52 protein-coding genes (1 of these 52 running past the window's edge) are annotated in these 57,671 nt (G+C 33.4%); 25 read left to right on the top strand and 27 right to left on the bottom strand.

Going from position 1 to position 57,671, the window contains the following annotated elements; genetic code table 11:
- The 9 genes from DM397_RS07840 to DM397_RS07800 all read left to right on the top strand — a co-directional run.
- Positions 1–622, top strand: partial view of a helix-turn-helix and ligand-binding sensor domain-containing protein gene (locus DM397_RS07840; protein WP_111377092.1) — the final stretch only. The gene continues 2,123 nt to the left of window position 1, outside the view; only the last 622 of its 2,745 coding nucleotides appear in the window; the start codon falls outside the window, past its left edge; its stop codon occupies positions 620–622.
- Positions 623–866: 244 nt separating this feature from the next.
- The gene (locus tag DM397_RS07835) at positions 867–3,875 is read left to right on the top strand and encodes a SusC/RagA family TonB-linked outer membrane protein (protein WP_111376998.1); all 3,009 of its coding nucleotides are present in this window, start codon (positions 867–869) and stop codon (positions 3,873–3,875) included.
- Between the two features lie 4 nt (positions 3,876–3,879).
- Positions 3,880–5,337 carry a RagB/SusD family nutrient uptake outer membrane protein gene (locus tag DM397_RS07830; protein WP_111376997.1) on the top strand — a complete coding sequence of 486 codons (1,458 nt, stop codon included), beginning with the start codon at positions 3,880–3,882 and terminating at the stop codon, positions 5,335–5,337.
- Between the two features lie 75 nt (positions 5,338–5,412).
- Positions 5,413–6,792 carry a glucoamylase family protein gene (locus tag DM397_RS07825; protein WP_111376996.1) on the top strand — a complete coding sequence of 460 codons (1,380 nt, stop codon included), beginning with the start codon at positions 5,413–5,415 and terminating at the stop codon, positions 6,790–6,792.
- Positions 6,793–6,797: 5 nt separating this feature from the next.
- Positions 6,798–7,511 carry a carboxylesterase family protein gene (locus tag DM397_RS07820; protein ID WP_111376995.1) on the top strand — a complete coding sequence of 238 codons (714 nt, stop codon included), beginning with the start codon at positions 6,798–6,800 and terminating at the stop codon, positions 7,509–7,511.
- A gap of 93 nt (positions 7,512–7,604) precedes the next feature.
- Positions 7,605–9,905, top strand: coding sequence for a beta-glucosidase BglX (gene bglX, locus DM397_RS07815; RefSeq protein WP_111376994.1), 2,301 nt, complete (start codon positions 7,605–7,607; stop codon positions 9,903–9,905).
- Between the two features lie 90 nt (positions 9,906–9,995).
- Entirely contained in the window at positions 9,996–10,769 is a 774-nt protein-coding gene (locus DM397_RS07810) for a glycerophosphodiester phosphodiesterase family protein (RefSeq protein ID WP_111376993.1), read from the top strand.
- Positions 10,770–10,800: 31 nt separating this feature from the next.
- Positions 10,801–12,720 carry a discoidin domain-containing protein gene (locus DM397_RS07805; protein ID WP_111376992.1) on the top strand — a complete coding sequence of 640 codons (1,920 nt, stop codon included), beginning with the start codon at positions 10,801–10,803 and terminating at the stop codon, positions 12,718–12,720.
- Positions 12,721–12,885: 165 nt separating this feature from the next.
- Positions 12,886–14,277, top strand: a complete 1,392-nt coding sequence (locus tag DM397_RS07800; RefSeq protein ID WP_111377091.1) for a M20/M25/M40 family metallo-hydrolase — start codon at positions 12,886–12,888, stop codon at positions 14,275–14,277.
- Between the two features lie 244 nt (positions 14,278–14,521).
- Here DM397_RS07800 and DM397_RS07795 read toward each other — a convergent pair whose 3' ends face one another.
- The 7 genes from DM397_RS07795 to DM397_RS07765 form a co-directional block, all read right to left on the bottom strand.
- Complete coding sequence (locus DM397_RS07795; RefSeq protein WP_111376991.1) at positions 14,522–14,827, bottom strand: hypothetical protein; 306 nt, start codon at positions 14,825–14,827, stop codon at positions 14,522–14,524.
- Between the two features lie 6 nt (positions 14,828–14,833).
- Positions 14,834–15,286 (bottom strand): hypothetical protein, encoded by a 453-nt coding sequence (locus DM397_RS07790; RefSeq protein ID WP_111376990.1) that lies wholly within the window; start codon positions 15,284–15,286, stop codon positions 14,834–14,836.
- An 87-nt stretch (positions 15,287–15,373) separates the two neighbouring features.
- Complete coding sequence (locus DM397_RS07785; protein ID WP_111376989.1) at positions 15,374–16,054, bottom strand: YiiX family permuted papain-like enzyme; 681 nt, start codon at positions 16,052–16,054, stop codon at positions 15,374–15,376.
- A 99-nt stretch (positions 16,055–16,153) separates the two neighbouring features.
- Positions 16,154–17,059, bottom strand: a complete 906-nt coding sequence (locus tag DM397_RS07780) for a hypothetical protein (RefSeq protein ID WP_111376988.1) — start codon at positions 17,057–17,059, stop codon at positions 16,154–16,156.
- A 23-nt stretch (positions 17,060–17,082) separates the two neighbouring features.
- Entirely contained in the window at positions 17,083–17,901 is an 819-nt protein-coding gene (gene kdsA / locus DM397_RS07775; RefSeq protein ID WP_111376987.1) for a 3-deoxy-8-phosphooctulonate synthase, read from the bottom strand.
- Between the two features lie 290 nt (positions 17,902–18,191).
- Complete coding sequence (locus DM397_RS07770; RefSeq protein ID WP_239457816.1) at positions 18,192–18,806, bottom strand: cysteine hydrolase; 615 nt, start codon at positions 18,804–18,806, stop codon at positions 18,192–18,194.
- A gap of 48 nt (positions 18,807–18,854) precedes the next feature.
- On the bottom strand, positions 18,855–19,922 hold the full coding sequence (locus DM397_RS07765; RefSeq protein WP_142479059.1) for a nuclear transport factor 2 family protein: 1,068 nt from the start codon (positions 19,920–19,922) through the stop codon (positions 18,855–18,857).
- Positions 19,923–20,024: 102 nt separating this feature from the next.
- Between DM397_RS07765 and DM397_RS07760 the strand changes: the two genes are divergently transcribed.
- The gene (locus DM397_RS07760; RefSeq protein ID WP_111376984.1) at positions 20,025–20,342 is read left to right on the top strand and encodes a MerR family transcriptional regulator; all 318 of its coding nucleotides are present in this window, start codon (positions 20,025–20,027) and stop codon (positions 20,340–20,342) included.
- Between the two features lie 15 nt (positions 20,343–20,357).
- Here the strand turns inward: DM397_RS07760 and DM397_RS07755 are convergent, their stop codons facing one another.
- From DM397_RS07755 to prmA, 6 genes are all read right to left on the bottom strand, one after another.
- On the bottom strand, positions 20,358–20,705 hold the full coding sequence (locus tag DM397_RS07755; RefSeq protein ID WP_111376983.1) for a hypothetical protein: 348 nt from the start codon (positions 20,703–20,705) through the stop codon (positions 20,358–20,360).
- A gap of 19 nt (positions 20,706–20,724) precedes the next feature.
- Positions 20,725–21,171: a 2-dehydro-3-deoxyphosphooctonate aldolase gene (locus DM397_RS07750; RefSeq protein WP_111376982.1), complete on the bottom strand. Its 447-nt coding sequence runs from the start codon at positions 21,169–21,171 to the stop codon at positions 20,725–20,727.
- A gap of 19 nt (positions 21,172–21,190) precedes the next feature.
- On the bottom strand, positions 21,191–21,877 hold the full coding sequence (locus DM397_RS07745; RefSeq protein ID WP_111376981.1) for a lysoplasmalogenase: 687 nt from the start codon (positions 21,875–21,877) through the stop codon (positions 21,191–21,193).
- Positions 21,878–21,885: 8 nt separating this feature from the next.
- Positions 21,886–23,157, bottom strand: coding sequence for a sterol desaturase family protein (locus tag DM397_RS07740; RefSeq protein WP_111376980.1), 1,272 nt, complete (start codon positions 23,155–23,157; stop codon positions 21,886–21,888).
- A 508-nt stretch (positions 23,158–23,665) separates the two neighbouring features.
- A complete protein-coding gene (locus DM397_RS07735) occupies positions 23,666–23,941 on the bottom strand; it encodes an ATP-dependent Clp protease adaptor ClpS (RefSeq protein ID WP_111376979.1) in 276 nt (91 codons plus the stop codon).
- 37 nt (positions 23,942–23,978) lie between these two features.
- Positions 23,979–24,812, bottom strand: a complete 834-nt coding sequence (gene prmA / locus DM397_RS07730; RefSeq protein ID WP_111376978.1) for a 50S ribosomal protein L11 methyltransferase — start codon at positions 24,810–24,812, stop codon at positions 23,979–23,981.
- A gap of 116 nt (positions 24,813–24,928) precedes the next feature.
- Here prmA and DM397_RS07725 point away from each other — a divergent pair, with 116 nt between their 5' ends.
- The gene (locus DM397_RS07725) at positions 24,929–26,065 is read left to right on the top strand and encodes a hypothetical protein (protein WP_111377090.1); all 1,137 of its coding nucleotides are present in this window, start codon (positions 24,929–24,931) and stop codon (positions 26,063–26,065) included.
- Complete coding sequence (locus DM397_RS07720; RefSeq protein WP_111376977.1) at positions 26,025–28,361, top strand: hypothetical protein; 2,337 nt, start codon at positions 26,025–26,027, stop codon at positions 28,359–28,361. Before DM397_RS07725 ends, DM397_RS07720 begins: the two co-directional genes overlap by 41 nt.
- A gap of 115 nt (positions 28,362–28,476) precedes the next feature.
- Here the strand turns inward: DM397_RS07720 and tpiA are convergent, their stop codons facing one another.
- From tpiA to DM397_RS07695, 5 genes are all read right to left on the bottom strand, one after another.
- Entirely contained in the window at positions 28,477–29,229 is a 753-nt protein-coding gene (gene tpiA, locus DM397_RS07715; RefSeq protein ID WP_012025485.1) for a triose-phosphate isomerase, read from the bottom strand.
- A gap of 91 nt (positions 29,230–29,320) precedes the next feature.
- The gene (locus tag DM397_RS07710) at positions 29,321–29,818 is read right to left on the bottom strand and encodes a TlpA family protein disulfide reductase (protein ID WP_111376976.1); all 498 of its coding nucleotides are present in this window, start codon (positions 29,816–29,818) and stop codon (positions 29,321–29,323) included.
- Between the two features lie 324 nt (positions 29,819–30,142).
- The gene (locus DM397_RS07705) at positions 30,143–30,808 is read right to left on the bottom strand and encodes a YqiA/YcfP family alpha/beta fold hydrolase (protein ID WP_111376975.1); all 666 of its coding nucleotides are present in this window, start codon (positions 30,806–30,808) and stop codon (positions 30,143–30,145) included.
- A gap of 155 nt (positions 30,809–30,963) precedes the next feature.
- On the bottom strand, positions 30,964–32,064 hold the full coding sequence (locus DM397_RS07700) for a BT_3928 family protein (RefSeq protein WP_111376974.1): 1,101 nt from the start codon (positions 32,062–32,064) through the stop codon (positions 30,964–30,966).
- A gap of 88 nt (positions 32,065–32,152) precedes the next feature.
- Complete coding sequence (locus tag DM397_RS07695) at positions 32,153–32,692, bottom strand: DUF1599 domain-containing protein (RefSeq protein WP_008462999.1); 540 nt, start codon at positions 32,690–32,692, stop codon at positions 32,153–32,155.
- 222 nt (positions 32,693–32,914) lie between these two features.
- Here DM397_RS07695 and folP point away from each other — a divergent pair, with 222 nt between their 5' ends.
- The gene (gene folP, locus DM397_RS07690) at positions 32,915–33,742 is read left to right on the top strand and encodes a dihydropteroate synthase (protein WP_111376973.1); all 828 of its coding nucleotides are present in this window, start codon (positions 32,915–32,917) and stop codon (positions 33,740–33,742) included.
- Positions 33,743–33,898: 156 nt separating this feature from the next.
- Entirely contained in the window at positions 33,899–34,531 is a 633-nt protein-coding gene (locus DM397_RS07685; protein WP_111376972.1) for a hypothetical protein, read from the top strand.
- Positions 34,532–34,590: 59 nt separating this feature from the next.
- On the opposite strand, the gene DM397_RS07680 is transcribed toward DM397_RS07685, so the two are convergent.
- From DM397_RS07680 to DM397_RS07650, 7 genes are all read right to left on the bottom strand, one after another.
- A complete protein-coding gene (locus tag DM397_RS07680) occupies positions 34,591–35,067 on the bottom strand; it encodes a CHRD domain-containing protein (protein WP_111376971.1) in 477 nt (158 codons plus the stop codon).
- A gap of 189 nt (positions 35,068–35,256) precedes the next feature.
- Entirely contained in the window at positions 35,257–35,730 is a 474-nt protein-coding gene (gene rlmH / locus DM397_RS07675; protein ID WP_111283719.1) for a 23S rRNA (pseudouridine(1915)-N(3))-methyltransferase RlmH, read from the bottom strand.
- A gap of 142 nt (positions 35,731–35,872) precedes the next feature.
- Positions 35,873–36,175 (bottom strand): antibiotic biosynthesis monooxygenase family protein, encoded by a 303-nt coding sequence (locus DM397_RS07670; RefSeq protein ID WP_111376970.1) that lies wholly within the window; start codon positions 36,173–36,175, stop codon positions 35,873–35,875.
- Positions 36,176–36,226: 51 nt separating this feature from the next.
- Positions 36,227–37,639, bottom strand: coding sequence for an amidohydrolase family protein (locus DM397_RS07665; protein ID WP_111376969.1), 1,413 nt, complete (start codon positions 37,637–37,639; stop codon positions 36,227–36,229).
- Positions 37,640–37,877: 238 nt separating this feature from the next.
- On the bottom strand, positions 37,878–38,162 hold the full coding sequence (locus DM397_RS07660) for a GNAT family N-acetyltransferase (protein ID WP_111376968.1): 285 nt from the start codon (positions 38,160–38,162) through the stop codon (positions 37,878–37,880).
- 5 nt (positions 38,163–38,167) lie between these two features.
- The gene (locus DM397_RS07655) at positions 38,168–38,563 is read right to left on the bottom strand and encodes an OsmC family protein (RefSeq protein WP_111376967.1); all 396 of its coding nucleotides are present in this window, start codon (positions 38,561–38,563) and stop codon (positions 38,168–38,170) included.
- A gap of 2 nt (positions 38,564–38,565) precedes the next feature.
- The gene (locus DM397_RS07650; RefSeq protein ID WP_111376966.1) at positions 38,566–39,447 is read right to left on the bottom strand and encodes a pirin family protein; all 882 of its coding nucleotides are present in this window, start codon (positions 39,445–39,447) and stop codon (positions 38,566–38,568) included.
- A gap of 242 nt (positions 39,448–39,689) precedes the next feature.
- Here DM397_RS07650 and DM397_RS07645 point away from each other — a divergent pair, with 242 nt between their 5' ends.
- A complete protein-coding gene (locus DM397_RS07645; protein ID WP_111376965.1) occupies positions 39,690–39,965 on the top strand; it encodes a hypothetical protein in 276 nt (91 codons plus the stop codon).
- A 21-nt stretch (positions 39,966–39,986) separates the two neighbouring features.
- Here the strand turns inward: DM397_RS07645 and DM397_RS07640 are convergent, their stop codons facing one another.
- Positions 39,987–41,087 carry a DNA alkylation repair protein gene (locus tag DM397_RS07640; RefSeq protein ID WP_111376964.1) on the bottom strand — a complete coding sequence of 367 codons (1,101 nt, stop codon included), beginning with the start codon at positions 41,085–41,087 and terminating at the stop codon, positions 39,987–39,989.
- A 205-nt stretch (positions 41,088–41,292) separates the two neighbouring features.
- Between DM397_RS07640 and nadC the strand changes: the two genes are divergently transcribed.
- The 5 genes from nadC (at position 41,293) to priA (ending at position 46,854) form a co-directional block, all read left to right on the top strand.
- Complete coding sequence (nadC, locus tag DM397_RS07635) at positions 41,293–42,150, top strand: carboxylating nicotinate-nucleotide diphosphorylase (protein ID WP_111376963.1); 858 nt, start codon at positions 41,293–41,295, stop codon at positions 42,148–42,150.
- Positions 42,151–42,255: 105 nt separating this feature from the next.
- Positions 42,256–43,179, top strand: coding sequence for a YihY/virulence factor BrkB family protein (locus DM397_RS07630; RefSeq protein ID WP_111376962.1), 924 nt, complete (start codon positions 42,256–42,258; stop codon positions 43,177–43,179).
- Between the two features lies 1 nt (position 43,180).
- Positions 43,181–43,609, top strand: coding sequence for a DUF2147 domain-containing protein (locus tag DM397_RS07625; protein WP_111376961.1), 429 nt, complete (start codon positions 43,181–43,183; stop codon positions 43,607–43,609).
- 10 nt (positions 43,610–43,619) lie between these two features.
- On the top strand, positions 43,620–44,378 hold the full coding sequence (gene bla-B1-FLAV, locus DM397_RS07620; RefSeq protein WP_111376960.1) for a subclass B1 metallo-beta-lactamase: 759 nt from the start codon (positions 43,620–43,622) through the stop codon (positions 44,376–44,378).
- Between the two features lie 25 nt (positions 44,379–44,403).
- Entirely contained in the window at positions 44,404–46,854 is a 2,451-nt protein-coding gene (priA, locus tag DM397_RS07615; RefSeq protein WP_111376959.1) for a replication restart helicase PriA, read from the top strand.
- 8 nt (positions 46,855–46,862) lie between these two features.
- Here the strand turns inward: priA and DM397_RS07610 are convergent, their stop codons facing one another.
- Complete coding sequence (locus tag DM397_RS07610; RefSeq protein ID WP_008463025.1) at positions 46,863–47,561, bottom strand: LytR/AlgR family response regulator transcription factor; 699 nt, start codon at positions 47,559–47,561, stop codon at positions 46,863–46,865.
- Between the two features lie 177 nt (positions 47,562–47,738).
- On the opposite strand from DM397_RS07610, the gene rpsF reads away from it, so the two are divergent.
- The 5 genes from rpsF to DM397_RS07585 all read left to right on the top strand — a co-directional run.
- A complete protein-coding gene (gene rpsF, locus DM397_RS07605) occupies positions 47,739–48,080 on the top strand; it encodes a 30S ribosomal protein S6 (RefSeq protein WP_068842999.1) in 342 nt (113 codons plus the stop codon).
- Between the two features lie 5 nt (positions 48,081–48,085).
- On the top strand, positions 48,086–48,382 hold the full coding sequence (rpsR, locus tag DM397_RS07600) for a 30S ribosomal protein S18 (RefSeq protein ID WP_002987043.1): 297 nt from the start codon (positions 48,086–48,088) through the stop codon (positions 48,380–48,382).
- A 66-nt stretch (positions 48,383–48,448) separates the two neighbouring features.
- A complete protein-coding gene (gene rplI, locus DM397_RS07595; RefSeq protein ID WP_111366389.1) occupies positions 48,449–48,889 on the top strand; it encodes a 50S ribosomal protein L9 in 441 nt (146 codons plus the stop codon).
- A 131-nt stretch (positions 48,890–49,020) separates the two neighbouring features.
- Entirely contained in the window at positions 49,021–49,494 is a 474-nt protein-coding gene (locus DM397_RS07590; RefSeq protein ID WP_111376958.1) for a DUF6495 family protein, read from the top strand.
- A 1,166-nt stretch (positions 49,495–50,660) separates the two neighbouring features.
- On the top strand, positions 50,661–57,671 hold a 7,011-nt coding region (locus DM397_RS07585), incomplete at its 3' end, for an immunoglobulin domain-containing protein (RefSeq protein WP_111377089.1).

Below are 57,671 nucleotides of genomic sequence, written 5' to 3'. Positions count from 1 at the left end.
TTCATTTTGGATGATTCTGCTGTATTTTCTAGTTATCGGAGCAGTTTTATTCTTCTATTATAAATGGAACAAACTTCGTTACATGCAGAAACTGAAACTTCAGGCTGAAGAATTAAAACATCAGAGAGAGATTCTTGAAATGGAATTGAAAAAAGAAAACGAACTCAATATTCAAGAATACGAAAAACATATTTTAGAATTAGAATTACAGGCTAAATCTTCTGAAGTTGCAGGCAAATCATTATCGATTGCCAAACAAACCGAAATGATTGATAAAATTCAAGGTATTTTGGAAAGTGAGAAAGACTTTAGTAAGCTTAAAAATGAAATTAGAAAAGCTATTAAGATTAATGAAGTAAATAAACACGAATGGGAAACATTTGAGACCAATTTGAATCAAATTCATAATGAGTTTATCATTAATCTGTCTAAAAAATATCCACAACTAACACCAAAGGATATAAAACTTTGTGTTTATCTTAAAATGAACCTTTCTTCTAAAGAAATTGCTCCTATGATGAATATCTCTTTTAGAGGTGTAGAATTGCACAGATATCGTCTAAGAAAGAAACTAAACCTCACACAAGACGAAAACCTATCTAAGTTTTTATTAACTCTGTAAGATTTGGTTTTATTTTTTATATAATTTATATTTTTCCATATCATTTTTTATATAATTACGATACATCATTACTACATCATAATGTTGTGTTAAAGGAATTTTGTTAACATTTATAGTGTTGATAATCATTATTATAAGATAAAATTTTAACACAATGATGTAGCTATGTTGTAGTGGTGTTTGATGTACTACAACGTTGTAATTGCTTAATTTGGCTCTACTAACTTAAACGATTACGTACTGTATGAAAAATTTTATTTTTAGCTTTTTAGCGCTCTTGCTGCTGCCTACATTTATGTTAGGACAGACACAAGCAATCAAAGGAAAAGTAGTAGACAGTAGTGGAATGGGAATTCCAGGAGCAATTATCGCTTCAGCTGATGCTAGAGCAACTGCAGATGCAGATTTCGACGGAAACTTTACAATTAATGCAAAACCTGGAGACATTTTAAAAATCTCTATGTTAGGCTTTGATTCGGTTTCTGTACCGGCTACAGCCGCACCAATGACAATTACCTTAAAAGAAGCAGGTGATACTGCTTTAAAAGAAGTAGTTGTAATTGGGTACGGTACAAGAAAGAAAATTGATAATACTTCGGCGGTTAGCTCAATTAAGTCCGAAGAGATTACCAAAATGAAAGTAATGAATGCCTCTCAGGCTATTCAAGGTAAAGCTGCAGGGGTTCAGGTATCTACTTCAGATGCGCCAGGAAGTACGCCTTCAGTTGTGATCAGAGGGGCTGGTACAGCATTAGGAGGAAGAAATCCTCTTTATGTTGTAGATGGTATGCCTACTGACAATATCAATAACATTAATACTAACGATATTACGTCTTATGAAGTATTAAAAGATGCTTCTTCGTTAGCTATTTATGGTACCAGAGGTGCAAATGGTGTAATTATGATTACAACTAAAGCAGGTAAAGGAAAAATTACTGTAGATGTAGAAAGTTTTGCAGGAGTTAGATCTCCATTAAAAACTGTAAAAATGGCAAACGCTGATGAGTATGTTCGTTACAGTAACGCCGCTTATAGCAACGTTTTTCCACAAGGAAGATTTTCTGCAAATCAGCCATATAATACTGATTGGCTTGATGCAATTACAAGAACTGGGTCTTATACTCAAAACAATATTGCAGTCTCAGGATCTTCAGAAAATGTAAAATACTTTTTCAGTCTTGGAAATTATGAAGAAAAAGGAATTTTAAACGGATCTGATTATGGACGTACTACTTTTAGAAATAATAATGAATTCAAGCTTTCAGAAAAAGTTAAATTGACTCAAAATTTTAGTGTAAGTACTATCAAAAATACACCAATGCCTTTAAGTGCATTTACTAATGCTTACAGACAATCTCCATTAGTTCCTGTACGTTATGCTGATGGAAAATATGGTGTGCCATTTGTTTTAAATGGAGTTGTAGGTGAAACAGGAGAGTCATTTAATAATGTTGGAAACCCAGTAGCTCAATTAGATTATACAAATGAGCAGCAAAAATCGGTTACTTTACAAGGAGGACTAAAATTAGATTGGGATATTATTAAATCTTTAAAATTCACATCACAATTTAATGGAGAGTATTATACTTACAAACAGTATAATTATGTTGATAATGTGGCTCTTTGGTTATCGGCAGATCCTACTCGTACAGTAGAAAAGTATCCTTTAGATTTAAATAAAAATACTTTGACCAGAAGCAGAGATGAGTATTTTAATTGGAATTTATCAAATTATTTAACTTATAATAAGGTTTTTGCAGAAATTCATGATGTTGAGGTTACTGCAGGTATAGAGGCGAATGTACAAGGTACGCGTGAGAAATTAACTATCGACAGAAAAAATGTAAATCCAAATTCTAATTATTGGTCTTTGAAAGATGTTAACAATGTTGCTAATGTAACAGGTTATAAGGATGAGGCACTTAATCAAAGAAGATTGGCATCTTATTTTGCTCGTTTTCAATATAAATTGATGGATAAATATTTGGTTACTGGTACAGTGAGACGTGACGGTTCATCGCAATTTAATGAAGACAATCGTTGGGGGACATTTCCTTCCGTTGGTTTAGGATGGATTATTTCAAAAGAAAGCTTCTTAAGTAATGTAGAGCCAATTAATTTATTAAAACTTAGAGGATCTTGGGGTAGATTAGGGAATCAAAATGTACCTCTTAATACTCAAGTATTCACTTCAGGGGTAGATTATCCGGATCTTGGCTCAGGTACGACAATTAATTCTCAGGTTGATCCTAATTTATCATGGGAGATTGTAGAAGAACTTTCAGGAGGTTTTGATTTTGAAATGTTTAATAGCAGATTAAAAGGATCTTTTGATTTGTATGACAAAAATACAACAAACACAATTCTGAATGTTAAACCATATTCAACTTCAGGAATTACATTAGCTACTCCTGCACATGTTGGTGAAGTATCTAACAAAGGATATGAAATTGCATTGCGTTGGGATGATAAAATCAATGATAATTTAAGTTATTGGGTTGGAGGGAATTTCTCTCATAATAAAAATGAACTTACAAGTCTTAAAAATGTTCAGTTAAATCCAATTATTGGAGGAAGTTTAGGAAATGGGCAAAATACTAAAATCTTGGATAATACATCAGTAGGACAGCCATTAGGTAGTTTTTATATGTATGAATACGCAGGTGTTGACCCAACAAATGGTCAAATGCTGTATTACAAAGCAGATGGTTCTAAAGTTCCTCAGACTGGCTTAGATGAACTTAAAGATAAAAAATATGTTGGTACTCTTTTACCAACTTCTACTTATGGAGTTACTTTAGGATTGACATATAAAAACATTGATTTTTCTGTTGATGGTTACGGAACGGGAGGAGCAAAAGTATATAATGGAAAAAAAGCACAACGTTTTGGAGGGGAAAATGTAGAAGCTTCTATGGCTAATGGTTTTTGGACGCCTACAAATACTACATCTTCAATTCCGGCGCCTTCAAACTTGACTCCTTACGCTTCAACGTATTACTTAGAATCTGCTGATTTCTTTAGAATAAATAACATCACTTTAGGGTATAAACTTCCAATAAAAGAGAACAACTTTATCAGCTATTGCAGATTATATGTAAACGCAATTAATCCATTTATTACACAAAAATTCTCTGGATTCTCACCAGATGTTGTGTCTGACGGTAAATTAGTTGAAGGTACTCAAGGTGTTGAGTTAGATGCTTACCCGTCATTGAGATCTTTTGTAGTAGGTGCAAATTTAAAATTTTAATATCATGAAAAGAATATATATATCAATGTTTGTACTTTCTGGACTTTTGTTTACAGGATGTTCAGATGATTTTTTGGACGTAGAGTCAACAGAGTCTATTCCCGCTGATCCAGCTTTGGTAAATAGCGATGCTGGAGCTTCTAGTTTTGTTACAGCAATTTACAATCAATTTTTAGGATGGGATATGTCTTCTTTTGGTTGGAATGCAGTTACAAGTATCATTAGTGATGATGCTGATAAAGGTTCTGATCCCGGAGATGCTGGTGGAGATAAAGATATTATGGATGCTTTAACATATAATGCTTCAACTCCATCGTTTCAGTCTACATGGAATGCAAATTATGCTGGAATTAATAGATGTAATCAAGCCTTGGCAATATTTCCTAAGTTAGATCAGGTAACACCTAGTTTAAAAGTCAGATTAGAAGGAGAAGCTAAATTTATGAGAGCGTTTATGTACTTTACTTTAGTTAAAGGATATGGTGGAGTTCCTATTGTAGATCATTTGCCAATTCCTGGAAATGACTCAGACAGAATTATGCAATTAACCCGTAAAACTCCTGCAGAAGTTTATGCTTTTATAGAAAAAGACTTAACAGATGCTATTGCGAATTTACCAGAAAAATCGGCATACACTGGTAAAGATGTCGTAAGAGCTTCTAAAGGAGCAGCATATGCTTTATTAGCAAAAGTAAATCTATATCAAAAAAATTGGCAAAAAGTAATTGACAATTGTGATAAAGTAACAGGATACTCTTTAGTTTCAGATTATTCTCTACAATTTAAAAAAGAAGGAGAATTTGGTTCAGAATCTATTTTTGAGATTGATGGGATTGGGGGAACTTCTAGCCCTGGATTTGGAATTGGAAATTATACTGTTTCTCAAGCGCCTCGTGGAGCTGGAGGTTGGGGATGGGGATTCAATACACCAACTGAAGGTTTAGCAAATGCTTATGAGGCAGGAGACGTTAGAAGGGCTGCTACAATTATTTTCAGAGGTTCAGTTTTGTATGATGGTAGAGAAGTTCCATCTACAGTAGCGAATGCAAGATATAATTATAAAGCATATTCATCATCTTTTTATAACCAAGAATTTACAGATACAAATCTTAGATATTTAAGATATGCAGAGGTTATATTGATGAAAGCTGAAGCATTAAACGAATTAGGGCAGACTTCAGCAGCTATTCCTTTAGTAAATCAAATTCGTCATAGAGCAGGCTTAGGAGACACTCCTTTTACTTCTCAAACTGATATTAGAAAAGCAATCTATAAAGAAAGAAGATTAGAATTTGCTTTTGAGCACGATAGATGGTTTGATATCGTTAGAACTGGACAAGCAGAAGCGGCTATGGCAGCAGATGGTAAAACTTTTATAGTTGGAAAACATGAATTATGGCCTCTTCCAACTACATTTATGAGAGAAGCAGGAACACTTTCACAGCAAAACCCTGGTTATTAATCAAAATCTTAAAAATCACTTCCTTCAGATTTCCTGAGGGAAGTGATTATTTATCAAAAATCTTAAATTTTTATAATGATTAGAATTTCAGTTTTATTTTTAGCATTTACTTTTTTTAGTTGTGGATCAAATGCTGATAAGTCAAAAGAAAATGTACAGGAAAATACTTCTGGCGTTACTGCATTAACAGATGAACAGCTTTTAGACGCTGTTCAAAAACAAACATTTAAATACTTCTGGGATTATGCAGAACCAAATTCTGGATTAGCTAGAGAACGTTATCATCCTGACGGAGTTTATCCTGAAAACGATTCAAATATTGTAACAACAGGTGGTTCAGGTTTCGGATTAATGGCGCTCGTTTCAGGAATGTCTCAAGGTTATATTACAAAAGAGCAAGGGGTAGAGAGACTTAACAAAATTGCAGATTTTTTAGGGAAAGCAGATCGTTTTCACGGAGCATGGTCACATTGGATTGACGGAAATACAGGAAAAGTAAAGCCTTTTGGAACCAAGGATAATGGTGGTGATTTAGTTGAAACCTCATTTTTGGTTGCAGGAATGATTACTGTTCGTGAATATCTTAAAGATGGTTCTGAAAAAGAAAAAGCGGTAGCACAAAAATATGATGCGCTTTGGAAAAGCGTTGATTGGCAGTGGTATACAAACAATAAAAATGTTTTATACTGGCACTGGTCTCCAAATTATGCTTGGCAGATGAATTTTGCTTTAGAGGGATATAATGAATGTCTTATTACTTACGTGATGGCAGCGTCTTCACCAACACATACAATCGATGCAAAAGCATATCACGAAGGATGGGCGAGAAGCGGTGGCATAGTTTCTTCAAAAACAAAATACAATATCCCTCTTATTTTAAAGCACAATGGTGCAGAAGAATTTGGCGGTCCATTATTTTGGGCTCATTATTCTTATGTAGGTTTAGATCCGAATCAGTTAACAGATAAATATGCAAACTACTGGGATTTAAATGTAAATCAGACCAAAATCAATTATGAATATTGTGTTCAAAATCCAAATAAAAGCGCTGGATATGGGCCTGAGTATTGGGGTTTAACAGCTTCTTATTCTAGAAACCCTGACGGTTCTATCGGATACAATGCACACATGCCAAGCAACGATCAAGGTGTGATTTCTCCAACGGCAGCGATCAGTTCAATTGTTTACACGCCAAAAGAATCGGTGGCTGTGATTAGAAATTTATACGAAAATCATAAAGACGAAACTTGGGGAGACGCAGGTTTTTACGATGCTTTGAGTTTAGGAAATAAGTGGGTGGCAAAACGTTATTTAGCAATTGATCAAGGTCCAGAAGTGGTAATGATTGAAAACTACAGAACAGGATTGTTGTGGAAATTGTTTATGAATGCACCAGAAGTAAAACAGGGTTTAACAAAACTTGGATTTAAATCTGGAAAATACGGGATTCAATAATTGACATGAAATACAAAATAGCTTTTTTATCTTTTTTGTTTTCACTTTTAGGTTTTAGCCAGAGCGAAACAACCGGAAAAATAAATACAGTTATAATGGAAAAGTATGAGTTGGGTTATGTACTGCATAAACCGGCAAATACAAAAGAGAAAAAGCCATTAATAGTTTTTATTTCTGGAGATGGAGAAAAAGGAACTGATTTGGAGAAAGTAAAGATTAATGGACCTTTAAAATATTTAAAGACTCATCAATTAGATGCATACGTGCTAGCTCCACAATGTAAAGAAGATGAAAACTGGGATATAGAATCAATTTATCAGCTGATTCTAAAAATTCAGAAAGAGAATAAAATTGATTCAGAAAGAATATATGTTACTGGTTTGAGCTCAGGAGGTTGGGCTTCTTGGAATTTGGCTTTTGCACATCCAGATCTATTTGCCGCAAATGTACCTGTAGCTGGCTTTGTAGATTTGATTCAGTTAGAAAAAGCATGTGAAATAGCCAATATTCCAACCAGAATTTTTCATGGATTACTGGATGATGTTGTAAACGTGAATTATGCAATCACGATTTACAAGGAATTGAAAAAATGTAATGCTAAAGATGTAAAGCTGACCATTTTTGATGATGCAGGTCATGACAGCTGGACAAAAGTGTATGATAATCAAGAAATCTACGACTGGATGTTGCAGCAAAGAAAAACGAATACAAACAAATAAATAGAATAGAATGAAATCACTTTGATTCAAACAAAAAAACTAAACGAAGAAAAGCGATTCCATGTTCCGATTAAAAACAAATATTAAATACACATGAAAAACAAATTAGTCTTACTTTTTTTAGGATGCGCTGTTTTGGGTTATGCTCAAAAGAAGCCAGCTAAAAATACAGTGAAAATTAAACCAAAGTCTGAATTTGTGGCGGAATTAATGTCAAAAATGACTTTAGACGAGAAATTGGGCCAGTTAAATTTGCCAACATCTGGAGATATTACAACAGGTCAGGCAAACAGTTCAAATGTGGCAAAAAATATTGCTGAAGGAAAGGTGGGCGGTTTGTTCAACATTAAATCAGTTCAAAAAATCAAAGAAGTACAGAAAATTGCGGTTGAAAAAAGCCGTTTAAAAATTCCGTTACTTTTTGGTATGGACGTTATTCACGGTTACGAAACAACATTCCCAATCCCGTTAGGATTATCTTGTACCTGGGATATGGGACTAATTGAAAGAAGTGCTCAAATCGCTGCAAAAGAAGCAAGCGCAGACGGTATCAACTGGACATTTTCTCCAATGGTTGACATTTCTCGTGACCCAAGATGGGGAAGAGTTTCTGAAGGTTCAGGAGAAGATCCATATTTAGGAAGCCAAATTGCAAAGGCAATGGTTAACGGTTACCAACAGCACGATCTTACTAAAAATAACTCAATCTTAGCTTGTGTTAAACACTTTGCATTATACGGTGCTCCAGAAGGCGGGCGTGATTATAACACAGTTGATATGAGCCACATCAGAATGTTTAATGATTATTTTCCTCCTTACAAAGCTGCAGTTGATGCAGGTGTAGGTTCGGTTATGGCTTCTTTCAATGAAGTTGACGGAATTCCAGCAACTGGAAACAAATGGTTAATGACTGATGTTTTAAGAAAACAATGGGGTTTCAAAGGATTTGTAGTAACTGATTTTACAGGTATTCCTGAAATGATCCCTCACGGAATGGGAGATTTACAGCAAGTTTCTGCTTTAGCATTAAACGCTGGAGTTGAAATGGATATGGTTGGAGAAGGTTTCTTAGGAACTTTGAAAAAATCTCTAGATGAAGGAAAAGTAAAAATCGAAACTATCGATAATGCTGTAAAATTAATTTTAGAAGCAAAATACGATTTAGGATTATTCCAAGATCCATACAAATACTGTGATGAAAAAAGAGCTAAAACTGAAATCTTTACAACAGATAGCAGAAAAGAAGCACGTGATATTGCTGCTCAATCTTTAGTTTTATTAAAAAACCAAAACCAGCTTTTACCTCTTAAAAAATCTGGAACAATTGGTTTAATCGGGCCATTGGCAGATGCTAAAGAAAACATGCCAGGAACTTGGAGTGTGGCTACAAAAATGGAAAATGCGGTTTCATTATTGAGAGGTATCAAAGAAGTAGCTGGAACAGGAACTAAAGTTTTATACGCAAAAGGAAGCAATTTAGATTACGATGAAACTTTTGAAACTAATGCAACAATGTTCGGTAAAACATTACACCGTGATGCTCGTACAAAAGAAGAATTATTAGCAGAAGCTTTAAAAGTAGCAGAACAATCTGATGTAATTGTGGCAGCTTTAGGAGAATCTGCAGAAATGAGTGGGGAATCTAGCAGCCGTACAAACTTAGAAATTCCTCAAGCGCAAAAAGATTTATTAAACGCTTTATTAAAAACTGGAAAACCAGTTGTTTTAGTTTTATTTGATGGACGTCCGTTAGTAATTACTGACGAAGAAAAAACAGTTCCAGCCATTTTAAATGCTTGGTTTGCTGGTACAGAAGCAGGTTATGCTATTGCCGATGTGTTATTCGGAGATGTAAATCCTTCAGGAAAATTGACTTCAACTTTCCCAAGAAGTGTTGGACAATTGCCAATTTACTACGCACACAAAAATACAGGAAGACCACTTTCTAACACAGAAGGTAAATTTGAGAAATTCAGATCAAATTATATTGATGAAAGAAATGAGCCTTTATTCCCATTCGGATTTGGATTAAGCTATACGACTTTTGATTATTCAAACTTGAAAATTTCTTCTGATAAAATGAATCCATCAGGAAAATTGAAAGTAACTGTTGATGTAACAAATACTGGAAATTTTGACGGAAAAGAAACAGTTCAATTATATATTAGAGATTTAGTGGGTTCAGTAACAAGACCTGTTAGAGAATTAAAAGGTTTCCAAAAAATAGCACTTAAAAAAGGTGAAAAACAAACAGTAAATTTTGATATTACTGTTGAAGATTTAAAGTTTTATAACTCTGATTTACAATTCGTAGCAGAGCCTGGGCAGTTTGATGTTTTCGTTGGAGGAAATTCAAATGCCGATAAGAAAGTTAGTTTTGAGTTAACTAAATAGTTGGTTTATTTGATTAGTGAAAAGCCCTTCGTTTGGAGGGCTTTTTTTCTAAACCTACAGACCTTTTTGTAATTTTTTAACTACGATTATATGAATACTTTTAAAATATTTAGTGCAGTTTGTCTTATTGCTTTTTCGTCTAGCTATGCACAAAAAAATGCAATTGTAGCGCATCGCGGAGCTTGGAAAAAAAACAATCTACCTGAAAATTCTATTGCATCTTTAAGACATGCAATCGATTTAAAATTGCCAGGTTCGGAGTTTGATGTTTGGAGAACGGCAGACGATTCACTTGTAATTAATCATGATGCCCATTACAACAAACTGCTTATTGAAGAAACCAATTATGCAGATTTGATAAAATTTAAACTTTCAAACGGAGAAAAGCTTCCAACACTTCATGAATATATTTCAGAAGGAATGCGAAATAATAAACATACGCTTTTGGTTTGCGAAATCAAGCCTTCAGAAATTAGTAAAGAAAGAGGACAAAAAACTGGTGCAGCAGCAGTCGAAACCATTAAAAAATTAAAAGCCGATAAAAATACCTGCTACATCAGTTTTGATTATGATATTCTGAAAAAAATTAGAGAAATAGATTCTAAAACTTCTCTGCAATATTTAGAAGGAAATAAATCGCCAAAAGAAGTAAAGGCAGATAAAATTAATGGTGTTGACTATCATTATTCTGTTTTTCAAAAGCATCCGGAATGGATTCAAGAAGCTAAAGACAATAAAGTGATCTTAAATGCTTGGACTGTTAATGACGCAAAAGATATGGATTGGATTATTGCTCATAAATTCAATTACATTACAACAAATGAACCCGAACTTTTAAAGGAAAGAAAAGAGATTAAAAAATAGTCTTTAAAGCTTAACTTAAGAAAATCTAACCATGAAGAAATTATATAAAAAACTAACGCCTATTGTATTGCTTTCGATGCTTTTCGGAAACAGTCTTTTGGCGCAAAATTCTGGTAAAACAGAATGGTTTGACCCGAGCAGACCTGCAACGACTTATTGTAATCCAATAAATATTGGTTACAATTTTACGACTCATAATCACAATGGAATTCCAGAATCACGCCGTTCAAGCGCCGATCCTGTAATTATTACTTATAAAGGCGAATATTATTTATTTGCCACCAATCAGGCAGGTTTCTTTTGGAGTAAAGATATGTCAGATTGGAATTTCGTTTACGGAAGTTTTCAAAGACAGCCAGGCGATGATGACCAATGTGCTCCAGCTGCTTGGGTTGTAAATGACACTTTATTTTATGTTGGTTCAACTTGGAAGAGAGATCATCCTATTTGGAAAACGGCAGATCCAAAATCAGGAAGATGGACGCGTCACGTAGACAAAGCAATGCTGCCAACTTGGGATCCAGCGATTTTTCAAGATGACGATAAAAAAGTATATATGTACTATGGTTCAAGCGGAAAACTACCACTTGTAGGTGTTGAGGTTGATTATAAAACTTGGCTTCCAAAAGGAAATCAGGCTGATTATGCGACTTTATACAAAGCAACAGAGGTAGAGGATATTCAAAAACCTTATGGACAAATTAAAGAAGCAGCTATTTTAGATCCTTCGGCTCACGGATGGGAGCGTTTTGGACCAAACAATGATATGGAACCAGCGCCATGGGGAAATTTTATTGAAGGGGCTTGGATGACAAAACACAATGGAAAATATTATATGCAATACGGGGCGCCTGCGACCGAGTTTAAAGGCTACGCAAACGGTGTTCATGTTGGCGATAATCCGTTAGGGCCATTTACGTATCAGAAACACAATCCGATGTCTTATAAACCAGGCGGATTTGTAATTGGAGCAGGACACGGAAATACTTTTGCTGATAATTATGGAAATTATTGGAATACTGGAACGTGTAAAATTTCAATAAAAGACCGTTTTGAGCGTCGTATAGATATGTTTCCTGCCGGATTTGATAAAGATGATGTAATGTATTCTATTACAGCTTATGGAGATTTTCCAATTGTATTGCCAACAAGTGAACGTGACCAAACAAGAGGCGCTTCATCTGGATGGATGTTGCTTTCATATAAAAAGCCTGTAACGGTTTCTTCTTCTGAGGAATGTATGGAAGTGGAAACCCACAGAATGGATCATGGAGGTAAAAAAGTGTATGAGAAATTCTGTTACGGACCAGAAAATCTGACAGATGAAAACATTCAAACCTATTGGTCTGCAAAAACAAATAATCCAGGCGAATGGCTTCAAATGGATTTAGGACGTCAAATGGAAATAAATGCTTTGCAGATAAATTATGCAGATCATAAAGCGACACAGTTTAATAAAGCAATGGATATTTATTACCAATATAAAATATTCATGTCTGATGATGCTCAAAATTGGACTTTGGTTGTTGATAAATCTAAAAATGATAAAGATGCACCGCATGATTATGTAGAGCTTTCAAAATCGATAAAAGCACGTTACATTAAAATGGAGAACATTCACAATGCATCAGGTTTGTTTGCGATTTCTGATTTTAGAGTTTTTGGAAATGGATTGGCTGCAAAACCAAAATCTGTTACTTCTTTTAAAGTAGACAGAAACAAAGCAGATTCTAGAAACGCCATGATTTCATGGAAAAAACAGTCAGATGCAATTGGGTATAACATTTATTACGGAATTGCTCCTGACAAATTGTACAATAGCATTATGGTGTATGGTGATAATACGTACGATTTTAGAGGCTTAGATAAAGGCACAAAATACTATTTTACAATAGAACCTTTTAATGAAAATGGCATTGGAACAAAAAATAAGATTATCGAAGTAAAATAATCTTTATTTATAGAATATGTAAAAGCTCCGATTGGAAATTGAAAAATTTGCAATTGGAGTTTTTTTTTGAGAAAAGGTTGAGAAAAAAACTTCAGAAATGTCGATAATTTTGTTCCTTTGTGAATGTACCATCGGTATACTAAACTCCAAATTACTACAGAAACTATGAAAAAAACGATTCTTTTAACTGCTTTAGTTTTAAACGGATTGACATCTTTTGCTCAGACAAATGATGAAAAAAACATTAAATTATTTTACAAAAAAGCTTTAACCGAAGCAAAATGCTACACTTGGCTAGAATATCTGTCAAATGATATTGGCGCTCGTTTGTCTGGATCTAAAGGTGCAGAACAAGCAGTTGAGTACACTAAAAGCCAATTAGAAAGTTTAGGGCTTGATAAAGTTTATTTACAAGAAGTTATGGTGCCACACTGGGTTCGTGGCGAAAAAGAAACTGCATACATTCTTAATGGAAAAGTAAAAACTACAGTGCCGATTTGTGCATTGGGAGGTTCAGTTGCAACTCCAAAAACGGGTCTTACAGCAGAAATAATTGAGGTTCAGGGAATAAAAGAGTTGAATGAACTTGGAGCTGATAAAGTAAAAGGTAAAATTGTTTTCTATAACAGACCAATGAATCCTGAAAATATTGAAACCTTTACTTCTTACGGAGCTTGTGTTGATCAAAGATATGCAGGAGCAAAAGAAGCTGCAAAATTGGGAGCAGTAGGAACAATTGTTCGTTCTATGAATTTACGTTTAGACGATTTCCCTCATACAGGAGCTCAAAGTTATGGAGATTTGCCAAAAGCACAATATATTCCAACAGCTGCAATTAGCACAAATGGAGCTGAATTGTTGAGTAAATCTTTAAAAGCAAATCCAGCTTTGAAATTTTATTTTAAACAATCTTGCGAGACTTTACCAGATGCATTGTCTTATAACGTAATTGGTGAATTGACTGGAACTGTAACTCCAGAAAACATTATGGTTGTTGGTGGGCATTTAGATTCTTGGGATTTAGCAGATGGTTCTCACGATGATGGAGCGGGAGTAGTGCAGAGTATGGAAGTAATTCGTATTTTGAAAAACTTGAATTACAAGCCTAAAAATACGATTCGTGTTGTGTTGTTTATGAATGAAGAAAATGGCGGAAAAGGTGGTGCTAAATATGAAGAAGTTTCAAAACAAAATAAAGAGAATCATATTTTTGCATTGGAAAGTGATTCAGGCGGATTTTCTCCAAGAGGATTTTCAATTGAAGCTGACGACGTTAATTTGAAAAAGATACAAGGTTATAAAGATCTTTTTGAGCCTTATTTAGTGCACAGTTTTACAATTGGCCACGCAGGTTCAGATATTAATCATTTAACCTCACAAGCTATTGTTAAAGCAGGTTTGAAACCAGATTCTCAGCGTTATTTTGATTACCACCACGCTGCAAATGATAAATTTGATGCTATCAATAAAAGAGAATTAGAGCTTGGTGCTGCAACAATGACTTCATTAATGTATTTGTTAGACCAAAACGGAATCGAAACTAAAAAGGCAAATTAAGTTTCAAAAATAATAAATCGAAAAGGGTTGTCTCAAAAGGATAGCTCTTTTTTTGTAAGCTTCGGAGAAGCTGCATATTTATAGAAAAGGAAAAAATGTTTCCAAATATAAAGTTCCAGCGGAGCGACATATTAAACTATATGTCGCTCCGCTGGAGCTTTTTTCATTTTCTTATTGAAATTCTATAAATATTTTACCCCTCTGGGGTTTATGGTAGTGTTTTTTATGAATATGATTTTAAAGATCAAGATCTCATTACAACCAGATAATACAAAAAGGTGATTGGAATGTTAGAAAGCAACAATATGATTTTAAAACCAATGTCTTTTCGTTGTTGAGGTAAATGAATAAACTTTTCGGCTAAATGAAAAAACATAATCAAATTGACTACAATAGCCGCTAAAGCAAATGGCCACGCAATTACCAAAACATTTGGACTTTCATTTGAAATAATATAAAGCATAAACAGTATTGTACTAATTGTAAATGTGCCAACCGCCAATTCTATAGATTGCTTTTCTTGAAAAGGTTTTTTGTGTATTGTTTTCATTATTTTTTAAATATTAAAAGTTTGCTGAATAGTTTGAATTGGCATAAAAAGCATTTTTGAAAAATCGAGATAATGAAAAGCATTTGCCTTTTTTCCTCTTTTAAATTGCTGAATGAAGTAGCTCATTCGTTTTGGGTAAAAAATAGTTCCAGTTGCTATTACCATAAACAGATACAAGCTTTTCTTTCCGTTTCCGAGTAAATAATATTGCATACCGATTTCTTCATAAACTGAAACTCCAGTATTGGTCAAAACATGAATAATGTCGTGATCTTCTAGTTTTTCCTGAATATCAAAATGGTTTTTGTAAAGAAAACTTCCCAAGCCAAATCCTAGACTTTCTTCAGGATAGCTCATTAAGTGAGTCTTGTTGATGTCCCAAGGTTCATTCTTTTTAAAATATTTTTGATACGGTTTTTTAGAACATTCATACAGTTTTTCAATCAAATAATCTCTCATAAGGTATTAGTTTAAAAGTTCTTTGAATTTCAAAGTTGATTAGCAAATAAAAAAGCTAGAATGAATTAAGACTAGCTTTTTAAGATATTAATAAGTGTCTACTACTGTTTTTAATATATTAGATTCGGCAATATCAGAAGGAGTAACGACTTTTTCCTCTAACGGAATATCGTTACCGTAACGCTCTTTTAGTATTTTCTGAACTCTTGGATCTTGCAAATTAAAATCTTTCAATTCTCTAAGCTTAGACAATTCGATTCCTGCGGCATTTTTGTAAATCTTCCAAATCAATTCAGAGCAATATATTCTGTTGTCAGTCCATTCAAAATAAGCATCATATTCTTTACCGTCGAATTGCTGGCTATAATCTTTCATTTTTTGTAAAACCTCCGGATTTAAAACACTATCGTCTTTTAATCTTTTTACGAGATATTTGCTATCTTTTCCGTGTTTGATCCAGTCTTCAAGTGGAGTAAGTTTTACCGGCTGAACGGCTTCAAAAACAAACCAATTTCCGTTAATATCGTAAATAATGCCACAATGTGAGAATTTAGAGTTTGTTGCAATTCGAACGGCTTCGCATTGTTTAGATTCCGAAGTTTGAAAAATAAGATCGCCATCTTTAAACTTGCTCACTGTTGTTTTTTCTTTTTCTTCTTTGTTTCCTGTAAATGTATTATTTGGAAAAACTTTTATAGCAACAAACAAGGCACAGCCAAAGCTTATGATAAAAGTAATGATCGGGAATAGATATTTTTTGATTTTCATAAAGTATAGTTTAAAGTACTTTGAGTTGCAAAGTAAATGATAAAAAAAATAGCTGCCAAATAAAATGACAGCTATTTTCTAAATATATTTTGCGAAATATTAGATTCTAAAAATACCTCCAACTGCAATAATTCGTTGGAAATAAGTAAAGTGCTGAGAAGCTTTATCTTCAGGACTTGTAGTAGTTTTAATATCCTGCATGTTGATATAACCACCTTTTAACTCTCCTTGAACATAGAAATGTTTAAAAAAGGTAATATTTAAACCAGCTTTTGCAGAAACCCCATAACCAGAAACATGAAAATCATCATGGCGCTCTTTACCTAAAATTGTAGTATTAGTTTTTGGATATAAAACACCAGCTCCAATACCTTCAGTTAAGTTAATCTGAACTTTGTCAATATTTGGCAATCCAAACCATTTAGAAACATCATCAAATCTGGCAACTTCAGTATTAATGTAGTTTAATCCATCTGTATGTTCGTACATTAAAAAAGCTGGACCGTTTACATTTATTTCACCATTGCCGTAACCACCTTCTTTGGCTCCTCCTTGAGACATATCGACAGGAGTATTGTTGTAATTACCATTGTAAATTGATGCAGGATCATCTGAAGGCAAATTGATGTTTCCGGTAACATTTGCAATTTGATTTTGTGCCATTACATATTTCATATGGTCAACACCAATTGTAACACTATAATGATCACTGAAAAAATATCCTAATCTCAAATTAGTTTGAGGAATAGTCATATTTACAGGATTAACATAGTCTACGTGCCATCCTTTTGGTTTGTCATGAGCAGACATATTCTCAACAGTAAAATTGTAATCTTTACCTCTAAAGTTTACATCAGATTTTGAGTAGCTTTCTCTATTACCGCCCCACATTACAAAGAATTTACCTTTGTTGTGTGCGGCATATTTTTGTACTGGTATTTCTTCCTGAGCAAATGTGTTTAAAGAAACACAAGTCAGTAAGAAAAATAAAATTTTTGTTTTCAAAGAACTTAAGTATTATAAAATTATTAAAAGGCGTTTACAGTTTTTCTGATGGCTACCAACTTGTTCATTAAACCTTCAAAATAGTCTAAATGAAGCATATTAGCACCATCACTTTTTGCATTTGCAGGATCAAAATGTGTTTCAATAAAAATGCCATCAACACCAACTGCAATACCAGCTTTTGCTACTGTTTCGATCATGTCAGGTCTTCCACCTGTAACTCCAGCAGTTTGATTTGGCTGTTGAAGAGAGTGCGTTACGTCTAGAACTGTAGAAGCATATTGCTGCATAGTAGGAATTCCTCTAAAATCAACAATCATGTCTTGGTAGCCAAACATTGTACCACGATCTGTAACCATAACATTTTCGTTATTACAGTCTAAAACTTTCTGAACAGCATGTTTCATGCTTTCTGGACTCATAAATTGTCCTTTTTTCAAGTTTACTGTTTTTCCTGTGTTGGCAGCTGCTACTACAAGATCAGTCTGGCGAACCAAGAAAGCAGGAATTTGTAATACATCTACATATTGTGCTGCCATATCAGCATCTTCATTGGTATGAATATCTGTTACTGTTGGAACGTGGAAAGTTTCAGAAACTTTTCTTAAGATTTTTAATGCTTTTTCGTCACCAATTCCAGAAAAACTGTCAATTCTAGAACGGTTTGCTTTTTTAAAAGATCCTTTAAATACATAAGGAATCTGAAGATTGTCGGTAATACCAACTAGTTTTTCAGCAATTCTAAGAGCCATTTCCTCTCCTTCAATAGCGCAAGGCCCTGCTAATAAAAAGAAATTTCCGCTGTCAGTATGCTTAATTTGTGGAATATGTTGTAAGTTCATAAAATTATTTTTTTGCAATGCAAAGGTAGTTATGATTTATGAATAGCAGATGAAGATTTAAGATTATTTTAAGAACTCTAATAACTGACCTGTAGCTTAGTAAAATTAACGAATTGCTAAAATTTCTTTAGAATGATTAAATGCTTTTTCCGAGGCAATATTAAAGCATGAAAAGGAACTAATAGATGACATTTATCATGTTTTTAGAGTTTTGCAGTTTAATTGTCTTTTTAGACTTATCTTTTTTGGAATTGCTAACAGGGCAGAAATTTAGTAGAATTAATATGTTTTTAATTATTAAGAAAATTTTGGGTGGTCAAATGTTCTCCAAAATGATGAACAATTTCATTTAAAAAATATTCCTGTTGGGTTTTATTAAAGGCCGAAGTAGCATCCGAAATGACATAAGTATTATAACTTCTTTCATGTGCATCTCTTAAAGTGCTTTCTACACAAACATGAGTTGCATAACCTACAATGTAAAGATTTTCAATTTTATTGTTACGAAGATAAACATCTAGATTAGAGCCCGTAAATCCACTTGCACCAGTACGTCCAGTTACAATGAATTCGCCTTGAATAGGTTTTACACTTTCATAAAATTGAGAACCAAATTCATTAATCGGAAATGTTCCAGCCTTTGGAATAGCTTTTCGTAATCCGCTTTTGCCATTTGCTAGTTCAGGATAACCTTTTTCAAAGCGTAATCCAACATGAATGACTTCGATGTTGTTTTTACGTGAATAGGTAAGAAGCTTTTCAATGTTTGTGATTGAATTTAACATCATTTGCTCGTCAGCTATTAATAATTTTCGCAATTTGCCACTTTCATGCATCCATTCGTTTTGAGTTTCTATTAAAATAAGAGCGGCTTTCTCTTTTGTTTGCGATTCAATTGTATTCATGTTTAGAATAGTTAGAATTAATAAAAATAATATTCTCATAATGATTGATTATAAATTAAGCTGAAGTGGGTTTGTAATGTGCTCGTTTGATATCTTAGCAACGGCTTTCCATCCATCTGGGTATTTTATATAAGAAAGGTAATCTGTTATGATTAATTTCTGATCTCTATAAAATTCTATTTTTACAGAAGCTATGTTTTTTGTAATGTCTAGAATTTCAATAGTATATTCCAAATTTCTAATGCCAGAATTTCTTTTGTCAGGAGAATTTTTATAATCTTCGACAACTTTTATCCAGGTTTTTAAAGGAAGACGAAAAAGATCATTTTCTTTTGCGATAACTATTGCAAAATCAGGATGAAAACCTCTAGCCATTTCTTTAGTGTCCAATTTGTTTAATGCCCCATTTGCAAAAGTTTCTTCAACCATTTTTTTTAAGATCTCTTTTTCAGAATTGGAATCTAAAACATTTACTTTGATCCAGTTATCGTGAAGCCATTTTTCAGTAATACGCTCGTGTTTGTTATTATCCCACTTTATATTACGTTCGAATGTAATGACAGAATTATCAAAACCAACTATAACCCAGACATAATCTTGGCGAGAAGCATTGTAGCATTTATATTTCATTCCGCTGACAATGGTTTCAGTTTTATTTATTGTCACTTTTTCATCATGTCTTTCAATCCACAGATTTTTTAATTCACCAGCTAAGGAATTATCCAACTTCAATAAAAAGTCTTTAGCTGTTTTTTCTGCATCTTTTTTTGAAACTATTTTTGAATTAGAATATTTTTGATCCATTATGGTAAATCCTAAAATCTGCTTGTCTTTTTCTGAAATAACAAATGAGAAATGTTCTTCTGTATCGTTATTTTCAGGTTTTTCAAAACGAAATAAAAAGGCGGGAGTATTATCTGCTTTTATTCTTTTTACTGATTTAAAATAATAATCAGAAGGAATTGTTATCACTTCTCTGAAAGCATTTAAATGAGATTTTGCCTCATGGTAAGATACTTTTTCCATGGTATATGTTTTAGAATTATGGGCTTTTGCTATCATAGCAGATGTTGAAAAAGTTATTAATACTGTAAAAATTAAAATTGTATTTTTCATTCCTAAATTGTTTTTAATTGTCAATAATTGTAAATAATTTACAATTGCAAATTAAGGACTGTTATTTTATATTTGCAACATTAATTGCAAATAATTTACAAAATGGGTAAAGCAAAAGCAAATAAAGACTTGTCATTTGATTTTGATTTTTTAGATAAATTGGTAGTTGGTATTGGAGAAGTATCGCAGATTACAGGTATTCCAACACGTCAAATTCGTTATTGGGAAGATAAAGGAATTATATCAAGTCTTACCGAAGAAGAGGGTAAGAACCGTAGGTATAATTATGAAAATATAAAAAAAATGCTCCTAATAAAAGAGCTTACAGATGAAGGCTATACCCTAGATGCTTCTGCAGAAAAGGTGAAGAAACGTATGGAAATGATTGAAGAAACTTTAAGCAAATTGCAAAAAAAATAATCGCTGTACTGCTTTTTAGTTTTGACTAATCTGTCTTTTCGATCTATTTTCTCTCCATCTTTTGATCAAAAATTGTATCACAATAATCAAAATCAGTATGAAAAGTAAAAAGAAAGAAGCCATAGCAATGCCTAAAAGAGGCATTCCACATCTTACAGGATTTGGATATTGTTCATATTGTTTTGAAAAATTATAATCTGCAATATTAAAAGCCGCAAAGGAAAGTGCAATTTGTAGAATAAAATTAATCCAGGAAATACGGTTGAATTTTAATGACGTGGGTTTATATACAGAAAAGGTACCTAATATTAATTGTGATAATACGGGTAAAATAATGAGCAGCAATGGCAATAAATTAAGCATAATCCTAATCTGAGCCTATTTATTTCAACCTCAATCCTACAGGAACCATTAAAACTCCTTTTTCATAAATGTTTAAATAAAGCTTAACGGGCTTTTTTTGACCTTCCCATTTCAGTTCATAAACATTTAGGAATCCAGCACCCATATTGCTTCGTTTAGTAGGGAATGGGCAGCAGGTTTCTAATCTAGAATACGTTATTTTTTCGCCATTCGGACCAGCTAAAGCATTTAAGAAACGAATTTCATTTAACGTTTCATTATTGGTGTTCTGATAAAATATATTAATAGGATAATCGGGATCGTAACCGTATTTTTTGTCTTTGGCAAACTGTGTTATAGAAAAAGTATTATCCTTTTTCAAAATCAAATCTGGCGCATTGTCATCTACATTTTTTAAAGTCGATTTTGTACTTACGCAAGAAGTAACACTAATAAATAAAACAATTAAAAGAGCTATTTTTTTCATGGTTGAGGTTATTGGACAATTAAACTGTTTGCTCTACTTTTTTTGGATTTAGCCTTAAGATACCAACTACAATCAGATATTGTGCCAGAAGATAAGTCAGCATAATAAAAAAAGAACTTTTAGGGATTGGAGCATAAAATTTATTTAGAGCCAGAATGCTATCAGAAATAATAAAGAAAATTGCTCCTAAAAAAACAAACTGATTTCCTGGTTTTTCCCAAACCAAAAATCCGTTCAATGCAAATAAAAGCATGATTGAAATAACTGAAGCATAAATAGAAACCGGAATTTCAAGTTCTCCTAAATGCGGCATTAAAAAAGAAACCATTCCAATTAAGTAAAATGCAATCAAGACACTGCCGAATATAAAAAGAGGTTTGTTCTGTTTTTTTCTAATTCTTTTCTGCTTATTAAAAAGAATGCAGTAAATTATGTGTGCTGTCAAAAAGAATACAAGACCTAAAATAAAGTAAATTTCTCCAAGGTCTGTAAAAAGCAGTGTGACATCTCCAAGCCATGAAAGTGTAAGTGCAGCCAATAAAATGTTCTGACTCGGAAATGCCCTATAAAAATAAGCTCCAAACCCAATAATAGGTATTAGAATGGGTTTGAGAAAGAGGTCTAAACGCTCGTGGCCAGTAAGCAGAATAATGAGGTAGACCAAACTAAATGCTAAATAAATTTTAAAAAAGGAAGAGTTTCTCATAATAGGGGTTATGAATTGATATGTTGGTTTTGGTTGGTTTTAAAATCAAAATTAACAAAATAAAGTGTTGTTAATAAAGATAAAATCAGGTAAGTAAAAATAATATAGTTACTAATTGGGATTGTACGATTTAAACCAAACCAATCTCCATAATAGCCAATGATACAAATTACAATTCCCAATCGGATGCTTTCCCATAAAACGGCAAATTTATTTTTGTCCATTAGTTCTGTATAGCTATATATAGTTATAAAAATAAAAAAGCCATAAATGAAGATATTTGGAAGACCAATTTTGGCAATATTCTCAAACAAGTAACTTACAAATAATAATGTTATTAGCATTTGAATAACAGACCAGTAAATCAATTTTTGCGAATTCTGCGTACCATATTTTTCAAAATTAAAAACATTCTCAATTTTGTTTACAGGGTATTTTTCTTCAAAGTTTTCAGGACGCCAACCTGTTGGTTTGAACCAGATAGTCAGTTTGTCTTTCCATTTTGGCGCTCGCCACGCATCTTTTATCAATAGACTCAAATGCTGAAAGTTTATCTTAATCGGATTCCATGTATTGGCAGGTCTTGTGATTCCGAAAACAGGAGGCACATCGTCTAATTCTTCTTGGAAAGTGCCAAAAAGCTTGTCCCAAAAAATGAAAATCTGCGAATGGTTTTTGTCCAGATATTCTGGGTTAATGGCATGATGCACACGATGATGCGATGGAGTCACTAAAATGTGCTCTATAAAACCCATTTTTTTGATGTGCTTGGTATGATACCAAAATTGTAAAAATAAATGAATTGGAAGTGTAATAGCAATCACAGAAGCAGGAACGCCTAGCAAAGCAGCGGGAATCAATAAAAAAGTAAACAAATTGACCAAACTTGCAATGGGCTGGCGAAGCGCACAGGCAAGATTAAATTCTTCACTGCTATGGTGTATGGCATGTTTGTTCCAAAGAAAATTAATCTGATGAGCCAAACGATGGCTCCAATAGCCATAAAAATCAATTACAAAAAAAGCAATGCAGTAGGAGAGAACATTGGCTTCTAAATGCTGCAATGCGATTTTAGAAACCAACCATTCATAAGAAAGAAAAGTTACACTCAAGCCCAAAACATCCTTAACCGAATTGGTAATGCCAGAACTTATGCTGGATACGCTATCTATCAATGGAGCAGTATCATTCTTTTTATATATGCCGTAGATTTTTTCAATAACAATTAAAGCTAAAAAAACAGGCATTGCAATAATCAATATCTTTCCGTATTCTTCCATAAAAAGCGTATTCTATTTCGTTCAAATATATAATAAAAACGAATGCATTTTGAATTATTTGCAATTAAACAGCTAGGAATGTATTATTTATTCAAAATCTAAATACAAATTATTGAGGTTCAAAAGGATATTTTACTGGATAAAAATTTACTGTTTTTGGATTTTTTATGTTAAATCGTACGGATTCTTTAATGATTTGAAATGAGTCGTATTTTAATTCCAATTGTATTTCGTTGTCAGAATTTACAATGCCATACTTATTGTTTTTCTTTACAACAAATTCTCCTGTTCCGTAAATTTCTGTAATAGCATCATATTCTGCTGGAAGAGAGAATTAGCTGTTCACGAAGTGCATCAAATTTTGATTGGGCATTCATTGCAAAAGAGAATAAAAGAATTAGTAAAAGAAGGATATTTCTTATAATTTTGAAATACTACAAATAAAAACGCATTCTCTTCAATTCTAGTATAGAATAAAAAAGAATGCGTTTTAAAATTATTGGCTCAATTAAACAATTTCGGCGCTAAGACCAGCTTCCAAAAGTTGAGTGCATTGAGGTTTAAGTTTTTCTATCGGGCCTGTCTTTACAGTGCATTTCCCGTTGTAATGTACAATCAAAGAGCATTGCTCGGCTTGTTCTGCCGTGTGGCTGCAAACACGCATAAGAGTATCAATTACGTGATCAAAAGTATTTACATCATCATTGTAAACAATGATCTCGTTATTAAAAGCAATGGCTTCTTTTTCGCGAACTCTTTCTCTTACTTTTTCTTTAGTACTCATATTGTTATGGTTTTTGTACTGAATTGATTATCAGTATCTAATTTACATATTTTAAAGATACCCAGTTGTTTCTTTGAAGCTTTTTAACATAAGTTAAACCTTTTTCAACGCAAGAAGCATCGATAAACGGAATGTCTTCTTCGTAGAAACCGCTAAAAAGGATAATTCCTTTTGGGTTCAAAGCATCAACATACGACTGCATATCGTTCAACAAAATATTTCTGTTGATGTTGGCAATAATTAAATCGTATTTTTTACCTGCCAATAAAGCCGCATCGCCTTCATAAACGGAGATATGTTTGCAATTATTGCGTTCAGCATTTTCGATAGAATTCAAATAACACCAGTTATCAATATCAATAGCGTCGATAGGTTCAGCGCCTTTCATTTCAGCCAAAATTGCTAAAATCGCAGTTCCGCAACCCATATCCAAAGTTTTCAGACCTTTTACATTCATTTCTAGCAAATGCTGAATCATCATGTGAGTGGTTTCATGATGTCCAGTTCCAAAACTCATTTTTGGTTCGATTACGATATCAAATTCGGCATCGGTCTTTTCGTGAAAAGGAGCACGAACATGGCATTTCCCATCAACATCAATTGGTTCAAAATTCTTTTCCCATTCCTCGTTCCAGTTTACCTGATCGATTTCTTCAATGGTGTATTCAATTTTAAACTCCTCAGATTGTAGAATATAAATATCATCTAGAATATTTTCATCCCATAAATCCTTCTTCACAAAAGCCGAAATTCCGTTTTCAGTCTCTGTAAAACTTTCAAACGCTTTTTCGCCCAATTCAGCCACTAAAATTTCAGAACCCAATTCTTTTGGCTCAATTGTAAAATGATATCCTAAATATATATTCGACATAAATAAAAAATTTTTGCAAAGGTAAGAATACAAAGCAAAAGTTGTTCATAAATAAATCATATTGTTATAAATTTTAATACTAATTTTGAATAGTATTTTGTAAGTTTTTTATGATTATGAAAAATATCTTTTTTATAATGCTTTTGTTTGTTTTAAGTGCCGCAAGCTGCGAAAATGAACATGATGTTATCCGATCTTTTTGTTATTGGAAAACCGATATGTATTTTCAAGAAGCTGAAGATTCTTTGGTGAAGAAGATGGATATCAAACATATGTATGTGCGTTTTTTTGATGTAGATTATAATCCGTATTCTAAAGAACCACTGCCTGTTGCAACTATTTCGAATATTTCACTCAATAAAAGTAATCTTGAAATTACGCCGAGTATTTTTATTACTAATGAAGTAGTTTTAAAATCGGATACAAAACAGTTGGATAGTCTTGCTGCTAGAATGGCACGCCGAATTGGTCAGATTGGAAAAAGGATGAATGACAGAAAAGCAGAAAGCAATGCGTATAATATCGTTTATCCAAAAGATTATTACAAACAGAAAGATTTCAAAGCCTTAGATTACGATTCAGTAAAAAAAGCAGAATCAGACAAATTAAAAGTTGATTTTAAAGAAATTCTGATTGACTGTGACTGGACCGAAAAATCGCAGAAAAATTATTTCTATTTATTAAAGCAGATTAAAAAGCTATATCCAAATTCAAAAATTGTGGCAACAATCAGGCTTTGGCAATATAAATATGCTTCAAAAGCTGGAATTCCGCCAATTGATAAAGGTTTGCTGATGTGTTACAACATTACAAAACCAGATGATTTTCAAACTAAAAATTCTATAGGAACAAGTGAAGAATTATCGCAATATATTACACACGGCGATTACAAGCTCAAATTAGATATTGCTTTGCCATTGTACAGCTGGGCAGTTGCTTTTAGAGGAAATCAGTTTAAAGGCATTTTATCTGATTATGACCGACTGATACAAGATACCATCAAAGTAAAGAAAATTTCAGATGATAAATATGTTTTGCAAGATGATGTTTTAGTCGGGCAAACCTATCTTAGAAATGGCGATCAAATTAGAGTAGAAAAGATTTCAGAAGAAGAGATCGATAAGATGATTTCGATCATTAAAAACAAAATTAAAATTGATAATGAGACTAAAGTGACCTTTTTCTCTTTTGATAAAAAATACATCAACGATTATGGAACCGAAAATATCTCCAATTTTTATGCGCGTTTTTAGTAGTTTTCTTTTTGTTTTAAGCGTTCAGTTTACATTTGCCTGCGGATGGAGTGTTTCGCCAGAAACTAGCCGTTTAGCTTTGTTTAGAGCACAGCGCGAAGGTTTCTTTAAATTGACGCCATTCTATTATTCAGCCGATTATTATTACGCTACCAATACTGTTTCTAGTGTTGATCAGGAAAAGAATTGTCTAGAATGGAAAAAGAAATTAGGAAACAGCATTAATCCAGATGACGTTCGTAAGATTTTGTATGAAACAGATTCAGAGCAATTTCAAACGGCTTTTGAAAATAAGAGTTTAAAAAATGTATTTCCTAAAAATACTTTTGTTGATGCTTTGTTATTGTCAAAAAATAAAGCCTTTTTAAACTATATTTTGCTGGCTAAAAAACTGGAATATGGTAATGTAGAATATACAAAATGGGAATCTTGGGATCAGACAGAATACAATTATGATAATCATAATCAGTTGGAAGACACTTTTGATTTTGAAAAGAAAATAAAGTCAACTAAGGATTCATTTCTAAAACAGCGTTACGCGTTTCTAGCATTGCGTTATTATTTTTATGCACAGCAAAAGCAAGATGTTATTCAATTATACAATTCCTATTTTGCTTCCGAATCAAATACAATCCTTAAACCATGGGCATTGTATTACAATGCATTGTGTATTGACGATAAGGTTTTGCAGAATTATTTATTGAGTAAAGTTTTTAATTCCTGTGAAGAAAAATCATTTGCCGTTCTGCAGCATTACAATTGGAAATTGACTGAAGAGACTTTGACATTAGCTCAAAATGACGAAGAACGAAGTGTTATTCTAGCAATTGAAGGTCTTAGAAATCCAGCACCGGGTTTAAAATCGATTCAGGAAATTTATGAATTAAGTCCAAACAGTTTGTTTTTGAGTTTCTTGATAGGAAGAGAAGTAAATAAACTCGAAGATTGGATTTTTACACCTCAATATACAAGTGATGGAGCGCCATCAGTAGTGTTTGGTGATACTGATTGGTATAATTATGGTAAAGTAAAAGAAGAAAATTTCAATAAAGATATTCTGTATCTGAGAGAATTAGAGTATTACTTGATTTCGATTCGTGAACAAACTTCTGGCGAGCAAAAAGATTATATTACCGCTGCAATTGCTCAATTGTGTTTTATTGATGATCAGGTTGAAGAAGGAAAAAAATATACTGATTTGATTTCTAATAAAGCCAATGCTTCGATACAAATGCAGAAGAATATTCAGCTGGCATTGGTCTCATTAAAACAAGATAATTTAAAAGATGAGAAAGTTCAGAACCAGCTTTATACTTATTTTGATTCGGTCGAAAATCTAGTAGAAACCGATCACGGATTATTTAAAAATTTATACAGTTTATACCGAATTGCAAGTAGCGACTTTCGCAAAAAAGGCGACATTGTTACAGCAGGTTTGCTTTCGATGAAATCGGATATTAAAAATGATGGAGAATATTCAGGATATAGTAATTCTAGTTTCTTTAATTACATAGGATATTTTGACCGTAATGCATCTGTAAAAGATATGGATCTTTTAATGGCGTTGCAACAGAAAACAGATAAAACGCCTTTCGAAAAATATATTTGTTCTGGCACAATTGCGCCAAATGTCAATTATTATAAAGATTTAAAAGGCACAATTGCTTTTAGAAATAATAATCTCGAATTGGCTTACGAGACTTTTTCTAGTATGCCCCAGGACTTTTGGGAAAAGAACTATGAGTATAAAACATATTTAAATGAAGATCCGTTTACGCCTAAAATTCTGCAAAAACAAGAAGAGCGTAAATTCGATTATCGTTTCAATAAAACCGATTTTATAGCCAAATTAATACAGCTTAAAAGACAAAATACAGCGAACAGTAATTTACAGTTAGCTCATGCCTATTTTAATGTCTCGTATTTAGGAAACTCTTGGATGATGACCGCTTATGACTGGACTTCTGGAGCATCTTACATTGATTATGTTTATGGAGATAATACAGAAAACGAAAAGAAATACCAAAATGGCAATTATTACAACTTAAAAATGGCCAAAATGTATTATGGGAAAGCGTTAAAGATGTCTAGAAACAGCAACGAAAAAGCTATGGCCAGCTTGATGATTTTTGAATGCAATTATTACGATCATTATGCAGAATTAATTACAGAGGAAGAAGAAGCCAAAAATCCTTTTAAAGCAGGAAAGGAACTGGTGAATTTTTATTCAATTTACAAAACAACGCCAACATTTAAAAGGTATAATTGCCCTCTTTTGAAATCGTTTATTAATTAATCGAAGGTCAAAAGTCAAAGGTCAAAAGCCGAAAGTCAAAGGAGAATATAAAAAAAGCGTCCCGATGCATCGGGACGCTTTTTAATATAAGGATTTCAAAATCTAAAATCTAAAATTAGATCGCTGTAACAATAGCTAAGAAATCGTCAGCTTTTAAAGCAGCGCCTCCAATTAAACCACCATCTACGTCTGGTTTAGAGAAGATTTCTTTAGCGTTTTCTGGTTTTACAGAACCACCGTATAAAATAGAAACTTCATCAGCGATTTCAGCTCCAAAAGCTTTGCGGATAGTTTCTCTAATAAATTCGTGCATTTCTTGTGCTTGCTCTGGTGAAGCAGTTTCTCCCGTTCCGATAGCCCAAACTGGTTCGTATGCTAAAACAATTTTAGACCACGATTCTTTTGCAATATGGAAAACACCATCGCGCAATTGGTTCTCAACAATGTTGAAATGATTCCCCGACTGACGATCTTTTAATTCTTCTCCGAAACAGAAGATTACTGTCATATCATGTTTTAAAGCTGTATCTACTTTGTTTGCGATTAAAGCATCTGTTTCATGGAAAATAGCTCTACGCTCAGAGTGACCTAAGATTACGGTATTAACACCAATGCTTGTTAACATATCTGCAGAAATTTCTCCTGTAAAAGCTCCACCTTCAGCTTGGTGAACGTTTTGAGCAGAAACTCCAATAGTTGTATTTTTTAATTTTGCAGCCGCAGCTTGTAAGTTTACAAAAGTTGGAGCTACAATTACTTGTGCATTTGTTTTTGCTGGAATTTTAGCAATTAACTCATTTAATAATTCTTCAGTTTGTGCAGCATTTTTATGCATTTTCCAGTTTCCTGCAACAATCGATTTTCTCATTTTGGTAGTTTTTATTATTTTTTAATTTTTTGTTTTTTGAAGGGCGTCAAAACTGCAATTGAATTTTGACTTTGTTATTGTTTTTGAAAGATTATTTCAATCCTTTTAAAGTTTCGTCGATTTTAGCAAAGTCAGTTTCAATTGCACGATAAAGAACAATTTTTCCTGTTTTGTCAACAACGATATATCTTGGAATCCAGTCTAAATCGATCGCTTTTCCGAAAAGACCTTTCATACCGTCGTTCATCATGTAATGATCGCCTTTATTTAGCTCGTGTTTTTCTATTCCAGCTTTCCATTTGTCAGCTGTTTTATCAGCAGAAATGAATAAATAAGAAACATCAGGATTATTGGCTTGTAATTCTTTTAATTTTGGCATTGCTTTTACGCAATCGCCACACCAAGAAGCCCAAACTTCTATAACTAGAGTTTTTCCTTTATATTTTTTTAAAATCTTTTCGAAGGCAACTTGTTTGCCATTTGTGGCTAATAATTTCTCAGATAGCGCTTCTTTAGAAAAAGCTGTTTTCTGAGCTTGTGTGCAAGAAAAAGAAATAAATGCAATTACGGCTAGGACTAATTGTTTCATATTTTATTAAAATTATTTTTTATTAGGGTACTGAATTCACAAAGTTAAACAAACAAATGGAATGCCAATTGCAGATTAACAAAATTTGAAGAGTCGTTTATTTTGTAACAAAACTGCGGTTTTGGGTTAGAAAAAGAGGAATGAAATCGTAATAGTAGAGGTCAAAAATCAGATATTTTTTATGCCGAGGTTTTTTAGAATTAAAAATGAGATTGAAATTTTATTTTTCGAAAAAGATTTTAATCAAAAAAACGTCAGATTTCAACAAAAAAAGCCTTCAATAAAATCAAAATTATTGAAGACTTACTTTATGTTTTTGAATGCTTAATTCAAGTCATAATTTCCATTTGCCCATTTTTTGCTTGGAGCAATCCAATTGTCTGCCGCTTTGTACAAAAAGCCATGTTTTAGACCCGTGTTCAGTTCAATTTCTTTAAAATGCTCTATTTTGCATTTAGAAGTTTCTTTTCTTTTAATGGCAGAAACTCCGTAAATATCTGATTTTTCATAAATAGTCAAAATATTGCCGCACCAATTAATATCCGTGATTTGTTGTATATCGGTGTCCATAAAACAACCTATAAAAACAAAATTCAGATTTGGATTGGAGAGATAAGTCGAAACGTATTGAGCAATATAACCGCCTTGCGAAGTTCCAATTACCGTAATATGATTTGCAGGGACGCCTTTCTTTATAAGACTTTTGATTTGCTTTGCCATCTTCTGGGCATATTCAGCAGAGTTTGTGTTTTTCTTTCTTTTTTCACTAAAAACAATAAAATTATCCTTTCTGAATGATTCTAATATTTCGTTATATTCGGCTTTTCCATATTCAGGATGAGCTGCATTTAGATCGTTTTCTTGTACAAATTTGTTGTGAAAAAAGAAAATGTAGCGTTGGTCTTTATTGATAGTTTTTTCTTGACTAAATGTGATGTTTGAAAGAAAAATAAAGGAGAATACAAAGAGGATTTTTTGAAGTGAACTCATAAAAAGGTTTTGTTTTTTTAATTGGTTTTAACAAATATATAAACTTAATAATCACTTTAATATTTTTCTTACTTCTTTGTGGAGGAGTTTTCTCAAAAAGAAGAACGCCAATTCATTTGAATTGGCGTTCTTAAAATTTATATTTTTTTGAAATATTATAATTTCAAATCATCTACATCATTGTAATGTACTTTTTGAGCGATAGTTCCGTCATGTACAACCACAATACTTGGATTTGCTCTTTCAACTGTTTTTAAAGCAGTTCCATCGCAGAAATAGAAATCGATGTTTAGAGCATAATCTTTTTTAGCTTTAGCAATTTCTTCAGCTCCAGAAGCAGTCATTCCAATTACTTTATAACCTTTTGCTTTTGCATCAGCAGTAACTTTTGCTAATTTTTTCATTCCTTCTGGATTTGATAAATTCAAATCGTAAGTCACATAGATTAACAGTTTTGGTTCTTTTAACAATTCTTCTTTGTAGTCAGAATCATCTTTTGTCATGGTGAAATCATGAATAGGAGGAACATAACCTTCAGAAATTACTTTGTCTTTTCTGTCAACAAATACAGCACCTTCAGGAATATTCATTAAATCCTTTTCTGTAAACTCTTTATCAACACCATTTACTTTGTAGATAAAAATCATTTCTACAACCGATTTTGGAGCACCTTCTGGAATTTCCATTCCTTTCTCGATGTTTGTTCCCACTTTATACGGACGAAAATCTTTGATAGGATTATGATTGATAACCCAAACCGCCATAAATACACATAAAATAATGCTAACCAAAGTGATAATATTGGTTACCAATTTAGAAAATAAAGGTTTTACTAATTTTTTATTAATGAATAAAATCAAGATAAAGAATAGTAAAACAACATCTTTTGTAAATGATTGCCAAGGTGTTAAGTGTAAAGCATCTCCGAAACATCCACAATCTTTTACCACATCAAAATAAGCAGAGTAGAAGGTAAGGAAAGTAAAGAAAACAATTAACAGCAATAAAGCCCAAATCGTTAGTTTTGATTTATAGCCAACTAAAAGCATTACGCCCAAAACTACTTCTAAAATCACTAAAAAGATAGCCAATCCTAAAGCCAATGGCTCTAAAAACGGCATATTGAAAACTGGTTCACTAAAATATTCAGCTAGTTTATAAGAGAAACCAACAGGATCATTCAGTTTTATTAATCCGGAAATGATAAATAGGACACCGACAAATAATCGGGAGAATTGAGTAATGATGTTTTTCATGGGAATATATTTGGGATTTTTTTGCCACGAATTGCACTAATTTCCACGAATTAATTTGTGAAAATTGTTGAAATTCGTGATGAACAATTTATTTTATAGGATTTAAAATCAGTGCAAAAACAGAATAATTAATCATATCCTGATAATTAGCATCAATTCCTTCAGATACAATTGTTTTTCCTTTATTATCTTCAATCTGTTTAACGCGAAGAAGTTTCTGCAAAATCAAGTCGGTTAAAGAACTTACACGCATATCGCGCCAAGCTTCTCCGTAATCATGATTTTTGGCTTCCATTAAATCTTTGGTCAATTTTACTTTAGCATCATATAATTCAGTTGCTTTTTCAACGTCAAGATCTGGCTGATCTACAACACCCAATTCTAACTGAATCAAAGCCATAATAGAATAATTGATGATTCCGATAAATTCCCCTTTTTCATCTTCATCTACTTTACGAACCTCATTCTCTTGTAAGCTTCTGATTCGTTGTGCTTTTATGAAAATTTGATCCGTCAATGATGGCAATCTTAAAATTCTCCACGCACTGCCATAATCTTTCATTTTATTGATAAACAACGTACGGCAAACCGCGATAACATTATCAAATTCTTGGGAAGTATTCTTCATTTATATGCTGTATATTTGCTAAAATTTCTTCAAAAATAGGAATTATATTAAAGAGTTTCAAGTTTCAAGTTTTCTTTGTTTCAAGTTTTTTCTAAACAAAGTGTTAACGGAAACAACTTGAAGCTAAAAAATGTTTCAAGTTTCAGGTTTCAAGTTTCAAGTTCTGGAACTTGCACAATCTATGTCAACTTGAAACCTGAAACCTGAAATAAAAAAAAAACAATGACAATAAACTGTAAAGGCGAACTTATAGATTTATCGATTCCTAAAGTAATGGGAATTTTAAATGTTACTCCAAATTCTTTCTTTGACGGAGGAAAATATAAAAACGAAGACGAAATTATTTCTCAAGTTGATAAAATGCTTTCTGAGGGCGCGACCTTTATTGATATTGGGGCATATTCTAGTAAACCAAGCGCTGAGTTTGTAACCGAACAAGAAGAAATCGACCGAATTGTTCCAGCAATTGAATTGATTTTAAAGCATTTTCCGAAAACACTATTATCAATAGATACTTTTAGAGCTGAGGTTGCAAAAGCAAGTATAGAAAGCGGCGCGGCAATTATAAACGATATTGCTGCTGGCGAATTAGACGAAAAAATGTTTGATGTTATTGCCAAATATAATGTTCCTTACATTATGATGCACATGCGAGGCAATCCGCAGACAATGCAGAGTTTGACACAGTACGATGATATCATTAAAGAAATGCTTTTCTATTTTTCTGAAAAAGTTAAAAAAGCAAGAGCATTAGGAATCAACGATTTGATTTTAGATCCAGGTTTCGGTTTTGCTAAAACAACCGATCAGAATTATGAAGTAATGCAGAAAATGGAGCTTTTTAATTTGTTGGAATTACCTGTTTTGGCTGGTATTTCAAGAAAATCAATGATTTATAAAACGCTTGATATTACACCGCAAGAAGCTTTAAACGGAACCACTTTTTTGAATACGATTGCTTTGACAAAAGGCGCTAAGATTCTTCGTGTTCATGATGTAAAAGAAGCTGTAGAATGTGTTACTTTGTTTAATAAAATGAGTTTCGAATAATATTTAACAATTGTTTTTGTCATTCCGATGAACGAGGAATCGCACTAGTATTTCCTCAAAGTGTGTTGCCAATCTTTGTCGAGTTTCGAGTGTGATTCCTCGTTCCTCGGAATGACAAAACGTTGTATCAATTCTTTGCGTAAAAAATAAATAATTATGAAATACTTCACCATACTTGTAATTTTTCTTCTTTTTTCCTGTGGAAAAAAAGAAGACGTTCTATTGCCAAAATCAAATCTTTCAATTGTAAAAGACGTACAAGATCATTCGCCAATCTACATCTTTTTCAAAGTTGATGGAAAAGACACAATTGCCGATTTAAATAGAAAAAGTGCCATTATATCAACCAATTGGATTTTTAATATAGACAAACGCTTGCCTTTGAAATTGGTGATGCCACAGGTAATAAAAATGCAGGATAAAAAGCGCAACGAGAAAATGCATCAGAATGAAGAATCTGAAAATTATTATTCTTATGCAGATTCAGTTGGGAAAAATCTAGCATTTTTACCTTTCACGAAAGTGTTTTATAAAATGGAGAAACCTGCTCAAGGAAGTTTTGTAGTTTACTTTAAAAAAGGAAAACAACAGGTTTTTATGGGAAATCAGGAGATAAAAATATCAGAGATATTAAAATATTTCTATAGCATAAAGTTTGAGAAAGTACCAGATTTAGTGTTTTTATTTGATAAGGATATGAGTTATGAAGAATACATTCAATACAAAATTCTATTGCAGAAAGAGGTAACTTATAATCTCGATAGACTTCCAGTAGAATTTATTTTTTAGTAAGATAATTAAAAACAAAGCCTTTCTAAATTCAAGAAAGGCTTTTTAGGTTTAGAAGTTTAATAACCACCGCCTCCGCCATCGCCGCCTCCGCCAGAAGTGCCAGTTTTTGTCAGAGTACCGCTGATTTCGCCATTAGGATAAGCAGTAGTGTGTAAATTAACGTAATAATGATTAGCCATCAGCTCGGTAATTTGTGCATCAGTAATAGAACCAGATACAGATATTGGAGAGGTAGATACATTGGCATCAGGAAACGGAATAACAATTGTACCGTCTGCCGCATGTATATGACCATGTATTGGTGTTAATCCTGAAAAATTTACTTTAAGATCAAATGTTTTTGCAGTCTGATTTAATTTAAGTGTAGCACTGCCTGAAGCTGAAGAAGTTGCGCCTGTAACTGGGGTCAAATTAGCAGTAAATGTCACAATTACTGGTGTGTAATTGTCGTTGTTGTCATCGTACCCATTGGAACACGAAGTTCCAATTAAAAGCAATAGTAGGATTGCAGAAAAGTGAAATAAAGATTTCATAATTATATGCTTTTTAGGTTAGAAATAAGGTCAAAAAACTATAATTATTAAATTTTATTAAGATTTAATAAATCACTATAAATTTACGATTTTATTTTTGTTTTAAGGTTTAAAATATTGATTATTAAATTTTTATGGTTTTTAGAGACTATTGATTTCTAAATTTTAAATTTAAAGTTAAAAACAGACTTATTGATGATGATAAGGTTCATTTCGTAAAATAGTAAATCCGCGGTACAATTGTTCGATAAAAAATAAACGAACCATTTGATGTGAAAACGTCATTAATGAAAGCGAAACTTTTCCTTGTGCTTTTTTATAGACCGTTTCAGAAAATCCGTAAGGACCGCCAATTACGAAAACTAAAGTTTTGACTCCAGAATTCATTTTCTTTTGCAATTCTTCAGAGAAGCCAACGCTTGAAAAAGTTTTTCCGTTTTCATCCAATAAAATTAATTGGTCTGTTGCTGAAAGTTTAGAAAGAATCAGTTCGCCTTCTTTTTCTTTCTGCTGACTTTCAGATAAGTTTTTTACGTTTTTGATGTCTGGAATAATTTCCAATTCAAATTTGATGTAAAAAGACAAACGTTTCGTATAATCGTCTATCAAAGTTTGAAGCGATTTATTATCTGTTTTACCTATAGCTATGAGTTTGATGTTCATTTGGTTCTTTTTTTAGCCACTAATTGCACGAATTAGCACGAATTTAATTTTATTTCTTTTGCCACAGATTAAAAGAATTTCCACAGATTTTTTTAAGTGGAGAAAAAATCCTTTTAATCTGTGAAATCGGTGGCTAAAAAAACTATTTTTTATTCTCAAAAACCGTTTCAAAATGTTCTACAACTGGAAACGGTTCGTAATAATGATGTAGAATTTTTTTCCATTCCAAATACGCTTCAGAAGTTCTGAAACCTACTGTATGATCTTCAAGTGTATTCCAATCAACTAATAAAAGATATTTGTTTTCGACTTCAAGACATTTTTCTAAACGATGACCCAAATAACCCTCGATTGATGAAATGTATTGGCTTGCTTTTGCAAAATCAGCTTCAAATTTAGAGGTTAATTCTGGTTTTACATAAAGAAATGCTGCTTCTAGAATCATAATTATAGTTTTAGCAAACCCGACAGGTTTTAAAAACCTGTCGGGTTTCGTTTAGTTGTTAAATTTCGCTTCAAAAGTTTTAAAACGATTATCTAAATCTTTGATTAATTGCTTTTTTACCGATGCATCTTGAATGAAACTATAATTAATGCTGTTGTAAACGTATTTTTTGATCGTTTCGTAGTTTACATCAGGATATCTTTTCGCCAGTAAAACATATTGCTCTGTCATATTGCTTCTTAAAATCCCTGCATCGTCTGTGCTGATTACAATTGGCACATTAAATTCTTTGTAAAGTGTAAAAGGATGTCTGTTTTCTTTTACTTTCAAAATGAATTCGTTACTCGTTAAATTGATTTCAACTGGGATATTATTTTTAGACATATATTTCAATAAATCATATGAATTTGCCTCATAAGCAATATCAACTCCGTGACCGATTCTATTAGCGCCTGCAACATAAATTGCATCGTTAATATGCCACGTTAATTCTTCTGGCTGAACCAAACCTAAAGTCAATTCACCTGCGTGTAATGTATATTTTACATCTGGAAATTTAGAGTGGCAGTATTTAAACATTACCATGTGTAGCCAGTAATCTTTCATAGAATTTTCACCATGTTCAGGAGAAACGATATTTACACCTGCAGTCAATTTACTTTCGTTTGACGAAATAAAAGCAATAACCAGATTTTTGAATAAATCTACTGGTTCCATAAAGCGAAGCACAAAATTTTGATAACGCATCGTGAATTTTTCGTCGTCAATTTTTAAGTCTTTATGAAGTTTAGCTAAGAAATTAGTGTTGAAATCTTCAGCGTATTTTTTAGCCTCTTTTTTCTGAAGTGATTTATACAAGTCATCTAAAAGTTTTAGTACTGCTTTCTCATCTTTTTGAGCAGAAACCAGACGTAATTTTGTATTAAAATCTGATAAATCTGAAACATTCATATCACACGGAATTGTCGATAATTGTGTTTCGATGTAACTTACATTTTCTGCAATAGCTCTTTTTTTTAATTCTAGCATTCCTTCTGCAAAATGACCTTGAATGGTAGGCTCAAATTTCATAAAAGAATCAAAAAACTGGTCATCAGAAGGAACCGATCCGTTATAATCTTTAACTGACCAAGTTTGCATAATCTGCTGTTCGTATTGCTCTAATTTTCCTTTATTTTTAAGAGAAGAGAAATTTTCCCAATTTCCGTTTGTAGGTTTGGTTTTAGAGACTGCCATAGTTTCTAAATTTAAATAAAAGTCTTCTGCAATAGCTCTTTCTAAAAGAGGTTCTGCATAAACTGATCCTGAAAAATGGTGGTGTAAATCGCCTCCTTTAGGCATTTGTTGAAAGAAAGCTGTTAAGAGAGCTTCATTATTTCTGATTTTTTCTAAATAACTCTCAGCCGATTGAGAAAAGCCGATTTGTGCTATAAAAATACAGAAAAGCGTAATTATCCTTGTCATACATTAAGTTTAAATTACGCGCAAATATACGACTTTTCGAAGAGATTTGAAAATTGAATTTCGTTACGTTGATTTTAACCGCAAAGAACGCAAGGTTTTTTATATACTAAAACTTAATATAAACGCAAAGTTCGCAAAGCTTTATCTAAAAAAAACTTTGCGAACTTTGCGTTATTCTTTGTGTGCTTTGCGGTTAAAAAAAACTTAGAACCTTAGCATCTCAGTACCTTAGAACCTTTTATGAAAAAAGTACGTCATGTATTTCAGGAACCTTATCAAAAACGTTTTTAGCAAAAGGACAAAGCGGAATAATTTTTAAGTTGTTAGCTCTTGCATATTCTACCGAAGCCATAACTAACTTTTTGCCGACACCTTTTCCGTTAAAATCTGGACTTACTTCAGTGTGGTCAATAATGAATTTTGAATCTCCTGCCCAAGTATAAGTCATTTTTCCAGCTTCTTTTCCGTCTTCTATAGCTTCAAAATAGCCTCTTCTTGTATCGTTTATTTGTTGAATTTCCATTGTAATTATATTAGTGTGGTTTTAATTTCGATTGAATGTGTCAGTGTTTTATGAATTGGACAACTATTTGCAATCGTTTCTAATCTTTGTCTTTGCGTTTCGTCTACTTCTCCTATTACTTCAATTCTTCTAGTAAATGAGGTGCAATTTCGCTCTGAATCTCTTTCAAAATCAATTTTAATATTGATTTCTTCAACGTTCCATTGTTTGCGATTAATGTACATTCGTAAAGTAATTAAGGTGCAAGAAGCCAAAGATGAAGCCAAAAGTTCTGTTGGATTCAGTCCTAAATTTTTGCCTCCCAATTGCTGAGGTTCATCAGAAATTAGTACGTTTCCGCTGGCTGAGGTAATTTCCGTTCGATACAAACGTGTATCTATTTTTGCTGAAATTGTATCCATAATTATTTAATTCTTGGTTCAGGCAATGGTACAAATTCGGTTTCGCCAGGAACTTTTGGGAAAGTTTGGTTTGTCCAATCAATTTTAGCTTTTTCGATGAGGTTTTTGTCTGATGAAACGAAGTTCCAAAAGATAAAATGCTCTTCAGGAAATGGCTGTCCGCCAAAAAGATAAACCGTAGAGTTTTCAGAAATTTCAAATTCGCAAAGAGAAGCTTCAGTTGTAATTAAAATCTGTTTCGGATCGTAAACATGTTCGCCATTTTTTATACTTCCTTCTAAGATATATAAACCGCTTTCGCCAAATAAATGGTGTCCAATATTGATTTTCTTAGCTTCTTTGCTTTTAATTTCAATAAAATAAAGTGGACTATAAACAGGAACTGGAGATTTTCTGCCAAAAGCTTCACCTGCAATTAATTTGTATGAAACGCCATCTTCTTCCCAAGCTGGAATATCATCTGCTTCAACATGCGTAAAATTAGGTTCCATTTGCTCCAATTCTTTTGGAAGTGCCACCCAAATCTGTAATCCGTGAAGCATCTTATCTGTATGTCTTAAATATTCTGGGGTTCTTTCAGAATGTACGATTCCTTTTCCAGCGGTCATCCAGTTCACAGCGCCTGGTTTTATTTCTAGTTCAGTCCCTAAACTGTCGCGATGCATGATGCTTCCTTCAAACAAAAAAGTTAGCGTTGAAAGACCGATGTGCGGATGCGGAGGAACATCCATATTTTCATGGTCACTTAAATGCGCAGGTCCCATATGGTCGATAAATACAAATGGCCCAACGGCTCTTTTTTCACGGAAAGGCAATAAACGGCCTACTAAAAAGTTGCCAATATTGGCAGCACGTTCTTCGATAATTAAACTGATATTTGACATGTGTTGTTATTTGATTTGAAAACAAAATTACAGTAGTTGTGTTTGTCTGTAACTTAATTTAGATTAAGAAAAGTTGTTTTTTTTTTTTGAATTATAAAAATAAGAAATCCGTTGAAGTTATTTTTGTAATGCAGATTAAATTTGGATACATTTGAAAAAAAACGCAGATGCATAGAAATAGATAGTATCTTATTTTCGCAAAAATAGTAACTAACAATAAGGACTTTGGATTCAAGATATAAATGAAAATATTAAAAAAAATAACTGGTGTGATAATTTTAATATTCACAGTTTTACTTTGCTTTCCTGCTTTTTATGCATTTCCAATACAATTTGAAAACTGTAAAAAGAAATTTGAAACTGGAGTTGTTGGTGCTCCAGGGTATGCGATTGGATTTCTCACTTGCTTAGTGTTTTATTTTCTTATTACATACTTCTTGATAAAGTTGAGTTTGAAACTAATTAGACAGAGAAAAAATAACATTGCATCAATTGATGAAATTGGTTTGAAAGAATAATGTTCATGCTTTCTTTAAAAATTATTCAATCAACTCAAACTCCAAAACCTCACTTTCCGTTCCATTAATAATAATTGACAATTGATGTGTTCCTGTATGAAAAACACGAGTCGTAATCAATTTAAAAGATTGGTTTCTTTCAATCTTAGTTAATTGATTTGGATGATAAATCTTTTCGCTGATTTTGAAGACTTTTTTAGCCAAATGTCCTTTTGATTTTTTATAGTGAACAGCGTATTCTAAACGAACCGTTTTAGATTCTTTATTTTTATTATTTAAATGAAATTGAAACTGGAGATAATCGCCAATTTTAACCACGGGTGTTTTAATTTCGAAAGAAGAAAGCTCAATATTAGTGCTTTCTAAGCCATAATGGCTTAAAATTTCTGGATGTCCTTGCTTCAATAAAGTTCGTGAGCCATGTTTGATAATTCCGTCGGTTTCTTTGCTGTGGCCTTTCCATTTCGAAGCAATTTCTAATACGATTTGCGGATTATCTTTAGCAATATCATTTAAATTATTGGCAACACTTCTTCGAACATATTCTGAAGGATCATTTTTTAAGTTCTCCAAAATGGGAAGGATAGAAGAAGGATCTTTTTTTAGAAACGGAATCGCCATAGCCCAAGGTAATCTAGGGCGTGATCCTTCGCTTGCTAAACGGCGAACGTGATGGTTTTGGTGTAAAGACCATTTTGTCATTTCGTTAATCATTTGCTCTTTGTATTTTAAAATAAAAGGGCGAACGGCAAATTCGCAACTTATAAATTGAGTTACAGAAACAAAGGCTTTTTTTGAAGTTTCAAAATCGTCTAAACCATACATTTCAATATAATCGGCAAAGAAAATAAAAGCCAAATTACTGTCTGCAAAGTTATTTTTCCGTAAGTTTTCTATGATTTTGTCAATTAGAGAAACAGCTTCAGGAAAGTTTTGAGGCATAAATTGATGAAATACAACGGTTGTATGTTTCATTCTTTCTTTCCATTCTTTTTGAGCAAAATCACCTTCGTATATGACTTCAATAAATTTCTGTCTATTGAATGCAGGATACACTTCGGCAACAGCCTGACTAAATTTTTCGTAAAAAGAAACGGAGTAAATATCTTTAATTAATCCCATAAATTTTGCTTGATTGAACTTCAAAGATATTTAATTGAACGCTTATTAAGAGATTAAGTATTGTTAAGAATTGTAACTTTATTTTTCGGAATATCTTAATGGCTTAAAAAGAGATTTTTAATGTTTTGTGTAATTTTTCATGTTGCCGGAACTTTCAAATCCATAAAATATATCCTAATTTAGCAGTATTATTAAAAACAGAAAAATGATAAGCAAAGCTCAATTTCAAGCAGAATTAAAACTTTTAATCAGTAATGCCATTAGAGAAGATGTGGGACCAGGAGATTACAGTTCGCTGGCTTGTATTCCAGATACTGCTCATGGTCAGGCAAAACTATTGGTAAAAGATCAAGGAATCATTGCCGGAGTTGAATTGGCTAAGATGATATTTGAGCATGTAGATCCAAAACTAAAAGTGAAAACTTTTATCGAAGACGGAACACGTGTAGAATATGGCGAAATTGTTTTTGAAGTTTCTGGCAGCTCGCAATCTATTTTGAAAGCAGAAAGAGTAGTTCTGAATACCATGCAGAGAATGTCTGCAATTGCTACAAAAACCAATCATTTAATGGGACTTTTAGAAGGAACAAATGCAAAGATTTTAGACACGCGTAAAACGACTCCAAATTTTAGAGTTGCAGAGAAATGGGCTGTAAAAATTGGAGGTGGCGAAAATCATCGTTATGCTTTATACGATATGATTATGCTGAAAGACAATCATATTGATTTTGCTGGCGGAATTACACGCGCTATTTCTAAAACAAAAGAATATTTGAAAGAGAATAATCTTGATCTGAAAATTATTGTTGAAGCTCGTAATCTGGACGAAATTAGAGAAATTTTATTGAGCGATGGAGTTCATAGAATTCTGATAGACAACTTTAATTATGAAGATACAAAAACGGCAGTAAATTTGATTGGTTCAAAATGTCAGACAGAATCTTCTGGAAATATTAGCGAAAAAACAGTTCGCGAATATGCTTTATGCGGTGTAAATTATATTTCATCTGGCGCTTTGACACATTCTGTTTATAATATGGATTTGAGCTTGAAAGCTTTTTAATGAAGTTATAATTTTGAGTTATGAGTTTGGTTTTACAATATTCATTTAAAGAATAATCTAAAATCTCCCGATAGCTATCGGGACTAAAATCTAAAATCAAAAAATATGTCGAAAGAGATAGAAGATCGGATTGAGAAGCTGCCTGTAATACGCAATCTGGCCCGACTTTTTAAAAGAATAAAATTCCCTTGGTTAGAGGGATTTTCTTTGTATGATTTGCTCGAAATGTACACCATCGGAATTATTGATGGTGCATTTTCATATCATGCAAGCGCTGTTTCTTTTAGCTTTTTCATGGCATTATTTCCATTTGCTTTATTTATTTTAAACTTAATTCCGTTCATTCCAATAGATAATTTTCAGGAGGATTTTCTGCAGTTTGTGCAGCAAAGCGTTCCGCCAAATACTTTCGATGCGATTAGTAAAATTATCAGTGATATCTTAAATAATAGCCATTCCGGATTGTTATCGTCTGGATTTTTTCTTTCGATATTTTTAATGGCAAACGGAATTAACGGAATTTTAAGCGGTTTTGAATCCTCAAAACACGTTTTTGATAAACGAGGTTTTTTGCATCAATATTTAGTAGCTCTAGCCATTTCGCTCATAATGACAATAATTTTGTTTGTTACAGTGGCAACTATCGTAGTTTTTGAGGTCTTTATTCAGAAAACCATCATTCAAGATGTGCTGAGCGACCGAATCCCGCTTATTATTTTAGGACGATATTTATTTGTTATCTTAATGATTTTGATAACATCTTCAATATTATTGCGTTATGGTACAAAGCAGTATAACAAAGTGCCTTTTATTAGCATAGGTTCTGTTTTTACCACAGTCTTAATTGTTATATCTTCGTTTTTTTTTGGGATTTGGGTTATAAAATTTTCAAAATATAACGAACTTTATGGTTCTATTGGAACATTATTAATTCTAATGTTTTATATTTGGATAAACTGTATGATTCTGCTTTTAGGGTTCGAATTGAATGCTTCTATCAGAAAATTAAAACAAAAAAAAGAAAAATAATATGAAAAACTTGATGCTAACTATCGGAGTGTTCTTCTTTGCCCTAACCATGCAAAGTCAAAGTGTAATTGGAAAATGGAAGACAATCGACGATGAAACTGGCGAAGCAAAATCTATTGTAGAGATTTACGAGAAATCTGGAAAAATATATGGCAAAATTGTAGATATACTTCGCGAAAGCCACAAAAAAGATGTATGTGTAAAGTGTGAAGGTGCTGAAAAGAACAAACCAATTTTAGGAATGATTATTATAAACGGACTTAAAAAAGATGGTTCTGAATATAATGGAGGAACGATTTTGGACCCTACAAGCGGTAAAAAATACAAATGTTATGTTACTTTAGAATCTACAGATAAATTGAAACTTCGCGGTTATGTTGGAATTTCTTTAATGGGAAGAACACAATATTGGACGAGAGTCAAAAATTAATTAAAATCTAATGCGAAAATTAGCTACGATAGTTTTATTCTTGGTTATAGTTTCAAATAGCTTTGGACAATCTAAGAATTCGCCATTACAAATAAGTCATCTTACGGGTGACTTTTATGTTTATAGAACTTTTAACGATTATAAAGGGGTTAAGGTTTCTGCCAATGCTATGTACGTAGTTACTAAAGAGGGTGTTGTTCTTTTTGATGCTCCATGGGATAAAACGCAGTTTCAGCCGTTGTTGGATAGTATTGAGGCAAAACATAACAAGAAGGTAGTAATGGTTTTTGCTACGCATTCGCATGAAGATCGTGCAGGTGGATTGGATTTTTATAAGCAAAAAGGAATTAGAACTTATTCGGGTAAATTAACAGATGAAATTCTTAAAAAGAATAATGAAGGCAGAGCTGAATTTATAATTCCAGATGATGCAACTTTTACCGTAGGTCAATATACTTTTGAAGTATATTATCCGGGTAAAGGCCATGCGCCAGACAATATTGTAGTTTGGTTTGGAAAAGAGAAAATTCTTTATGGCGGATGTTTTATAAAAAGCGCTGAAGCAAAAGATTTAGGCAATTTAGGAGATGCTGATGTTAAAGAATGGGAAAGGTCTATTAAAAAAGTTCAGTCAAAATTTAAATATCCGAAGTATGTTATTCCGGGGCATGATGACGGAACGACAAGTGAATCTATAAATCATACTTTGAAGTTAGTTCAAGATTATAATCTTTCAAACAATACTTCTTCTAAATCAAGTCAGAAATAAATTAACTGACTTATAAAAAAAATCCATGCATTTCATTGAGGTCATTTTACCGCTTTCTTTAGCTAAAACATTTACATACCGAGTTTCTGAAGCTGAATTTCATTTTATTAAAAAAGGAATGCGCGTTGCTGTGCCATTTGGTAAAAGCAAAATATATACTGGACTTGTTTTAGATGTTCATGAAAATGCTCCAACTTTATATGAAGCCAAAGAAATTCATCAGATTTTAGATGAAAAACCAATTGCGACAGAAATTCAGATTAAACACTGGCTTTGGATTGCGGATTATTATATGTGCGGTATTGGCGACGTGTATCGCGGAGCATTTCCTAGCGGATTATTGCTAGAAAGCGAAACGATTATTTCGCATAAACCAGATGTTGTGGTAAATGACAGCGAACTTTCTGACGATGAGTTTCTAATTTACGAAGCTTTGCATCACCAGAGTTCGTTAAAGGTTCAGGAAATTGCTTCTATTTTAAATAGAAAAAATATACTTCCGATTTTGCAAAAACTGATTGCGAAGGATATCATTTTTTTGGATGAAGAAATAAAAGAAACATACAAGCCAAAGTTGGTCCGCTATGTAAAACTGCATTCAAAATACGAATCTGATAGCGGTTTGGAAGAATTGCTGACTGTATTGAAAAATGCCAATAAACAAAGGGAAATTGTTTTGGCTTATTTTCAAATTAGTGCTTCAGAAAAAAAGCCAATTACGGTAAAAAAACTTACCGAAGTTTCAAATGCAGGATCGGCAGCAGTAAAATCGTTAGTTGAAAAAGAAATATTTGAAGAATATTATTTGCAGCATGACCGTGTTACGTTTGATGGAGAAAAATCAGATAAAGAACTGTATTTAAGTGAAGCTCAGGAAAAAGCTTTTTCGGGAATAAAGGATAGTTTTTTAGAAAAAGAAGTGTGTCTCCTTCATGGCGTAACTTCTAGCGGAAAAACAGAGATTTACATTAAACTAATTGAAGAATATTTGGAAACAGGAAAGCAGGTTTTGTATCTCTTGCCTGAAATTGCACTTACGACACAGTTGGTTTCTAGATTGCGTCTTCATTTTGGTGATAAAGTGGCTGTTTTTCATTCTAAATATAGTAATAACGAAAGAGTTGAGGTTTGGAGGCAAACGCTAGAAAATTCTCCAAAAGCTCAAATTGTAATTGGGGCGAGATCGGCTCTGTTTTTGCCTTTTAATGATCTGGGATTTCTTATTGTTGATGAAGAGCATGAACAGACTTTTAAACAGACAGATCCTGCACCAAGATACCACGCTAGAGATGCGGCAATTGTTTTGGCTAATTTTCATAAGGCAAAAGTATTGTTGGGTTCAGCAACGCCTAGCATTGAAACCTATTTTAATACGCAAAATAATAAGTACGGATTGGTAACACTTTCTGAACGTTATAAAAATGTCCGCTTGCCTGAAGTGATTTTGGTTGATATAAAAGACAAGCATTTTAGAAAAAGAATGACAGGGCATTTTAGCGATCTTTTAATTGAAGAAATTGCAGAATCATTGTCGTTGGGCGAGCAGGTTATTTTGTTTCAAAATAGAAGAGGATATTCGCCTATAATTGAATGTTTGACTTGCGGACATGTTCCGCATTGCCAGCAGTGCGATGTGAGTTTGACTTATCATAAACATAAGAATCAGCTTCGCTGCCATTATTGTGGTTATTCAATTGCAAAACCGACTAATTGCCATAACTGTTCAAGTATAGATTTGACCACAAAAGGATTCGGAACAGAACAAATAGAGCAGGAGTTATCTTCACTTTTTCCTAAAGCGAAAACGGCTAGAATGGATCAAGATACCACCCGAGGTAAATTTGGTTTTGAAAAAATAATTGATACGTTTAAAAATCGTGAGATTGATATTTTAGTCGGCACACAAATGCTGGCCAAAGGACTTGATTTTGATAATGTTGGCCTAGTCGGAATTATGAATGCCGATAATATGTTGCATCATCCCGATTTTAGGGCTTTTGAGCGCAGTTTTCAGATGATGACACAAGTTGCAGGAAGAGCTGGAAGATCAGAAAAACAGGGAAAAGTTGTTATTCAGACTTACAATCCTAATCATAATACAATTCAGCAGGTTACCGATCATAACTATATAGGTATGTATAAGGAGCAGCTATATGATAGGCAAATCTATAGATATCCGCCTTATTTCAGGATTATAAAACTTACGCTAAAGCACAAAGATTTTGATAAACTGAAAGAGGGAGCGATGTGGCTGTATCAGGTTCTTAGCCAGAATTTAGGAATACCTGTTTTAGGTCCAGAAGAACCAGCGATAAGCAGAATACGAAATGAATATATTAGAACTATCTTGATTAAGATTCCGCAGAATCTTCATTTAGGAAACACAAAAAAAACTATTCAGAAAATGCTGAATAGTTTTGAAGCTGTGGCCCAATATAGAGCTATAAAAGTTGTAATTAATGTAGATTTCTATTAAGATGTTAATTAAGAAGAAGTTGAAAGTGCTTTTACAAGGTCTTCTTTTTTGTTTCGGCTTAAAGGTATCTTAGTAATTCCTATTTCGGCAAATTTACTGTTAAACCGTTCAACCTTATCTATATTAATAATGTACGATTTGTGAACACGGATAAATTTGTCTTTCGATAAATCATTTTCAAAAGATTTCATAGTAGAAAGAACCAGATTGCTGTCGTCTTCGGTCACTACTCTTACGTAATCTCCAAAAGCTTCAATCCATTTTATTTTTGAAGTAAAGATTTTAAGTTTTTTTAGATTACTTTTGATGAATATATGTTCGCCTTCTTCCTCTTTGATATCTTTTTTGAGCAAATGCATGTCGATAGCCCTTTTTACAGAGGCATTAAAGCGATCTACTGCAATTGGTTTTTGAAGATAATCGGTAGCGTCATAGTCGAAAGCTTTTAGAGCATATTCGGCTTTAGAAGTGATAAATATAATCTGCGGTTTTGATTTTAATCCGTCAAGGAAATCAAAGCCGTTAATAACTGGCATTTCTATGTCAAGAAATATTAAATCGATATTATTTAACGAGATACAACTTTTTGCTTCAATGGCATTAGAAAAATCCCCGATTAAATGCAAGCCTGGGTGATTATTTACCAATTTGGCAATAATTGTCCTTTGTATAGAACTATCATCTACAACAACACAGTTTAGTTTCATAACATTTAAATTTAGAATAAATTCAGGATAGCAGTAGTAAATGTATTATTTTTTTGTAAAAAAAACTAAACTTGAGGCATCTTTTTTGCATTATGACGAATAAAAGGAAAAAAGTGTTGCATATATAAATTAAATGCTTACTTTTGCACCCAATTTTAACAAATAAATTTTTTATTTATGAATCATTATGAAACTGTTTTCATTTTAAATCCCGTTTTATCTGAGGTTCAGGTGAAGGAAACAGTAACGAAATTTGAAGAATTTCTTACTAGTAGAGGAGCTGAAATGGTATCGAAAGAGGATTGGGGTCTTAAAAAAATGGCTTACGAAATCCAAAACAAAAAAAGTGGTTTTTATCACTTATTCGAATTCAAAGTAGCTGGAGAAGTTCTTTTAGCTTTTGAAACTGAATTCAGACGTGATGAAAGAGTTATGCGTTTCTTAACTGTAAGTTTAGATAAACATGCTATTTCATGGGCTGAGAGAAGAAGAGCAAAATTAAAATCTACTAAAGCGTAATTATTATGTCTACAATTGAGCAATCTGCAAAAGGAAAAAAAGACGGAGATATCAGATATTTAACGCCTTTAAACATTGAAACTAACAAAACTAAAAAGTATTGCCGTTTCAAAAAATCAGGAATCAAATACATCGATTATAAAGATGCTGATTTCTTATTGAAATTCGTTAACGAGCAAGGAAAAATTCTTCCTCGTCGTTTAACTGGAACTTCATTAAAATACCAAAGAAAAGTTTCTGTAGCTGTAAAAAGAGCTCGTCACTTAGCTTTAATGCCATACGTGGCCGATTTATTAAAATAGTATAAAAATCTAGTCGCTGGTTTCTGTTGAAGCAGAACCTAACTTCTAAAATATAAGGACAACAACATGGAAATTATTTTAAAACAAGACGTACAGAACTTAGGATTTAAAGATGATGTAGTATCTGTAAAACCTGGTTACGGTCGTAACTTTTTAATTCCTCAAGGTTTTGCTACTTTAGCAACTCCTTCTGCTAAAAAAGTTTTAGCTGAAAACCTAAAACAAAGAGCACACAAAGAAGCTAAAATTGTTGCTGATGCTAAATCATTGGCTGAAGCAATTAAAGCTCTTGAAATTAAAATTTCTGCAAAAGCTGGTGGAGAGAAACTTTTTGGTTCTATCACAAACATCGACATTGCTGAAGCTTTAGAAAAATCTGGAAACGCTATCGACAGAAAATTCATCACTAGTGGTATCGTAAAACGTACTGGAAAATACAGTGCAAGTATCCGTTTACACAGAGATGTAATTGTTGAGTTACCATACGAAATTGTTGCTGAAAAGTAATAGTTTTTAAATCTATACTAAAATCCCGATGTAAATCGGGATTTTTTTGTTTAATACAGAACTGACATTAATAATTAGATTTATGGCTGGGGCTTAGGGCTTACAGTGTAAAGTATAAAGCTTAAAAAGAAATGAAATACGCAAGATTAACAAAAGAACAATTTGATGAGTTACATGCTGAATTCGCCAGTTTTTTGGCTACACAAGCAATAGATAGAAAAGAGTGGGAAGAATTGAAAGTTAATAAGCCAGAAGTTGCAGAACAGGAACTCGATGTTTTTTCAGATTTGATCTGGGAAGGGGTATTGTCTAGAGCAGAATATTTAGAGCATTTTTCTAAAAATCATATCTTTTTATTTCATTGTTTTGATACTTATATCCAATCTATTGTTTTAAAATCCTTTTCTCCTGAAGTTGATTTTTTAACCAAAGACGGACTTCAATGGTTGAGCGATAATATGTTTACCGATAATATTGAAATGAAAACAGGAAAGAAGGTGTTTACAGAGGAGCGAAATTCTTCAATTTTTGAATTGATTAGACAAGGTGCTTTTTTAAGCGATGGTCAATTATTTAATCAAATTAATACCATTATCGAATCATAAGTTTAGTTTCTCAAATTTTTAAGATGGCAAGCAATTCATAAATAATTGTTTGCCATTTTTTTGTTTTTTAACTTTTGTTTAATGTTTTTCTAAATTTTGACCCCGTATTTCTACGCGTTTTTTTTAAATCTTTCAAAGTATTTTAAAAATGGAAATTTTTTATAAAATACTACTATTTTGGACGTTGTAATAAAGAGTTTTATCGATAAATCTGTAATTAATGTAAGATTATACTTTGATTATATCGATTTAACATATTTTGTTTAATATTTTTTGCAATGAATAAATAGCAAGGAAATTATGTTAAAGACGGCGATTTTTCTAATGTTTTGCGTTGCCTATAACTTCGGAATTGAAGTTTTAAGAATAAATTATAAGAATTTTAGGCTTGTTTTATGTTTTTGTTTTTCCTAATTTTAGGTAACAAAAGTTAAACAAAGTTTTTCTTTTGACTTTCTAAACATAAAGGGTAAATTTTTCTCCTAATTGTTGAGATCGAAATTATAAATATTAAATGATAACTTAATAAGTCTGCGTATGGAATTGACAATTACTTTCTTTATCAAATGTACTTTAGTTGTTTACTTTATTTTAGCTTTATTTTTTACTCTATTAAGCTTACTTCATCTCGGCGATTATTTTAACCGTTATACGATATTTAATTTTTCAAAAAGTTTACGTTTTGGTTTGCTGTCTTATAATTACCCCATTGGGTGAGTCAAATTATAAGGAGCAATAATTTTATTGCATATAATGTAGATTCTAATCTAGCTATTGCGGCTCGATATTTTTAGGAATGACTAATCAACTTTCGCTAAAAAGAATGAATTGACTATATAAGAATCCCCCAGTTCTACTTCAACCAAAATTTTCATTATGAAAATTAGACCTGCAACAAATCACTCCTCTGGGAAAACTGATTACAATCATTTTTCCTCAAAAAAAGCGGAACTTATTTTATCTCAGAGAGATCGAATTTGTTCTCCGGTATATTTCGGTATACTGAATTCAGCATAATTTTTTTTCTAAAACAGAGTTTAACAGCTTTTTTATAAGTTGATATATTTTGTTTTAACTGTTTGATTTTTAATTGATTGTTTAATTGTGTAAGTGCGTGCACTTATTGCAAGAGGTGTTTTATTGTCCATTTTCTAATCTTCCAAATTATGAAAAAAAAAATTACTTTTTGTAATCTCTTTCAAAAGAGATTATTGGGACTTTTAACTTTATTCTTTATATGCACTAATGCATTCTCTCAGACTATTTGTAGACCTGTGTCTCAGACAAATAGTGCGGGAGGAGGGCTTTTGTGTTTAGGAGTAGATGTTAACAGTCCTGCCAATGCTTTTGATAGCGCTGGCTTATCCACCTATGCGACCTTATCAAATGGTGTTGCAGTAGCTGGGTGTTTTGCAGAAGAAACATTGACCTTAAATCAAACGGCCCGAGCCGGTGACCAAGTTGCAATATACATTGGTACTGGCAATGGATTGCTTGATTTAAGTTTGTTATCAAATGCCACGGTTCAGGCTAAAAATTCTGGAACCAATGTAGGTTCAAGTGTGGCTTTAAATAGTCCGCTTTTGAATTTGAGTTTGCTAAGCGGCAATACTGTTGCCGTTGCAAAATTTCCTATTACGGGTGATACCAATCAAATTCAAATTCAAGTTGGAGGAGGTGTGTTAGCTCTTTTAACAAGCTTAAGGGTTTACGATGTTAGACTTGAATTTGCACAACCAACTGTCTCTGGTGGTTTAACACAGACTGTTTGTGCTGGAGCTCCTATAACTCTCACAGCTACTCCAGCTGCTGGTACTACGTTAGCTTGGTATAGTTCTGAATTTTCTACGACAGCTTTAGCAGTGGGAAATACTTATACAACTCCTGCTTTAACAGGAAATACGACATATTATATAGGAATAACTAGAGCCGCAGGTTGCGAAGGGAATGTTCGTGTGCCAGTCGTTTTAAATGTTTCTAATCCAGTTGCACCTGCTTATAGCAATGTGGGAACCACAGTTTGTTCTACTGGTGCAACACAACAAACTACATTATCGTTAGTTAATGCTGTGCCTGGAACAACCTATAATTGGTTTTCTTCGCCAACGGGTGGTTTATCTCTAGCGAGTGGAACTACTTATTCTCCAACAGTGCCTTTAGGAACGACTTCATTTTATGTAGAAGCTTCTATTGGAAGCTGCATTAGTCCGACTCGTACTAAGATTGATGTTGTTTCTACAGCTGTACCAGTTACACCGACAGTTCTCACTCAAAGTGTAACTATACAATCTGGGCAGAATGCAACTTTAAATGCCACAACTTCAGAAGTTGGGGCACAATTAAATTGGTACGAAACGGCTACTGGCGGAACAGCAGTTGCAACAAATACAGCCACTTTTACAACGCCAATTTTAACAGCTACTAAAACCTATTATGTTGAAGCGCAAAGCCCAAATGGAAATTGCGTTAGTGCTACAAGGGTACCAGTTACTGTTACGGTTCAACCATCAGCTTTAGGAGGATGTCTTGAAGCCAGCAGTCAGGTAACTAGCCAAGTGGGAATATGTTTATTGTGTAATGCTACAAATCCGAATTTCTCTGTAGACGGAAATCCTGCAACTGCAGCAAGATTGACTATTCCTGCTAATGTAGTAGGATCTATGCAGCAAACATTACAATTTACTAATCCCGGTAAAGCAGGAGATCGTGTTGATGTTGACTTAGAATTGCCAGGAGGTTTAGCCGATGTTCAGTTATTAAGCGTGATTAGTTTGGCAACCTATAATGGAGCTACTTATAATAATGATAGAGTTGCAATTAATAATCCTCTAATTACTTTGCAATTATTAAGTGGTACTAAATATAGAGCTAGCATTACGGCTGGTGCCAATTTTGACCGTGTAGAGGTTCGTTTAGGGGGTGTGGCAGGTCTTTTAACTAATTTAGACATTTATCAGGCCGCTTATACTTATAAAGCGCCGGCTGTTTCTGGAAATACCACTATTTGTAGCGGGACAACTACTACTTTAACTGCTGCACTTGCAATAGGGGAAACAATTAATTGGTATAATGTTCCTACAGGAGGTACTTCATTAGCCTCGACAGCATCTTATACAACGCCAGCTTTAACTGCGCCAGCGACTTATTATCTTGAAGTTACAAGAAACGGCTGTGTGAATAGCGAAAGATCTTCGGTTCAGGTATTGATTGATAATCCTGTTGCGCCAGCTGTTACGCCAACTCCAGTAAATCTTTGTGCGGGACAGACATCTACTATTACAGTGCAGGCACCTGTGGCCGGGACTACATATAATTGGTATGATATAGGCGGGAATTTAGTATTTACAGGCAATGTTTTTACAACTCCAGCATTGAATGCGACGACAGATTATTTTGTAGAAGGAGTAATAGGAAATTGTTCTAGTCCAACTCGTACTAAGGTTACGCTTAATGTTAATCCAGTACCAGCTACGCCTACTGTAGCATCATCAACAGTAGTTATTCAGTCAGGACAGGTAGTGACTTTACAAGTTTCTAATCCTGTTTCTCAAATTGCTTATGACTGGTATGATGTACCAACAGGAGGAATAGCTCTCGTAACTGGCAGCCCTAGTTACACACCATCACCAGCTTTAACAGCTGACAAGACATTTTATGTTGTTGCTAGAAATAATTCTGATTGTGTAAGCACTACTAGAACAGCAATTAATGTTGTGGTAACTCCTCCAGCAGTAATTACTTCTTGTTTACGACCTTTTCAGCAAACAATTTCTACAAATGGATTATGTATTGGTTGTGCAGCTGTTTTAGGTACTGAAGGAAATTCAGTAGACAATGATTTTGATACTGCAACGACTCTTCGAAACGTAGTTGGAGTGGGAGCTTATATACAGCAAAAACTAGACTTTTCGAATTTTGGATTTGCGGGAGATATTATTGAAGTAGAACTTGGTTTGCCTACGGGAGTCTTAGATATTGGTGCTCTTTCATATATTACTCTAGAAAGTTATAATGGAGGAACAAATAATGGTGACGGAGCCTCTATCAATAATCTTTTAAATGTGCAGCTTTTAGGAGGAAATCGTTTTAGAGCTAGTTTTGTTGCTGGGAATACTTTTTCTGGAGTGCAAGTGCGTTTAGGAGGGGTTGCTTCAGTTTTAAGCGAATTGGATATTTATGGTGCTTCATTTAAATATAAAGAAGCTGCTATTACGGGTATATCACCTGCAATTTGTTCTGGACAATCGGCAAATTTAACTGCCACTACTACTGCAGGAGATACTATTAATTGGTATGCTGACGCGAGCGGTGGAACTGCTTTAGCAACAAATACAAGCACTTATAATACTGGTGCATTAGCATCAACAACTACTTTTTATATAGAGGCGGTAAGAGGAATATGTATAAATAGTGTTCGTCAGCCTGTTACTGTTCCTGTTTTACAAATCCCAACAGAGGCAAATATTGTAGTAGCAAGTCCTATTGAAGCTACTTGTACTGGAACAGCGACTATAGCACCTACTTCAACAATTGCAGGATCTACATTTAGATATTATAAAGATCAAAATAAAGGAACGGAAATTGTAGATGGAAGTGTAGATGGAACTATAACATTTGCAAAAGATCCTATTACAGGTGTACTTTCATTAACTGGTTTAAGTGCTTTGAATGCTCCTTACAATTTATATATATCTGCAGTTAACGGAGGTACTTGTGAGAATGTGAATGGAGATTTAAAACAAGTAACGGTTAATTTTCCTTCCATTTCACCTTCTCCAAATATCACTGCGACATTACAAGCATGCGGAAGTGCGAATTTAAGAAACGCAATCACAAATTACGATTCAAATGTAACTTATACATTCTATAATTCTTCAAATACTTTAATAACTGCCGAAGATGCATCTAATATTACAGTAAATGGCGTTTACTTTATAGAAGCGCAAAGTACAACAAGTACTTGTCCATCTGCTAGACAATCTGTAACAGTTACGATTGATGTATTACCTACTTTAACGGTAACTGATCCACAAGAATCTGTAAATGTAGGAATAGATGTTTCGTTAGTAGCTACTTCGACAGGAACTGTTACATGGTTTAATCAGCAAGGAGTCGCGATTGCAGGACCTCCATTTACAACCGGTCCATTAAATACACCTGGGGTTTATACTTACACAGTTGTAGCAACTAATGGGTCTTGTATTGTAACTGCAACTAAGATTATCAATGTGATAGATCTTACAAGCTGTCAAAACTTAACAGAACGAGTTTATGCAACAGGACAAACTGAAGGCACTATAATTAGCGGGGATGTTACAAACAATACAAATGCAGTTGACGGTAATCCTCAGACATTCTCAACAATTACTACAGGTTTAGGACTTTTGGGAGTTGGTACTACATGGCAAAATTTAACATGGCCAGCGAATATCGCGAAAGGTACTCCGGTGACAGTTAAATTAGGTTCTGAATATAGTTTATTGGCTGTTGGTCAGAATTTATCAGTGGTAGGTACAAAAAATGGAGTGCTTATCGGTACAGGTCAGTCAGTAAAAGGATCATTATTAAATTTACTTTCAGGTGATAACACTTATGAATTTACTTTTGTTCCATCAGATGCATCAGGTCCGCAAGATTATGATGGTATTCGTATTGTATCATCTTCAATTGCAAGTGTTGCTCAAAACACAAAAGTATTTGATGCTTATTATAAAAAGCCTGTTACTTCAGTAACTTGTACATCAGGTGATATTCAAGATATTTTTTATGGCGCAACTGATTTAGGAATTGGAGCTGCAACTGCTTTGGTTGGAGTAAGTGATGTTTGGAATATTGCAGATAAAGATGTATCTACTTTTGCAACAATGTATAATGGAGTGGGCGCTTTGGCTGCAGCAGATCTAACGGTGCAATTTAAAACACCTTCTGTTCTTAGTGATACCTTAAGAATTGTGGTTTCTAAACCAGGGACACTTTTAACTGTTGGTGTGCTTACGGGATTTTCAGTTCAACGCTATTTAGGAAATGTGGCAGTTGGTAATGAAATCTACAGTAATAGTAGTTTGTTAAGCATAAAATTATTGCCAGGAAATTCTTTGGCAATGGTATTGGTATCTTCACCAACAGAAATTTACGATAGAGTTAGAATCCGTTTAGGCGGTGCCGTAGGAGTTTTAGATTTCTTAAGAGTTCATACTGTAGAGAGAACGGCCAATACAACAGTCATTGGAGCTGATCCGCAGAATAAAATTGCGGTCTGTCCGGGAACCGATATAACGCTCCAAATTCCTGAAGTAGCTTGTTCAACCTATCTTTGGTATGATGCTGAAACTGGAGGGAATCAAGTAGGAAGCGGACCAACTTTTACCGTTCCAGCAGACCTGACAGCAGGTATTTATAGATATTATGTACAGCCAGTACGTTATGGCTGTCAAGATTATGCAAGAGGAGAAGTTACTGTCGAAGTAAAAGCTTCTGCTCCAGTAAATGCTTTAACAGATATTACTTTAAACGGAGGAACAACAACATCAATTTGTGCTGCTTCTGGAACTGTTACTTTGGCAACAAGTTTAAGCGGAACGCCAGTTTTAACAAATCCTGTTTATCATTGGTATCGTTTTGATGGAACAACAAGTCAGTTAATAACAGGTGAAACAACTGCACAATTAATAGTAAACGGATTGGCTCCTGGAACTTATACTTATTTTGTAGGAGTGAGTTCTGATCAATTTTGTGAAACTGCGGCAGCAGACAGAAAACAAATTACATTCACTATTTTACCTCCTTCAACAGTAAACGATATTACAGTTGACGACGTGACAGTTTGTAATGGTGTTCCAGCATCATTAACTCCTTCTGCTCCAACTTTAACTAGTCCAGTATTCACTTGGTACTTAGATGCTAATAAAACACAGCCAATTACAAATGGAGCTGTAATAGCGGGAGTTACTTATGCTATAGATGCTGCTGGTATTTTAACCGTTACAGGTTTAACAAAAGCAGTAAGCCCTATAACATATTACGTAGCTGTTGCAAGTGCTAATACCTGCGAAAATTTAGCAGGAACATTGCAAGATGCTGTGATAATTGTTAGCGATCCAAATACGCCAACAACTACAAATAGCACTCAGAATTTCTGTTTGATAAATGCACCAACTGTTGCAAATATTCAAGTGAATGAAAGCAATGTAATTTGGTATGATGCAGCGATAGGAGGAAATGTAATTGCTTCGACTACTCCATTAGTAAGCAGAATTTATTATGGAGCAGCAACTGATGCGGTTACGTTATGTGAAAGCTCTTTAAGATTGCAAGTAACTGTTAACGTCAATGATCCAGGAACACCTACATTAGTAACAGCAGGAGTGCAAAACTTCTGTAAGGAAGATCTTCCGACATTTGCTAGTGTTCAGTTCAATCAAACAAATATTGTGTGGTATACAGCGATTACAGGCGGAACGTTGATTCCATCTAATACGGCTCTAACCACAGGCCAATATTTTGCAGCAATCTCAGATCCGACAACAGGCTGCGAGAGCGCTACAAGATTACCAGTTGATGTAATTGTAAGCGATCCGGGAACACCGACTTTGGTAACGGCAGGGCCACAAAGTTTCTGTAAAGAAGATCTTCCAACATTTGCAAGTATTCAGACAAATGAAACCAACATAGTTTGGTATACAGCGATAACAGGCGGAACATTGATCCCATCTACAACAGCTTTGACAACAGGACAATATTTTGCCGCAATCTCAGATCCAGCAACAGGCTGCGAGAGCGCTTTAAGATTGACAGTTGATGTGATAGTTAATGATCCAGGAACGCCGACATTGGTGACTGCTGGAACGCAAAATTTCTGTAAGGAAGACCTTCCGACATTTGCGAGTGTTCAGTTCAATCAAGCTAACATTGTTTGGTATACAGCGATAACAGGCGGAACATTGATTCCATCTACAACAGCTCTAACAACAGGCCAGTATTTTGCTGCAATCTCAGATCCTGCAACAGGCTGCGAGAGCGCTTCAAGATTGACAGTTGATGTGATTGTAAATGATCCTGGAACTCCAACATTGGTGAATGCAGGAACGCAAAATTTCTGTCTGGCTAATGCGCCAACATTTGCGAGTGTTCAGTTCAATCAAGCTAACATTGTTTGGTATACAGCTTTAACAGGCGGA

The organism is Flavobacterium nitrogenifigens (genome assembly GCF_003254565.1).
In the GTDB taxonomy this organism is placed as follows: domain Bacteria; phylum Bacteroidota; class Bacteroidia; order Flavobacteriales; family Flavobacteriaceae; genus Flavobacterium; species Flavobacterium nitrogenifigens.
The sequence above is the reverse complement of the archived record's forward strand: the minus strand, read 5'-3'. Positions and strand labels throughout refer to the sequence as shown.

What these genes read in the sequence shown, in the direction of transcription:
- DM397_RS07705 (WP_111376975.1), bottom strand. Translation starts at nt 30,808, where the DNA reads ATGAGTTCACTTCAAAAAATCCTCTTTGTATTCTCCTTTATTTTTCTT.
- DM397_RS07790 (WP_111376990.1), bottom strand. Translation starts at nt 15,286, where the DNA reads ATGAGAGATTATTTGATTGAAAAACTGTATGAATGTTCTAAAAAACCG.
- rplI (WP_111366389.1), top strand. Translation starts at nt 48,449, where the DNA reads ATGGAAATTATTTTAAAACAAGACGTACAGAACTTAGGATTTAAAGAT.
- bla-B1-FLAV (WP_111376960.1), top strand. Translation starts at nt 43,620, where the DNA reads ATGCGAAAATTAGCTACGATAGTTTTATTCTTGGTTATAGTTTCAAAT.
- DM397_RS07830 (WP_111376997.1), top strand. Translation starts at nt 3,880, where the DNA reads ATGAAAAGAATATATATATCAATGTTTGTACTTTCTGGACTTTTGTTT.
- DM397_RS07770 (WP_239457816.1), bottom strand. Translation starts at nt 18,806, where the DNA reads ATGAATACAATTGAATCGCAAACAAAAGAGAAAGCCGCTCTTATTTTA.
- prmA (WP_111376978.1), bottom strand. Translation starts at nt 24,812, where the DNA reads ATGTCGAATATATATTTAGGATATCATTTTACAATTGAGCCAAAAGAA.
- DM397_RS07610 (WP_008463025.1), bottom strand. Translation starts at nt 47,561, where the DNA reads ATGAAACTAAACTGTGTTGTTGTAGATGATAGTTCTATACAAAGGACA.
- DM397_RS07625 (WP_111376961.1), top strand. Translation starts at nt 43,181, where the DNA reads ATGAAAAACTTGATGCTAACTATCGGAGTGTTCTTCTTTGCCCTAACC.
- DM397_RS07745 (WP_111376981.1), bottom strand. Translation starts at nt 21,877, where the DNA reads ATGAGAAACTCTTCCTTTTTTAAAATTTATTTAGCATTTAGTTTGGTC.
- DM397_RS07785 (WP_111376989.1), bottom strand. Translation starts at nt 16,054, where the DNA reads ATGAAAATCAAAAAATATCTATTCCCGATCATTACTTTTATCATAAGC.
- DM397_RS07710 (WP_111376976.1), bottom strand. Translation starts at nt 29,818, where the DNA reads ATGAAACAATTAGTCCTAGCCGTAATTGCATTTATTTCTTTTTCTTGC.
- DM397_RS07670 (WP_111376970.1), bottom strand. Translation starts at nt 36,175, where the DNA reads ATGATTCTAGAAGCAGCATTTCTTTATGTAAAACCAGAATTAACCTCT.
- rpsR (WP_002987043.1), top strand. Translation starts at nt 48,086, where the DNA reads ATGTCTACAATTGAGCAATCTGCAAAAGGAAAAAAAGACGGAGATATC.
- DM397_RS07590 (WP_111376958.1), top strand. Translation starts at nt 49,021, where the DNA reads ATGAAATACGCAAGATTAACAAAAGAACAATTTGATGAGTTACATGCT.
- DM397_RS07720 (WP_111376977.1), top strand. Translation starts at nt 26,025, where the DNA reads ATGGAACCGAAAATATCTCCAATTTTTATGCGCGTTTTTAGTAGTTTT.
- DM397_RS07650 (WP_111376966.1), bottom strand. Translation starts at nt 39,447, where the DNA reads ATGTCAAATATCAGTTTAATTATCGAAGAACGTGCTGCCAATATTGGC.
- priA (WP_111376959.1), top strand. Translation starts at nt 44,404, where the DNA reads ATGCATTTCATTGAGGTCATTTTACCGCTTTCTTTAGCTAAAACATTT.
- DM397_RS07800 (WP_111377091.1), top strand. Translation starts at nt 12,886, where the DNA reads ATGAAAAAAACGATTCTTTTAACTGCTTTAGTTTTAAACGGATTGACA.
- DM397_RS07810 (WP_111376993.1), top strand. Translation starts at nt 9,996, where the DNA reads ATGAATACTTTTAAAATATTTAGTGCAGTTTGTCTTATTGCTTTTTCG.
- DM397_RS07835 (WP_111376998.1), top strand. Translation starts at nt 867, where the DNA reads ATGAAAAATTTTATTTTTAGCTTTTTAGCGCTCTTGCTGCTGCCTACA.
- DM397_RS07630 (WP_111376962.1), top strand. Translation starts at nt 42,256, where the DNA reads ATGTCGAAAGAGATAGAAGATCGGATTGAGAAGCTGCCTGTAATACGC.
- DM397_RS07660 (WP_111376968.1), bottom strand. Translation starts at nt 38,162, where the DNA reads ATGGAAATTCAACAAATAAACGATACAAGAAGAGGCTATTTTGAAGCT.
- DM397_RS07795 (WP_111376991.1), bottom strand. Translation starts at nt 14,827, where the DNA reads ATGAAAACAATACACAAAAAACCTTTTCAAGAAAAGCAATCTATAGAA.
- DM397_RS07755 (WP_111376983.1), bottom strand. Translation starts at nt 20,705, where the DNA reads ATGCTTAATTTATTGCCATTGCTGCTCATTATTTTACCCGTATTATCA.
- DM397_RS07750 (WP_111376982.1), bottom strand. Translation starts at nt 21,171, where the DNA reads ATGAAAAAAATAGCTCTTTTAATTGTTTTATTTATTAGTGTTACTTCT.
- DM397_RS07700 (WP_111376974.1), bottom strand. Translation starts at nt 32,064, where the DNA reads ATGAAAAACATCATTACTCAATTCTCCCGATTATTTGTCGGTGTCCTA.
- folP (WP_111376973.1), top strand. Translation starts at nt 32,915, where the DNA reads ATGACAATAAACTGTAAAGGCGAACTTATAGATTTATCGATTCCTAAA.
- DM397_RS07640 (WP_111376964.1), bottom strand. Translation starts at nt 41,087, where the DNA reads ATGGGATTAATTAAAGATATTTACTCCGTTTCTTTTTACGAAAAATTT.
- kdsA (WP_111376987.1), bottom strand. Translation starts at nt 17,901, where the DNA reads ATGAACTTACAACATATTCCACAAATTAAGCATACTGACAGCGGAAAT.
- DM397_RS07820 (WP_111376995.1), top strand. Translation starts at nt 6,798, where the DNA reads ATGAAATACAAAATAGCTTTTTTATCTTTTTTGTTTTCACTTTTAGGT.
- nadC (WP_111376963.1), top strand. Translation starts at nt 41,293, where the DNA reads ATGATAAGCAAAGCTCAATTTCAAGCAGAATTAAAACTTTTAATCAGT.
- rlmH (WP_111283719.1), bottom strand. Translation starts at nt 35,730, where the DNA reads ATGAACATCAAACTCATAGCTATAGGTAAAACAGATAATAAATCGCTT.
- DM397_RS07825 (WP_111376996.1), top strand. Translation starts at nt 5,413, where the DNA reads ATGATTAGAATTTCAGTTTTATTTTTAGCATTTACTTTTTTTAGTTGT.
- DM397_RS07805 (WP_111376992.1), top strand. Translation starts at nt 10,801, where the DNA reads ATGAAGAAATTATATAAAAAACTAACGCCTATTGTATTGCTTTCGATG.
- DM397_RS07735 (WP_111376979.1), bottom strand. Translation starts at nt 23,941, where the DNA reads ATGAGTACTAAAGAAAAAGTAAGAGAAAGAGTTCGCGAAAAAGAAGCC.
- DM397_RS07645 (WP_111376965.1), top strand. Translation starts at nt 39,690, where the DNA reads ATGAAAATATTAAAAAAAATAACTGGTGTGATAATTTTAATATTCACA.
- bglX (WP_111376994.1), top strand. Translation starts at nt 7,605, where the DNA reads ATGAAAAACAAATTAGTCTTACTTTTTTTAGGATGCGCTGTTTTGGGT.
- DM397_RS07695 (WP_008462999.1), bottom strand. Translation starts at nt 32,692, where the DNA reads ATGAAGAATACTTCCCAAGAATTTGATAATGTTATCGCGGTTTGCCGT.
- DM397_RS07725 (WP_111377090.1), top strand. Translation starts at nt 24,929, where the DNA reads ATGAAAAATATCTTTTTTATAATGCTTTTGTTTGTTTTAAGTGCCGCA.
- DM397_RS07665 (WP_111376969.1), bottom strand. Translation starts at nt 37,639, where the DNA reads ATGACAAGGATAATTACGCTTTTCTGTATTTTTATAGCACAAATCGGC.
- rpsF (WP_068842999.1), top strand. Translation starts at nt 47,739, where the DNA reads ATGAATCATTATGAAACTGTTTTCATTTTAAATCCCGTTTTATCTGAG.
- tpiA (WP_012025485.1), bottom strand. Translation starts at nt 29,229, where the DNA reads ATGAGAAAATCGATTGTTGCAGGAAACTGGAAAATGCATAAAAATGCT.
- DM397_RS07765 (WP_142479059.1), bottom strand. Translation starts at nt 19,922, where the DNA reads ATGAAAAATACAATTTTAATTTTTACAGTATTAATAACTTTTTCAACA.
- DM397_RS07760 (WP_111376984.1), top strand. Translation starts at nt 20,025, where the DNA reads ATGGGTAAAGCAAAAGCAAATAAAGACTTGTCATTTGATTTTGATTTT.
- DM397_RS07655 (WP_111376967.1), bottom strand. Translation starts at nt 38,563, where the DNA reads ATGGATACAATTTCAGCAAAAATAGATACACGTTTGTATCGAACGGAA.
- DM397_RS07680 (WP_111376971.1), bottom strand. Translation starts at nt 35,067, where the DNA reads ATGAAATCTTTATTTCACTTTTCTGCAATCCTACTATTGCTTTTAATT.
- DM397_RS07685 (WP_111376972.1), top strand. Translation starts at nt 33,899, where the DNA reads ATGAAATACTTCACCATACTTGTAATTTTTCTTCTTTTTTCCTGTGGA.
- DM397_RS07740 (WP_111376980.1), bottom strand. Translation starts at nt 23,157, where the DNA reads ATGGAAGAATACGGAAAGATATTGATTATTGCAATGCCTGTTTTTTTA.